Origin of the sequence: Nocardiopsis sp. CNT312 (assembly GCF_000515115.1) — a bacterium.
Classification (GTDB): Bacteria; Actinomycetota; Actinomycetes; order Streptosporangiales; family Streptosporangiaceae; genus Nocardiopsis.
This window is the reverse complement of the sequence record NZ_AZXF01000011.1, coordinates 57,672-115,221: the sequence shown is the minus strand read 5'-3', so window position 1 is coordinate 115,221 and position 57,550 is coordinate 57,672. Positions and strand designations below refer to the sequence as shown.

At 71.9% G+C, this 57,550-nt stretch carries 48 protein-coding genes, 2 pseudogenes and 1 CRISPR repeat array (2 of these 51 only partly in view); of the genes and pseudogenes, 30 read left to right on the top strand and 20 right to left on the bottom strand.

Features of this window, described 5'->3' with window-relative positions; all coding sequences use genetic code 11:
• Window positions 1–464 carry the 5' portion of a PAC2 family protein gene (locus B042_RS0103290; protein WP_028647043.1) on the bottom strand. Its footprint begins 376 nt before the window's first position, so 464 of the gene's 840 nt are visible here — the first part of the coding sequence; it begins with the start codon at window positions 462–464; its stop codon lies off the left edge, out of view.
• 411 nt (window positions 465–875) lie between these two features.
• On the opposite strand from B042_RS0103290, the gene metH reads away from it, so the two are divergent.
• From metH to B042_RS0103255, 7 genes are all read left to right on the top strand, one after another.
• Window positions 876–4,346 (top strand): methionine synthase, encoded by a 3,471-nt coding sequence (metH, locus tag B042_RS0103285; protein WP_081748579.1) that lies wholly within the window; start codon window positions 876–878, stop codon window positions 4,344–4,346.
• A 185-nt stretch (window positions 4,347–4,531) separates the two neighbouring features.
• Window positions 4,532–5,242 carry an HAD family phosphatase gene (locus B042_RS0103280; protein ID WP_036553782.1) on the top strand — a complete coding sequence of 237 codons (711 nt, stop codon included), beginning with the start codon at window positions 4,532–4,534 and terminating at the stop codon, window positions 5,240–5,242.
• Window positions 5,243–5,316: 74 nt separating this feature from the next.
• A complete protein-coding gene (locus B042_RS0103275; RefSeq protein WP_028647040.1) occupies window positions 5,317–5,799 on the top strand; it encodes a hypothetical protein in 483 nt (160 codons plus the stop codon).
• A gap of 568 nt (window positions 5,800–6,367) precedes the next feature.
• On the top strand, window positions 6,368–7,429 hold the full coding sequence (locus tag B042_RS0103270) for an ABC transporter permease (protein WP_028647039.1): 1,062 nt from the start codon (window positions 6,368–6,370) through the stop codon (window positions 7,427–7,429).
• A 99-nt stretch (window positions 7,430–7,528) separates the two neighbouring features.
• Window positions 7,529–9,283: an ABC transporter substrate-binding protein gene (locus tag B042_RS0103265; protein ID WP_028647038.1), complete on the top strand. Its 1,755-nt coding sequence runs from the start codon at window positions 7,529–7,531 to the stop codon at window positions 9,281–9,283.
• An 86-nt stretch (window positions 9,284–9,369) separates the two neighbouring features.
• Window positions 9,370–10,383 (top strand): ABC transporter permease, encoded by a 1,014-nt coding sequence (locus B042_RS0103260; protein ID WP_028647037.1) that lies wholly within the window; start codon window positions 9,370–9,372, stop codon window positions 10,381–10,383.
• A 44-nt stretch (window positions 10,384–10,427) separates the two neighbouring features.
• A complete protein-coding gene (locus tag B042_RS0103255) occupies window positions 10,428–12,212 on the top strand; it encodes an ABC transporter ATP-binding protein (RefSeq protein WP_028647036.1) in 1,785 nt (594 codons plus the stop codon).
• A gap of 56 nt (window positions 12,213–12,268) precedes the next feature.
• On the opposite strand, the gene B042_RS0103250 is transcribed toward B042_RS0103255, so the two are convergent.
• Together B042_RS0103250 and B042_RS0103245 are read right to left on the bottom strand one after the other, a co-directional pair.
• Window positions 12,269–13,699: an aminotransferase class V-fold PLP-dependent enzyme gene (locus B042_RS0103250; protein ID WP_028647035.1), complete on the bottom strand. Its 1,431-nt coding sequence runs from the start codon at window positions 13,697–13,699 to the stop codon at window positions 12,269–12,271.
• Window positions 13,689–15,056 carry an MFS transporter gene (locus tag B042_RS0103245; RefSeq protein ID WP_028647034.1) on the bottom strand — a complete coding sequence of 456 codons (1,368 nt, stop codon included), beginning with the start codon at window positions 15,054–15,056 and terminating at the stop codon, window positions 13,689–13,691. The genes B042_RS0103250 and B042_RS0103245 overlap by 11 nt, the downstream gene beginning before the upstream one ends.
• Window positions 15,057–15,362: 306 nt before the next feature.
• Between B042_RS0103245 and B042_RS0103240 the strand changes: the two genes are divergently transcribed.
• Window positions 15,363–15,605 carry a hypothetical protein gene (locus B042_RS0103240; RefSeq protein WP_028647033.1) on the top strand — a complete coding sequence of 81 codons (243 nt, stop codon included), beginning with the start codon at window positions 15,363–15,365 and terminating at the stop codon, window positions 15,603–15,605.
• Complete coding sequence (locus tag B042_RS0103235) at window positions 15,602–17,983, top strand: lysylphosphatidylglycerol synthase transmembrane domain-containing protein (RefSeq protein ID WP_028647032.1); 2,382 nt, start codon at window positions 15,602–15,604, stop codon at window positions 17,981–17,983. The genes B042_RS0103240 and B042_RS0103235 overlap by 4 nt, the downstream gene beginning before the upstream one ends.
• Here B042_RS0103235 and B042_RS0103230 read toward each other — a convergent pair whose 3' ends face one another.
• From B042_RS0103230 to B042_RS0103220, 3 genes are all read right to left on the bottom strand, one after another.
• Window positions 17,984–18,829 (bottom strand): NAD-dependent protein deacetylase, encoded by an 846-nt coding sequence (locus B042_RS0103230; RefSeq protein WP_028647031.1) that lies wholly within the window; start codon window positions 18,827–18,829, stop codon window positions 17,984–17,986.
• 36 nt (window positions 18,830–18,865) lie between these two features.
• On the bottom strand, window positions 18,866–19,372 hold the full coding sequence (locus tag B042_RS0103225) for a hypothetical protein (RefSeq protein WP_028647030.1): 507 nt from the start codon (window positions 19,370–19,372) through the stop codon (window positions 18,866–18,868).
• A gap of 272 nt (window positions 19,373–19,644) precedes the next feature.
• Window positions 19,645–21,441, bottom strand: a complete 1,797-nt coding sequence (locus B042_RS0103220) for an acyl-CoA dehydrogenase (protein WP_028647029.1) — start codon at window positions 21,439–21,441, stop codon at window positions 19,645–19,647.
• Between the two features lie 134 nt (window positions 21,442–21,575).
• On the opposite strand from B042_RS0103220, the gene aroQ reads away from it, so the two are divergent.
• On the top strand, window positions 21,576–22,040 hold the full coding sequence (gene aroQ, locus B042_RS0103215; RefSeq protein WP_028647028.1) for a type II 3-dehydroquinate dehydratase: 465 nt from the start codon (window positions 21,576–21,578) through the stop codon (window positions 22,038–22,040).
• 109 nt (window positions 22,041–22,149) lie between these two features.
• Here the strand turns inward: aroQ and B042_RS0103210 are convergent, their stop codons facing one another.
• A complete protein-coding gene (locus tag B042_RS0103210; protein WP_028647027.1) occupies window positions 22,150–22,785 on the bottom strand; it encodes a histidine phosphatase family protein in 636 nt (211 codons plus the stop codon).
• A 328-nt stretch (window positions 22,786–23,113) separates the two neighbouring features.
• On the opposite strand from B042_RS0103210, the gene B042_RS26325 reads away from it, so the two are divergent.
• On the top strand, window positions 23,114–23,455 hold the full coding sequence (locus B042_RS26325; RefSeq protein WP_231493748.1) for an alpha/beta hydrolase: 342 nt from the start codon (window positions 23,114–23,116) through the stop codon (window positions 23,453–23,455).
• Window positions 23,456–23,548: 93 nt separating this feature from the next.
• Entirely contained in the window at window positions 23,549–24,889 is a 1,341-nt protein-coding gene (locus B042_RS0103200; protein WP_028647025.1) for a TIGR01777 family oxidoreductase, read from the top strand.
• A 34-nt stretch (window positions 24,890–24,923) separates the two neighbouring features.
• Here the strand turns inward: B042_RS0103200 and B042_RS0103195 are convergent, their stop codons facing one another.
• On the bottom strand, window positions 24,924–25,793 hold the full coding sequence (locus tag B042_RS0103195; RefSeq protein WP_036553779.1) for a LysR family transcriptional regulator: 870 nt from the start codon (window positions 25,791–25,793) through the stop codon (window positions 24,924–24,926).
• An 11-nt stretch (window positions 25,794–25,804) separates the two neighbouring features.
• Between B042_RS0103195 and B042_RS26990 the strand changes: the two are divergent.
• Window positions 25,805–26,686: pseudogene (locus B042_RS26990) on the top strand (EamA family transporter); the annotation flags it as partial.
• A 49-nt stretch (window positions 26,687–26,735) separates the two neighbouring features.
• Here the strand turns inward: B042_RS26990 and B042_RS0103185 are convergent.
• The 3 genes and pseudogenes from B042_RS0103185 to B042_RS26980 all read right to left on the bottom strand — a co-directional run.
• Window positions 26,736–29,033 carry an FdhF/YdeP family oxidoreductase gene (locus B042_RS0103185; RefSeq protein ID WP_028647022.1) on the bottom strand — a complete coding sequence of 766 codons (2,298 nt, stop codon included), beginning with the start codon at window positions 29,031–29,033 and terminating at the stop codon, window positions 26,736–26,738.
• 38 nt (window positions 29,034–29,071) lie between these two features.
• Window positions 29,072–29,470, bottom strand: a complete 399-nt coding sequence (locus B042_RS26985) for a hypothetical protein (RefSeq protein ID WP_369797665.1) — start codon at window positions 29,468–29,470, stop codon at window positions 29,072–29,074.
• A gap of 79 nt (window positions 29,471–29,549) precedes the next feature.
• A pseudogene (locus tag B042_RS26980) lies at window positions 29,550–29,696 on the bottom strand (siderophore-interacting protein); the annotation flags it as partial.
• Window positions 29,697–30,433: 737 nt separating this feature from the next.
• On the opposite strand from B042_RS26980, the gene B042_RS0103180 reads away from it, so the two are divergent.
• From B042_RS0103180 to B042_RS0103145, 8 genes are all read left to right on the top strand, one after another.
• Window positions 30,434–31,840: a family 2B encapsulin nanocompartment shell protein gene (locus B042_RS0103180; RefSeq protein ID WP_028647021.1), complete on the top strand. Its 1,407-nt coding sequence runs from the start codon at window positions 30,434–30,436 to the stop codon at window positions 31,838–31,840.
• Between the two features lie 35 nt (window positions 31,841–31,875).
• Window positions 31,876–33,210, top strand: coding sequence for a family 2 encapsulin nanocompartment cargo protein terpene cyclase (locus B042_RS0103175; protein WP_028647020.1), 1,335 nt, complete (start codon window positions 31,876–31,878; stop codon window positions 33,208–33,210).
• Between the two features lie 55 nt (window positions 33,211–33,265).
• Window positions 33,266–34,126, top strand: coding sequence for a geranyl diphosphate 2-C-methyltransferase (locus B042_RS0103170; RefSeq protein WP_028647019.1), 861 nt, complete (start codon window positions 33,266–33,268; stop codon window positions 34,124–34,126).
• An 83-nt stretch (window positions 34,127–34,209) separates the two neighbouring features.
• Window positions 34,210–34,803 (top strand): isopentenyl-diphosphate Delta-isomerase, encoded by a 594-nt coding sequence (gene idi, locus B042_RS0103165; protein ID WP_028647018.1) that lies wholly within the window; start codon window positions 34,210–34,212, stop codon window positions 34,801–34,803.
• Window positions 34,804–34,821: 18 nt separating this feature from the next.
• The gene (locus B042_RS0103160) at window positions 34,822–35,379 is read left to right on the top strand and encodes a class IV adenylate cyclase (protein ID WP_028647017.1); all 558 of its coding nucleotides are present in this window, start codon (window positions 34,822–34,824) and stop codon (window positions 35,377–35,379) included.
• A gap of 316 nt (window positions 35,380–35,695) precedes the next feature.
• Window positions 35,696–36,292 (top strand): TetR/AcrR family transcriptional regulator, encoded by a 597-nt coding sequence (locus tag B042_RS0103155; protein ID WP_028647016.1) that lies wholly within the window; start codon window positions 35,696–35,698, stop codon window positions 36,290–36,292.
• A 247-nt stretch (window positions 36,293–36,539) separates the two neighbouring features.
• The gene (locus tag B042_RS24665; protein ID WP_197024157.1) at window positions 36,540–36,920 is read left to right on the top strand and encodes a LysR substrate-binding domain-containing protein; all 381 of its coding nucleotides are present in this window, start codon (window positions 36,540–36,542) and stop codon (window positions 36,918–36,920) included.
• 102 nt (window positions 36,921–37,022) lie between these two features.
• On the top strand, window positions 37,023–38,363 hold the full coding sequence (locus B042_RS0103145) for a glycoside hydrolase family 6 protein (RefSeq protein ID WP_028647014.1): 1,341 nt from the start codon (window positions 37,023–37,025) through the stop codon (window positions 38,361–38,363).
• Window positions 38,364–38,477: 114 nt separating this feature from the next.
• Here B042_RS0103145 and B042_RS0103140 read toward each other — a convergent pair whose 3' ends face one another.
• Window positions 38,478–39,758: an isochorismate synthase MenF gene (locus B042_RS0103140; protein WP_028647013.1), complete on the bottom strand. Its 1,281-nt coding sequence runs from the start codon at window positions 39,756–39,758 to the stop codon at window positions 38,478–38,480.
• A 143-nt stretch (window positions 39,759–39,901) separates the two neighbouring features.
• Here B042_RS0103140 and B042_RS0103135 point away from each other — a divergent pair, with 143 nt between their 5' ends.
• Both B042_RS0103135 and B042_RS0103130 read left to right on the top strand, forming a co-directional pair.
• On the top strand, window positions 39,902–41,482 hold the full coding sequence (locus B042_RS0103135) for a glycoside hydrolase family 10 protein (RefSeq protein ID WP_051415431.1): 1,581 nt from the start codon (window positions 39,902–39,904) through the stop codon (window positions 41,480–41,482).
• Between the two features lie 271 nt (window positions 41,483–41,753).
• Entirely contained in the window at window positions 41,754–43,286 is a 1,533-nt protein-coding gene (locus B042_RS0103130) for a hypothetical protein (RefSeq protein WP_028647011.1), read from the top strand.
• Between the two features lie 61 nt (window positions 43,287–43,347).
• On the opposite strand, the gene B042_RS0103125 is transcribed toward B042_RS0103130, so the two are convergent.
• Window positions 43,348–43,554, bottom strand: coding sequence for a DUF5988 family protein (locus B042_RS0103125; protein WP_028647010.1), 207 nt, complete (start codon window positions 43,552–43,554; stop codon window positions 43,348–43,350).
• 298 nt (window positions 43,555–43,852) lie between these two features.
• Here B042_RS0103125 and rhaI point away from each other — a divergent pair, with 298 nt between their 5' ends.
• From rhaI to B042_RS25530, 6 genes are all read left to right on the top strand, one after another.
• On the top strand, window positions 43,853–45,031 hold the full coding sequence (gene rhaI, locus B042_RS0103120) for an L-rhamnose isomerase (RefSeq protein WP_028647009.1): 1,179 nt from the start codon (window positions 43,853–43,855) through the stop codon (window positions 45,029–45,031).
• Complete coding sequence (locus B042_RS0103115; protein WP_051415448.1) at window positions 45,028–47,115, top strand: bifunctional rhamnulose-1-phosphate aldolase/short-chain dehydrogenase; 2,088 nt, start codon at window positions 45,028–45,030, stop codon at window positions 47,113–47,115. Before rhaI ends, B042_RS0103115 begins: the two co-directional genes overlap by 4 nt.
• Entirely contained in the window at window positions 47,112–48,605 is a 1,494-nt protein-coding gene (locus tag B042_RS0103110; protein ID WP_028647007.1) for a rhamnulokinase family protein, read from the top strand. The genes B042_RS0103115 and B042_RS0103110 overlap by 4 nt, the downstream gene beginning before the upstream one ends.
• A 468-nt stretch (window positions 48,606–49,073) precedes the next feature.
• A CRISPR array of direct repeats spans window positions 49,074–49,528; the repeat unit is 28 nt; unit sequence CTGCTCCCCGCGCACGCGGGGATGGACC.
• A gap of 140 nt (window positions 49,529–49,668) precedes the next feature.
• Window positions 49,669–50,475 carry a sporulation protein gene (locus B042_RS0103105; protein ID WP_028647006.1) on the top strand — a complete coding sequence of 269 codons (807 nt, stop codon included), beginning with the start codon at window positions 49,669–49,671 and terminating at the stop codon, window positions 50,473–50,475.
• Window positions 50,476–50,638: 163 nt separating this feature from the next.
• Window positions 50,639–50,794: a hypothetical protein gene (locus B042_RS25535; protein ID WP_155988848.1), complete on the top strand. Its 156-nt coding sequence runs from the start codon at window positions 50,639–50,641 to the stop codon at window positions 50,792–50,794.
• Window positions 50,795–50,804: 10 nt separating this feature from the next.
• Window positions 50,805–50,951, top strand: coding sequence for a hypothetical protein (locus B042_RS25530; RefSeq protein ID WP_155988846.1), 147 nt, complete (start codon window positions 50,805–50,807; stop codon window positions 50,949–50,951).
• On the opposite strand, the gene B042_RS21785 is transcribed toward B042_RS25530, so the two are convergent.
• Both B042_RS21785 and bla read right to left on the bottom strand, forming a co-directional pair.
• On the bottom strand, window positions 50,929–51,339 hold the full coding sequence (locus B042_RS21785; RefSeq protein WP_051415447.1) for a DUF3817 domain-containing protein: 411 nt from the start codon (window positions 51,337–51,339) through the stop codon (window positions 50,929–50,931). The two genes, B042_RS25530 and B042_RS21785, sit on opposite strands and share 23 nt — an antisense overlap.
• A gap of 65 nt (window positions 51,340–51,404) precedes the next feature.
• Window positions 51,405–52,352, bottom strand: a complete 948-nt coding sequence (bla, locus tag B042_RS0103090; protein WP_028647005.1) for a class A beta-lactamase — start codon at window positions 52,350–52,352, stop codon at window positions 51,405–51,407.
• A 332-nt stretch (window positions 52,353–52,684) separates the two neighbouring features.
• On the opposite strand from bla, the gene B042_RS0103085 reads away from it, so the two are divergent.
• Window positions 52,685–53,647, top strand: coding sequence for a LysR family transcriptional regulator (locus B042_RS0103085; RefSeq protein WP_028647004.1), 963 nt, complete (start codon window positions 52,685–52,687; stop codon window positions 53,645–53,647).
• A 72-nt stretch (window positions 53,648–53,719) separates the two neighbouring features.
• Here B042_RS0103085 and B042_RS0103080 read toward each other — a convergent pair whose 3' ends face one another.
• From B042_RS0103080 to B042_RS0103060, 5 genes are all read right to left on the bottom strand, one after another.
• Complete coding sequence (locus B042_RS0103080) at window positions 53,720–54,619, bottom strand: hypothetical protein (protein ID WP_028647003.1); 900 nt, start codon at window positions 54,617–54,619, stop codon at window positions 53,720–53,722.
• Between the two features lie 66 nt (window positions 54,620–54,685).
• On the bottom strand, window positions 54,686–55,918 hold the full coding sequence (locus tag B042_RS21780; RefSeq protein ID WP_051415430.1) for a VWA domain-containing protein: 1,233 nt from the start codon (window positions 55,916–55,918) through the stop codon (window positions 54,686–54,688).
• Window positions 55,902–56,642 (bottom strand): SRPBCC family protein, encoded by a 741-nt coding sequence (locus tag B042_RS0103070; RefSeq protein WP_028647002.1) that lies wholly within the window; start codon window positions 56,640–56,642, stop codon window positions 55,902–55,904. Before B042_RS0103070 ends, B042_RS21780 begins: the two co-directional genes overlap by 17 nt.
• A gap of 16 nt (window positions 56,643–56,658) precedes the next feature.
• Window positions 56,659–57,528, bottom strand: coding sequence for a MoxR family ATPase (locus B042_RS0103065; RefSeq protein WP_028647001.1), 870 nt, complete (start codon window positions 57,526–57,528; stop codon window positions 56,659–56,661).
• 3 nt (window positions 57,529–57,531) lie between these two features.
• A protein-coding gene (locus B042_RS0103060) for an XdhC family protein (protein ID WP_028647000.1) crosses the window boundary here: on the bottom strand, window positions 57,532–57,550 show its end. 890 nt of this gene lie beyond the right edge of the window; the window shows 19 of its 909 coding nt (coding positions 891–909); its start codon lies beyond the right edge, outside the window; the stop codon is at window positions 57,532–57,534.

The following is a 57,550-nucleotide window of genomic DNA, read 5'->3' as shown; positions in this document are numbered from 1 at the left end:
TCCAGGCCGTACCCGGCGCCCAGCTCCACGGGCGAGGCGATCCCCGTCACCGGGATCGGCCGGGTGTGCGGTGCGTCGGCCAGCAGCGAACCCAGCATCACCGCCCGCTTCACGCCCAGCTCCCGGGCGACCGACATGAGGTCGGCGGTGTAGGAACGCCACCGCATGTTGGGCTCGGGGCCGTTCACCAGCACCACGTCGCGTCCGACCCCGGGCGGGGTGGCCACCGCCACGCGTGTGGTCGGCCACTCCACCTTGCCGGCCAGGCCGTTGACCACGGACATGCGCGGTCGCGTCACCTGGAAGTCGTAGTAGTCGTCGGGGGTGAGCGCGCACAGCTCGCGTGCGTCCCACACCTTCGCCAGGTGCTCCACCGCGAGGGTCGCCGCCTCTCCGGCGTCGTTCCACCCCTCGAACGCGGCCACCATGACAGGATCGACCAGCTCCCGGGTGAGCTTGACCATCCGCGGCCCCTTCCTGCACTCGACGCTGTCCACCCTATGGGGTGGGACCCCGCTCGGGAAACCGTGTTCCCGGCCCGAGGGGGCCACACAGCGCCACGCGCAGGGTGCTGTCGGCCACAGGACCGGCCCCGGGGTCGCAGGTGCGCGGACCCGGCCCCAGCCGTAGAACGCAAACGGACGGAAAAACGTCCGATTACCCTCTTTTTGCGTGCACCTTTCGGGCTCGGCGGCCTATCGTGAGATCGGTGTCTCACAGGATGGAACGCCTGATGGGATAACCTCGCTAGTCAGCGCCCCCCGTGGACGCAGCCGTCCCCGCACCCATCCGTCCCGGCCGCTGCCGGGGCCGACCCCGGGCCGTGCGCCGCACGGGCCGCCGCGCACCCCCATGAGTGAGTAGATGTGGAGCAGATGAGAGCTCGCCTGACCTTCCGTGAAGCACTGTCCCAGCGTGTGATCGTCGCGGACGGGGCCATGGGCACCATGCTCCAGGCGCACGATCTCGACCTCGACCAGTTCGAGGGCCACGAGGGCTGCAACGACATCCTCAACATCACGCGCCCCGACATCGTCCGCGACACCCACGCCGCCTTCCTCGAAGTGGGCTCGGACTGCGTCGAGACCAATACCTTCTCCGCCAACTATGCCGGCCTGGCCGAGTACGGCATCGAGGGGCGCACCTACGAGATCGCCGAGGCGGGCGCACGCGTGGCACGCGAGGCGGCCGACGCCTACTCCACCGATGAGCGGCCCCGCTACGTCCTGGGGTCGGTCGGCCCCGGCACCAAGCTGCCCACGCTGGGCCACGCCCCCTACCGCCTGCTGCGCGACTACTACGAGCAGTGCCACCGCGGCCTCATCGCCGGCGGTGCCGACGCGATCCTCATCGAGACCAGCCAGGACCTGCTCCAGGTCAAGGCCGCGGTGACCGCCGCTCGCAGCGCCCGCGAGGCCGCCGGGCGCGACGTGCCGATCATCGCCCAGGTGAGCATCGAGACCAACGGCACCATGCTCCTGGGTTCGGAGATCGGCGCCGCGCTGACCTCCCTGGTCCCGCTGGGCATCGACGTCATCGGCCTCAACTGCTCCACAGGCCCGGCCGAGATGAGCGAGCACCTGCGCTACCTGTCGCACCACTCGCCCATCCCCATCTCCTGCATGCCCAACGCCGGCCTGCCCGAACTGGGCCCCGACGGCGCCGTGTACACCCTCTCGCCCGAGGAACTGGCCGACGCCCACGAGACCTTCACCTCCGAGTTCGGCCTGGCCCTGGTCGGCGGCTGCTGCGGCACCACCCCCGAGCACCTGCGCCAGGTGGTCGAGCGGGTACGCGGGCGCGCCGTCAAGCAGCGCAGGCCGCTGGTGGAGCGGGCCGCCTCCTCGCTCTACCAGAGCGTGCCCTTCCGCCAGGACGCCAGCTACCTGGCCATCGGCGAGCGCACCAACGCCAACGGCTCCAAGAAGTTCCGCAAGGCTATGCTGGAGGAGCGCTGGGACGACTGTGTGGAGATGGCGCGCGACCAGATCGCCGACGGCGCCCACCTGCTCGACCTCAACATCGACTACGTGGGCCGCGACGGCGTCCGCGACATGCGTGAACTGGCCTCCCGCTTCGCCACCGCCTCCACACTGCCGGTCATGCTCGACTCCACCGAGCCCCCCGTGCTGGAGGCCGGACTGGAGTCGCTCGGCGGGCGCGCCGTCATCAACTCGGTCAACTACGAGGACGGCGACGGCCCCGAATCGCGCTTCACCCGCATCATGAGGCTGGTCGCCGAGCACGGCGCGGCCGTCGTCGGACTGTGCATCGACGAGGAGGGCCAGGCCCGCACCGCCGAGTGGAAGGTGCGTGTGGCCACCCGCCTGATCGAGGAGATCACCGGCCAGTGGGGCCTGGCCACCGGCGACATCATCATCGACTGCCTCACCTTCCCCATCACCACGGGGCAGGAGGAGACGCGTCGCGACGGCATCGAGACCCTGGACGCCATCCGCGAGCTCAAGCGCCGCTACCCGGACGTGCAGACCACCCTGGGCCTGTCCAACCTGTCCTTCGGCGTCAACCCCGCCGCCCGCATCGTGCTGAACTCGGTGTTCCTGCACGAGGCGGTCGAGGCAGGCCTGGACTCGGCGATCGTGCACGCCTCCAAGATCGTGCCGATCAACCAGATCCCCGAGGAGCAGCGCAAGGTCGCCCTGGACCTGGTCTACGACCGGCGCGCGGACGGCTACGACCCCCTGTCCGTGTTCATCGACATGTTCCAGGGCGTGGACGCCAAGTCCATGAAGGCCTCCCGCGCCGAGGAACTGGCCGCCCTGCCCCTGTGGGAGCGCCTGGAGCGGCGCATCATCGACGGCGAGATGAACGGCATCGAGACCGACCTGGACGAGGCCCTCTCGGAGAAGCCCGCCCTGGCCATCGTCAACGACACCCTGCTCGCCGGGATGAAGGTCGTCGGCGAGCTGTTCGGCTCCGGCCAGATGCAGCTCCCGTTCGTGCTCAAGTCCGCCGAGGTCATGAAGGGCGCGGTCGCCTACCTCGAACCGCACATGGAGAAGACCGACGACGACGGCAAGGGCCGCATCGTCCTGGCCACCGTCAAGGGCGACGTCCACGACATCGGCAAGAACCTCGTCGACATCATCCTGTCCAACAACGGCTACGACGTGGTCAACATCGGTATCAAGCAGCCCGTCTCGGCCATCCTGGAGGCGGCCGAACGCGAGCGCGCCGACATCATCGGCATGTCCGGCCTGTTGGTCAAGTCCACGGTCATCATGAAGGAGAACCTCCAGGAGATGAACTCCCGCGGGCTCTCCGAGCGCTTCCCGGTGCTGCTCGGCGGTGCTGCGCTCACCCGCTCCTACGTGGAGCAGGACCTGGCGGAGATGTTCGAGGGCGAGGTGCGCTACGCCAAGGACGCCTTCGAGGGACTGCGCCTGATGGACACCTTCATGGCGGTCAAACGCGGCGAGGAGGGCGCCGAACTGCCCGCGCTGCGCAAGCGCCGGGTCCGTACCGGCCCCGGCCTGAAGGTCACCGAACCCGAGGACATGCCCGCGCGCAGCGACGTGGCCACCGACCACCGGGTGCCGGTCCCGCCGTTCTGGGGCGACCGGATCAGCAAGGGCGTCCCCCTGGCCGACTACGCCGCGTTCCTCGACGAGCGAGCCACGTTCATGGGCCAGTGGGGGCTCAAGGCCGCACGCGGCGGCAACGGCCCCACCTACGAGGAGCTGGTGGAGACCGAGGGCCGCCCGCGCCTGCGCCGCTGGCTGGACCGCATCCAGACCGACGGCCTGCTGGAGGCGGCCGTGGTGCACGGCCACTTCCCCTGCTACAGCGAGGGCGACGACCTCGTGGTGTTGGACGAGGACGGTGCCGAGCGCACCCGGTTCACGTTCCCGCGCCAGCGCCGGGACCGCCACCTGTGCCTGTCCGACTTCTTCCGGCCCAAAGAGTCCGGCGAGCTGGACGTGGTGTCCTTCCAGGTGGTGACCGTGGGCTCGGCGATCAGTCGTGCCACCGCCGAACTGTTCGAGCGGAACGCCTACCGCGACTACCTGGAGCTGCACGGCCTGTCGGTGCAGCTGACCGAGGCACTGGCCGAGTACTGGCACACCCGCGTGCGCGCCGAACTGGGCTTCGCGGGCGAGGACCCGGCCGAGCTCGACGCGTTCTTCAAGCTCGGCTACCGGGGTGCGCGGTTCTCCCTGGGCTACGGTGCGTGCCCGGACCTGGAGGACCGGGCCAAGATCATGTGGCTGCTGGAGCCCGAACGGGTGGGGGTGACGCTGTCGGAGGAGTTCCAGCTCGTGCCCGAGCAGGCCACCGACGCCATCGTCCTCCACCATCCGGAGGCCACCTACTTCAACGTGTGAGCGGCCGGTCTCGTGAAGTTCGCCGGGTGTACCGTGCGCGGACAGGTGCCCTTCACGCACGTGGGGCGCCTGGTCCGCGACGATGTCAGGCCCCGGTGCGACCGGGGACGGGGAGTCCGACGAGACAGGCGAGGGGAGTGCGCGGCGTGTCCGACGCCAGGGCTCGGACGGCGCCGCCGGGATTCATGACTGACACGAACACGGTGGAAGCGCCCGGGAGGCCGGCGGCCGGGCAGCGGCGCCTCCAAGCGGTGCTGCTGGACATGGACGGGACCCTCATCGAGAGTGAGGACCTGTGGAACGAGTCCGAGAGCGAGCTCACCGCCGAGCTGGGCGGGCGGTGGACCGACCACGACCACGAGGTCAACCTCGGTAACGCCGCTGAGCCGGTGGGTCGCTACATCATGGAGCTGACCGGGACGACGCACCTGACCCCGCGCCAGATCGCCGACCGTCTCTACGCCAAGTTCCAGCGCAAGCTGGAGGAGGGCCGGGCCCGGCTGCGGCCCGGTGCCAAGGAGCTGGTGGGGCTGCTCACCGGGGCCGGGGTGCCGGTGTCGCTGGTGACCTCCACCGAGCGCAGTCTGGTGCGGATGGCGATCGGTGGGATCGGCCTGGAGAACTTCGACGACTCTGTGGCCGGGGACGAGGTCGCCGCGAACAAGCCCGCGCCCGACCCCTACCTCACGGCGGCCCGGCGGCTGGGTGTCGACCCCCGGCGGTGCGTGGCCTTCGAGGACTCGGTGATCGGCTCGGCCTCGGCGGCCGCGGCCGGGTGCGTGACGGTCGCCGTGCCCATCCACGCGCAGATCCCCCCGCGTGAGGGCGTGCTCGTGCGCGACTCCCTGGTGGGCGTGGACCTGGAGTGGCTGGAGTCGCTGGTCGCCGATCGCTGAGCCTGCCGGATCGGTGGGGCTCCCTAGGGGCTTCACCCGATGTGCGCGGCGCCTTTCGGTGCGAGACTGGTCTCATGTTGGAGCTGCCTGAGAACCTGCCCGTCTCCGACCTGGCCGTGGGCGCCGTGCTCTCGGCGGTCGGGCTGATCGTCTCCTTCGTGCTGTGGCGCCGACGCGGCGCGGCGTTGGGACTGCGGGGCCTGGCGTGGTCCCTGGTGCCACTGGCCGTCGCGCTGCTGGGGCTGATGGGCGTGGTCTGGGAGTTCGTCCGAGGCGTGGCGGGCGTGCTCACCGGGCTGCTGTTCAGCCCTCTGGTGTGGGCCGGGGCGGTGCTCGCCGGGCTGGCGGTGGTGCTCTACGTCGTCTCGGGCGTCATGCGTGCTCGGGGCACGGGCACCGGGCGCGGCGGATCCACGGAGGCCAAGGGCTCCAAGGGCGGCGGTTCGGACGCCGCGGGCCGGGTGGGGCCGGCCGAGCCGAAGGGGAAGCGGGAGTCGCCCGCCGACTCCGACTTCGGCGATATCGAGGAACTGCTGCGCAAGCGCGGTATCGACTGAGCGGGGTCTCCCGGGACGGTCCCGAGGTGCGGATCCACGGACGCGGCGCACGGCTTTCGGCCGGCGCCGCGTCGCCGTGTGCGCTGTGTCCTCGATCACAGGGCACCGCTCAGCCGTGGCCGGGTCGCGGGCGGCGGAGGGGAGCCGAAGGCCGACGGCGTACCGGATCAAGGATGTTCTGAGGCTGACACGGGTGTTATCGCATCCCTTGTTGATAAATAGGCTTACTTTTCCTGTTTGTTACGATCTAGTCAAAGAGGTTAAAGCTGGACGATAGCGCTCTTACTTACGAGTAAGTTGGTCGTCGTGTAGCAAGCCGGGCGACAAGACGTCGTGTGTATCTCACTTCACGCGGATGCGGAGGTAGGGTGCACTCGGTCGGATGCGACCGGTACGGGGGCGTACCTTCTCCCGCGTGCCAGGTTCCGCCCCCCGCAAGCCAGTGTCGAGAACCGACCGGCCCCACCGTGAGGACCCCGAGGGAACCCCCAGGCGTGTCCCGTCCTCATGCGCGGGATCAGTCCTGCCCTCGGCTGGAAGTGATGACTGGAGAGAGAGTGGTGTCCCGATGAGTGCGCCCTCGCAAGCCCCCGAGTCGGCGGGCCCCGCCGGTGTCCAGGACGCCGCCGCGGAGCCCGGTGTCCGGGCCACCCGTGGCGGAGGGGACAACCGGTCTCTCCGCCAGATCGCGTGGCAGCGGCTGAGGAGCGACAAGGTCGCGATGGTCTCGGGCGTCGTCGTGGTCCTGCTCATCCTCGCCGCGATTCTCGCCCCGCTGCTGGTCAAGTGGTTCGGCTACCCGCCCACCCAGTTCCACCAGGACCTCATCGACCCCGCCACCCGGCTCCCCTTCAAGGACCCGGACAACCCCTACGACCCGGACACCGGGTTCGCGGTCACCGACCCGTGGGGCGGCATCAGCGCCGACCACCTGCTCGGCCTGGAGCCCACCACGGGGCGGGACCTGTTCAGCCGCCTGCTCTACGGGGCGCAGATCTCCCTGCTCGTGGCCTTCCTGTCCACGCTGCTGTGCGTCGTGATCGGTACGGTCCTGGGCATCATCGCCGGGTACAAGGGCGGCTGGGTCGACACCGTCATCAGCCGGGCCATGGACATCTTCCTGGCCTTCCCGCTGATGCTCTTCGCCATCGCCCTCGTCGGCGTCATCCCCGAAGGCGTCTTCGGGCTGACCGGCAACGGACTGCGCGTCGGTGTCATCGTCTTCATCATCGGCTTCTTCAACTGGCCCTACATCGCCCGCATCGTCCGCGGACAGACGCTCTCCCTGCGCGAACGCGAGTTCGTGGAGGCGGCGCGCAGCCTGGGCGCCGGCAACCGGCACATCCTCCTCAAGGAGATCCTGCCGAACCTGGTGACGCCCATCATCGTCTACTCGACCCTGCTGATCCCCACGAACATCCTGTTCGAGGCGGCCCTCAGCTTCCTGGGTGTGGGCATCAACCCGCCCACCCCCAGTTGGGGAAAGATGCTCTCCGAAGCCGTGGACTTCTACCAGAACGGCCCCTACTTCATCGTCTTCCCCGGCCTGGCCATCTTCATCACCGTGCTGGCGTTCAACCTGTTCGGTGACGGCCTCCGCGACGCTTTCGACCCCAAGACCTCCGACTGACCCCGGTCACCGCGCGGACCGGCTCCCCGGTTTGCGTAGACATGGGATCACCCAGTGGTCACCCCAATTCCCCGATCGGTTCGGTAGAAAGGCAGTTCCTTGAGGAAACGCACCCTCGGCTTCGTCGCGCTCGGCGCGGCGGCATCCCTCTTCCTGTCCGCCTGTGGCGGCGGCGAAAGCGACTCCGACGGCGGCCAGAGCGCCGGCGCGGGTTTCAACGCCGCCGAGTCGGAGATCGTCAACCCCTCCGACGCCACCGGCGGCACCCTGCGCTACGCGATGTCGTCCGACGTCGACTCCCCCGACCCCGGTAACACCTACTACGGGTACAACTGGAACTTCTCGCGCTACTACGCGCGCACCCTGCTCGCCTACAACCCCGAGCCGGGCGAGAACGCCACCGAACTGGTCCCCGACGTGGCCGAGGCGCTGCCCGAGTCCAACGAGGACTTCACCGAGTGGACCGTCAAGATCAAGCAGGGCCTGCTCTTCGAGGACGGCTCCGAGATCACCGCCCAGGACGTCAAGTACGGCATCATCCGCGGTGACTTCAACGGCGGAGCCCTGGCCCAGGGCCCGAGCTACTTCGCGCAGAAGCTCGACGCCGACCCCGAGTTCAACGTCTACGAGTCCTCCGACCCGCTCGGCGAGTTCGACGCGATCGAGACCCCGGACGACCACACCCTGGTCTTCCACCTCAAGGAGAGCTTCTCGGAGTTCCCCAACATCCTCATCACGCCGCAGACCGCCCCGGTGCCGGTCGACGCCGACCGCGGTGAGCTCTACGAGCAGCACCCCGTCTCCTCGGGCCCCTACAAGTTCGACGGCGACTACGAGGCCGGCGTCGGGCTCAACCTTGTGCGCAACGAGAACTGGGACGCCGAAACCGACCCCATCCGCCGCGCCCTGCCCGACAGCGTCGAGGTCGAGCTCAACGTCAACCAGGAGGAGATCGACGAGCGCCTCCTCAGCGGAGAACTCGACGTCGACCTCGGCGGCACCGGCGTGGGACCGGCCATGCACAGCCGCCTGGCCAACGACGAGTCCGCACGGCCCAACATGGACAACCTGTTCTCCGGCGCGCTGCGCTACGTGAACATCCACACCCCGGTCATCGAGGACGTGGCCTGCCGCCAGGCGATCATGTACGCGGCCAACCGCGACAGCATGCACCGCGCCTGGGGCGGAACGCTGGGCGGCGACATCGCCACCAACTTCCTCCCGCCGGCCATCCCCGGCTCCGACCCGGAGCTGGACCTGTACCCCTCCGAGGACAACACCGGTGACCTCGAAGCCGCCCAGGGCAAGCTCGAAGAGTGCGGTATGTCCGAGGGCTTCGAGACCACCATCGCCGCACGAGAGGGCCGCGACAACGACATCCAGACCGCGGAGGCCCTCCAGGAGTCCCTCGCCCGTGTGGGTATCGAGGCCGACATCGAGACCTACCCGGCCGGTGACTTCTTCGCCCAGTACGCCGGCTCCCAGGACTTCGTCCGGGAGAACAACATCGGCATGAGCGTCTCCGGGTGGATCCCGGACTGGCCCACCGGCTACGGCTTCGGCCAGGCCATCACCGACGGCCGCGCCATCACCGAGACCGGCAACTACAACACCTCCGAGCTCGACGACCCCGAGATCAACGCCCTGTGGGACCAGGCGCTGGAGACCGAGGACCCGGAGGAGCGCGCCGCCATCTACGGCGACATCGAGCGCATGGTCCTCGAACAGGCCGCCATCCTGCCGGTGGTCTTCGACCGCGCGATGTTCTACCGCTCCGCCGAGCTGACCAACGTCTACTTCCAGCCGGGCTACGCCATGTACAACTACATGGCCCTGGGCGTGGACCGCGGCTAGTACCCGACCGGCCTGAACTAGTACGAGAAGGCAGGTGAAAGCGGCGGGGCGCCCCGGCTCCGAGGGTCGCCCCGCCGCCGACCGCGATGCTGAACTACATTCTCCGCCGCCTCGGCGCGGGCGTGCTGCTGCTCGCCATCGTCACGATGGTGACCTTCTGGATCTTCTACGTCCTGCCCAGGTGGGCCGGGGTCACCCCGGAGGGCATGGCCGCCATGTACGTGGGCAAGGCGCCCACCCCGGAGGCCATCGCGGCCACGGTCGACCGCCTCGGCCTGGACCAGCCGATCGCCGTCCAGTTCCTCGATTTCCTCAGAACGCTCCTGCTGGGCACCGAGTACACGTTCGGCCGGGAGACGGTGGAGTGCGCCGCGCCGTGCCTGGGATACTCGTTCACCACCAACACCCCGGTCCTCGAACAGCTCCTCAACCGCCTGCCCGTCACGGTCTCCCTCGGCTTCGGCGCGGCCGTTATCTGGCTGATCGGCGGGGTCGCGGTCGGCGTGCTCTCGGCGGTCAGGAAGGGCAGCGTATTCGACCGGATCGCCATGTCCCTGGCCCTGGTCGGCGTCTCCCTGCCCATCTACTTCACCGGTCTGCTCTCCCTGGCCTTCCTGGTGCACACCTGGGACCTCTTCCCGGTCCCGCGCTACGTGCCCCTCACCGAGGACCCGGTGGGCTGGTTCCAGGTGATGATCCTGCCCTGGGTCACCCTCGCCTTCCTGCACGCCGCGCAGTACGCCCGGCAGACCCGGGCGGGCATGCTGGAGACCCTGGGGGAGGACTACATCCGCACCGCCCGGGCCAAGGGCCTCAGCGAGCGCAAGGTCATCTTCAAGCACGCCCTGCGCCCCACCCTCACACCCATCGTCACCATCTTCGGTCTGGACATCGGCCTGGTCCTGGGCGGAGCCATCCTCACCGAGACGGTGTTCTCGCTCAACGGCGTCGGCAAGTACGCGATCGACGCCATCGTCGCCAAGGACCTCCCGGTGATCCTCGGCGTCACCCTTCTGGGCGCCTTCTTCATCGTCCTGTGCAACCTTGTCGTCGACCTGCTCTACCCGATCGTCGACCCGCGGGTGCGGATCGCCGCGTGAGACCGCCGCGCCGACCAGACCGGCTTCGAACGAAGGAATGTGACATGGCCTCCACCGAGCCCGTCGTCCGGGTGGACGACCTGCGGGTGACGTTCCCGACCCTGGACGGCGACGTTCGCGCGGTGAACGGGTTGTCCTTCGAGGTGCCCGCAGGCGGTGCCCTGGGGATCGTCGGCGAGTCCGGTTCGGGCAAGAGCGTCACCTCGCTCGCCCTGATGGGGCTGCACCGCGGCACCAAGGCGTCGATCACCGGCTCCATCGAGGTGACCGGCAAGGACGTGGTCGCCGCCACCGACCGGGAGCTGCGCCGCATGCGCGGCAACGACATCGCCATGGTCTTCCAGGACCCGATGCAGTCGCTGCACCCGCAGTACACCATCGGCGACCAGTTGGTGGAGGCCTACCGCGTCCACCACCCCAAGGCGTCCCGGGCCCAGGCCCGCAAGCGCGCCGTCGCCTCGCTGGAGCGGGTGGGCATCCCCGAGCCGGGCAAGCGGATCAACTCCTACCCGCACGAGTTCTCCGGAGGGATGCGCCAGCGCGTGGTGATCGCCATGGGGCTCATGTGCGAACCCAAGGTGCTACTGGCCGACGAGCCCACCACCGCCCTCGACGTCACCGTGCAGGCCCAGGTGCTGGACCTGCTCGACGGGCTCCGCCGCGACCTGGGCATGGGCCTCATCCTGGTCTCCCACGACCTGGCCGTGGTCGCCGGCTCGGTGGACGAGGTGGTGGTGATGCGCCACGGTGAGGCCGTGGAACGCGGCGACGTGCGCACCGTCCTGTCCGCGCCCGAGCACCCCTACACACGGGCCCTGCTCGCCGCCGTGCCCAGGGTGGAGGTCTCCCGCGCCCAGCGCCGCGCCGCGGACCGGGCCGAGCGCGCCGAACGCGAGCGCGGAGTCCAGCGCGCGGAGGGCGCCGACGCCGCGGAGCGGGGCGGCTTCGAGCCCTTCACCCCCGCCGCGCCCGCCGCGCCCGCCGACGGCGAGGCCCCGCTGCTGCGCGTCCAGGACGTCGCCATGTGCTTCAAGGTGCGCGGCGGACTGTGGGGCCGCACCATGGACTTCTGGGCGGTCAAGGGCGTCTCCTTCGACCTGCACCGGGGCGAGACCCTCGGTGTGGTGGGCGAGTCCGGTTCGGGCAAGTCCACCCTGTCGCGGATGGTGATGCGCCTGGTGGAACCCACCCGGGGCCGGATCGAGTTCCAGGGCCGCGACATCACCCACATGCCCGAACGGCGGCTGCGCCCGCTGCGCAAGGACGTGCAGATGGTGTTCCAGAGCCCCTACTCCTCACTCAACCCGCGCGTGACCGTCGGTGACGCGATCGGCACAGCGCTGCGCGTCCAGGGCGAGAGGGACACGAAGAAGGTGCGTCTGCGCGTCCAGGAACTGCTGGAGCGCGTAGGGCTGGAGGCCGCCCACTACAACCGGTTCCCGCACGCCTTTTCCGGGGGCCAGCGCCAGCGGATCGCCATCGCGCGGGCGCTCATCCTCAAGCCCAAGCTCATCGTCTGCGACGAACCGGTGTCCGCGCTGGACGTGTCCACCCAGGACCAGGTCCTCAAGCTCCTGTCCGAGCTTCAGGACGACTTCGGCCTCACCTACATCTTCGTCGCCCACGACCTGGCGGTGGTCCGCCAGATCTCGGACCGCGTCGCGGTGATGAAGCAGGGAGAGATCGTGGAACTGGGCGACAGCGACGGCGTGTACGAGAACCCGCGCAGCGACTACACACGCAGCCTGCTCAACGCCGCACCGCTGCTGGACCCCGACGAGGCGCGCCGCCACCGCGCTGAGCGCGAGGTCGCCCGCGCCGCCCTCTGACCGGAGCCCGGCGCGAGGCCGGTGGCCGCCCGTCGCGGGCGGCCACCGGCCTTCGCTCACTCCGGGGCCGGGCCCGTGTGCGGCGAGTACAGCGCCGACAGGAACCGCACCAGCAGCGCCTCGCGGGTGGCCGGCTCCAGGGCGTCCAACACCGTGTTGACCACCGCCATCGAACCGCCGCCCACCCCGGACAGGTCCACACCCACCGCCGACAGCAGTTCGGTGAAGGCCGCGTCGTCCAACTCCGCCGGGTCCAGCGCGGCCACGGCCTCCACCAGCCCCTCGGGGACCGCCACGGGCCGGCGCGCCTTCGGCACCGCCTCGGCCAGGGCCGCCAGCAGGTCGTCCACCCCCGCCAGCGACACCCCGGTCAGCGTCAGGTGCAGGTTGGCGGGCATCCCCGCGTGGGAGAGCTGCGACTGGAGGAACCAGCCGTGCCCGGCCACCGCGTCGGCCAACGCGAACACGTCCACGCCCTCCTCCCCGGCCAGCGCCACCAGCGGCGCGTCCGGACGGCCCAGCACCCGCAGCCCCTCGATCCGCGCCACCCCCGCCACCAGGCGGTCCGCGGCGGCCATCGCGTCCCGGGCCAGCGTGCGGTAGCCGTCGGCGCCCACCGCCAACAGCGTCGCCCACGCCCCGGCCAGCGGCCCGGCACCCTTGCTGCTCTGCACGGTCGAGTTGATCACCGGATACCCGGGCCAGCCCGCCGACGCGAAGTAGGCGGCCCGGCGCGACTCCTCCTCGGCGAACAGCACCACCGAGGCGCCCTTGGGCGCGTAGCCGTACTTGTGCAGGTCCACCGAGAGTGACGTCACCCCCGGCACCGACAGGTCGAAGTCGGGGGAGCCCTCCAGCCACGGCAGCACCCACCCGCCCACACAGGCGTCCACGTGGCAGGGCACGCCCCGCGCGGCGGCCGCGGCGGCGATCGCGGGAACCGGGTCGGCCACCCCGTGCGGGTAGGACGGCGCCGAGGCCACCGCCAGGACCGTGTCCGGGCCGATCGCCCGCTCCACGGCCGCCGCGTCCGCGCGCAGGGACACGGGGTCCACCGGCACCTCCACCACCCGCAGCCCCAGGTAGTGGGCGGCCTTGCGGAACGCCGGGTGCGCGGTCGCCGGCAGCACCAGCGCGCCGCGCTCCACCGGGGAGCGGTCCCGGGCGGCCTTGACCGCGAGCATGATCGACTCGGTGCCGCCGCTGGTGAAGATCCCCGGAGTCCCGGAACCGCCGCCCAGCACCCCGGCGACCGTGGAGACCACCTGTCGCTCCAGCGCGACCGTGCTGGGGAAGGCGGTCGGGTCCAGCCCGTTGACCTCCAGCATCTCCAGGTAGGCGCGGTGCCCGGCCTCCCGCGCCTCGGGCATGCCCGGGTCGTAGACGTAGGCGGCCACCCGGCCCTCGCGCACGGGCACGTCGCCCCCGCGCAGCGCCTTCAACTCGGCGAGCAGGTCCTCGGCGGACCGTCCGGACTCAGGAAGCATGGTTCTCCTCACGGGTGTGGGCCGCGGCCAGGCGGCGGTAGAGCAGCACCGCCGGAAGGCTCACGGCGAGCAGTGCGGCGGGCAGGGCGGTGAAGCCGAAGGTCAGGCCGGTGACCGCGGAGGCGGGCTGGGCCGCCTCGGTCTCCACGTTGCCCGACACGAACGCGGTCGCCGCCAGCACCGCGGAGAACAGCCCCGGCCCGAGTGCCATCGCCCCCGTCTCGGCGGCGGTCCACACGCCGGTGAACGTGCCCGACTGGGCCTGGCCGGTGCGGGCGGCGTCGGCGCGCACGGTCTCGGGCAGGAGCGACAGCGGCAGCAGTTGCAGCGCGGCGTAGCCCGTGCCGACCACCCCTAGCAGAGCGAACACCGAGACGGCGGACTCGGCGGAGGCGGCGGGGAAGAGCGCGGCGCACGCGGCGGTGACCGCGAGCAGCGCGGCCAGGTAGCACGGCACCGTGCCGAACCGGCGGGCCGCCGCCGCCCACAGCGGGACGCACAGCATGCTCGGCCCCACCACGCACGCGAACATCACCGTGGTCAGCGAGTAGTCGCCCAGCCGGTAGACGGCCACGTAGGGGGCACCCGCGAGCATCACCGCGATCGCCATCGCCTGGAGGGCGAAGCCGAGGAGCAGGGCGAAGAAGGGCCGGTTGCCGCGTGCGGCGCGCAGGGCGGCCAGCGGCCCCAGCACCCGTTCGCCGGGGCGGCTGGGCACCCACTGGGTGGACAGGGCGGTGACCAGCATGGTCGCGCACATGAGGGCGCCCATGGTCAGCCCCATCGCGGTGTGCCCGGCACGGCCGCCGCCGAAGGCGTCCACGACCACCGTGGCCAGGCCGCCCGCCGCCAGGATGCCGACGGTGAGGAAGACGATGCGCCAGGAGATCGCGCGGGCGCGCTGGTCCTGGCGGGGGGAGAGCTCGGCGGCCAGGGCGATGTAGGGCACCTGGAAGCAGGAGTAGGCGGTGGCGGCCAGGACGAACATCAGCCCGGTCCACACCAGCGCGCCCGTGGGGGAGGACAAGGGTGAGGTGAACAGGGCGGTGAACAGCAGCGGCAGTCCGAGGGCGCCCACGAGCAGCAGCCGGGTGCGGCGGCCGGTGCGCACCGCCTCGCGGTCGCTGAGCAGGCCCACGACGGGGTTGCACACCGCGTCCCACACCTTGGCGGCGACGATGGCCGCTCCGGCCGCGGCGGCGGGAACCGCCATGACCTCCGTGAGGTAGAAGAGCAGCAGCAGGCCGGGGACGGCGCCGAACACGCCGTTGCCGACCGATCCGACGGCGAAGCCGAGGACCCGTCGCCCTGGCAGGGGCTCGGAGGTGGGGGATGGTGTGATCTGGGGTGATGTCACCCGGTTACGCTATCCGCGCCCGTTTCACCAGGCAAGAGGACCGCGGGGCTCGCAAGGAGGCGTGCTACGCGGCCCTGCGGCTCGGACACGGCCGCATCGGTGCCGAGCACCCGTTCCTCGGCCTGCTCCGTGAGGGCGGGATCTTCCCGGTGAACGGTAAGCCCGGGCGTCCCTCCGGAACCGGCCGAAGAGTGCGTCCACTTGGCGCTGGGCCTCCCCGCAGCCGGTCCGCCCGGCTGCTCCACGGCTGAGCCGGTGACTCGGCTGGGGTCCGAGGCTCGCCCCAGGGCGCACCTCGGACCGAGAATGCGTCGCAGCGCGAACCTCGACGGCAGGACACATCCCGAACCGGGCTCCAGGACCGGTACCGTCGCCCCCGCCCTCACCGCACAGCGCACGGCCTGCGGCGTGGCCGTCACCGCCATCGACCCCGGCGACGCGCCCGCGGCGGTGGAACGGGCGCTGGGCCCGCACACCGCGCCGTCCGGCGCGAAACACCCGGACCCGTCGTGCGCCGAGCGACGCGGTTCCGGCAGGGTAGGGACGTGACAAGCCCAATCCGAGAGACCACCCGGCCGGGGCGCCGCGCCCCGAGCGCCCCCCGCAGACCCGTCGACCTGCTCGCGGGGGCGGCCGGACTGCTCGCCGTCGCCGCGATCCTGCTCACGGTCCGCGCCCTCTCCAACGGCGAACAGGTCACCGCCCCCGCCGAACTCGGCGCCCTGCTCCCCCGCGGTCTGCTCTTCCTCGCCGGGGTGAGCGCCAACCTCCTGCTCATCGTGCTGATGTGCTTCGTCGTGCTGCGCACCCTCGTCAAGGGCAGCGGACGCGACCTGCTGCGTGTCGCCGCCGCGGCGGTCAGCGCCTACGCCCTGGCCGCCCTCATCAACGCGGCACTGGTCGCCATCCTGGGCTCGCGCGACGTCGTCGCCATCCTCACCGGGCCCCCCACCGACGTCGTCACCAACGCCACCCTCGGCTACGCGGCCGCCTGCGTCGCCTTCACCCTGACCATGCCCGCCGGCCTGCCCCGGGTCCGCTCCCTGATGTGGACCGGCATCGCCGTCGTGGCCGTCGGCGCGCTCCTGGCCCTGGTCACCACCGCACTCGCCCTCGTGCTCACCGGCCTGTCCGGCCTGCTGTGCGCCGCGCTGGCCCGCTACGCCGTCGGCGTGGTCCCCGTCGACCCCACCGACACACGTCTGCGCGACGAGCTGAACAGGTTCGGCATGCACGCCACCGCCCTGCACCCGGCCGACCCCGACGGCGAGGGCCAGCCCCGCCACACCGCCGAACTCGACGACGGGACCCGCGTGGAACTGACCGTCCTGAGCTCGGAGAACACCGCCGGGTTCTGGCGGCGGCTGCGCGACCTGCTCCTGCTGCGCGGCCCGGTGGCGCCCCGCATGCTCTACGGCGTGCGGCGCCGCGCCGAACACGCCGCCCTCCTGGGCTTCGCCGCGCGCGACGCGGGCGTCACCGTCCCCCGCGTCCTGGCCCTGGGCGAACTCGGCCCCGAGACCGTCCTCCTGGCACGCGAGGTCCTCGACACGCGTACCCTGGACGACCTGGAGCCGGATGCGTGCACCGATGACCTGCTCGAACGCTGCTGGAGGACGCTGGGCGACCTGCACCGGCGCCGTATCGCCCACGGCCAGATCAGCGGAGCCACCGTCGGCGTCCAGGGCGACGGATCCATAACCCTCACCGGAATCGACCGCGGCGCTGTCGCCGCCCATCCGCTCAAGACCGCCCTGGACAACGCCGCGATGCTGACGCTGCTGGCACTGCGCGTGGGCCCCGAACGCGCCGTCGGTTCGGCCGTGCGCGCCCTGGGCCTGCCCGCCACCGCCGCACTGCTGCCCCTGCTCCAGCCCGCCGGCCTCCCCTCCGACCTGCGCAGGCGGCTGCGCTCGCACGCCGGCCTGCTCGGCGACGTGCGGTCCCGCATCGCCGCGGTCGCGCCCGAGGCCCCCGCCGCCCCCGCCCGCCTGGAGCGGATGCGCCCACGCACCGTCGTCAGCGTGATCGTCGTGACCGCCGTGGGCCTGGCCCTGGCCTACCAGCTCGCCGGGGTCGACCTGCGGGGCATCGGTGCGGCCCGGCCGGGATGGACAGCCGCGGCCTTCGCCATGGCCACGCTGTGCATGGTCGCCGCCGCGATGGCCCTGATCGGGTTCGTCCCCGTCCGCCTGCCCTGGTGGCGCACCGTCATGGTGCAGTACGCCGGTTCGTTCCTGCGCATCGCCGCCCCCGCGGGACTGGGCGCGCTGGCCATCAACACCCGGTTCGCCGTCAAATCGGGCGCGCCCACGCCGCTGGCGGTCTCCGCGGTGGGGCTCAGCCAACTCGTGGGCTTCGCCCTGCACGTCCCCCTGCTGTTGGTGTGCGCCTACCTGACCGGCACCTCCTACTGGACGGGCTTCACCCCCTCACCGACCGTCGTCGCCATCGCCGCCGCGGGCACGGCCGCCGTCGCCGCCGTCCTGTTCCTGCCCAGGCTGCGCCGGCCGCTCGCCGACCGCGCCGCCCCCTACCTGCGGGGTGTGCTGCCCCGGCTGCTGGACACGTTGCAGCGGCCCGCCAGTCTCGCCCTGGGGGTGGGCGGAACCCTCCTGCTCACCGTCGGGTTCGTCCTGTGCCTGCACTTCTCGGTGCTGGCCTTCACCGCACCCCGAACCGAGCCCAGCCTCGTCGCGGTCGCGGTGGTGTTCCTGGCGGGCAACGCGATCGGTTCGGCCGCGCCCACCCCGGGCGGGCTCGGCGCGGTGGAGGCCGCCCTGATCGGCGGGCTCACCACCGTGGCCGGGGTACCCGCCGAGGCCGCCTTCCCCGCCGTCCTGCTGTTCCGGGTGCTCACCTTCTGGTTCCCCGTACTGCCGGGCTGGGCGGCCTTCGCCCACCTCCAGCGCCGTGAGGCCATCTGATCAGGCGCGGTACGACTGGGCCAGGGACCGCAGCACGGGGGAGCAGCCCGCGTCCACGGTCAGCGCCGCCAGATGGTCGGCGCGTGTCGCGCCCCGGTTGACGATGACCACCGGCTTGCCCTGCTCGGCGGCGCGCTTGACGAAGCGGCGCCCCGACAGCACGGTCAGCGAGGAGCCCGCCACGAGCAGGGCCCGTGCCTCGTCGACCATCCGGTAGGCGTCGTGGACGCGCCCCTTGGGCACGTTCTCACCGAAGTAGACGATGTCGGGTTTGAGCACGCCGCCGCAGGAGGCGCAGTCGGCCACCCGGAAGCCCTCGGTCGAGGCCAGGACGGCGTCGGCGTCCGGGGCGATCTCCACGTCGGGAACGTCGCCGGTGAAACCGGGGTTGAGCGCGGTGAGGCGCTCGGCCAGGCGGGCGCGGGAGGTGCGCTCGGAGCACGACAGGCAGACCACCCGGTCGTAGCGCCCGTGCAGGTCGATGACGCGCTCGCTGCCCGCGGCCGAGTGCAGGGTGTCCACGTTCTGGGTGATGACGCCGCGGACCGCGCCGAGGCGTTCGAGGTCGGCCAGTGCGCGGTGCCCGTCGTTGGGGCGGACCCGGTCCATGTGCCGCCAGCCCACGTGGTTGCGCGCCCAGTAGTGGCGGCGGAAGGCGGGGTCGCCGGTGAACTGCTGGTAGGTCATCGGCGTGCGCGGAGGAGAGTCCGGGCCGCGGTAGTCGGGGATACCGGAGTCGGTGGACATCCCGGCCCCGGTCACGGCGGCCACGGGCCCCGGCCCCAGGGCCTCGCGGACACGCGCGGCCCAGTCCGTGGCTCCGTCGGTGTGGAGCGTGCTGGTCACGCTGCCGAGGATACGCGCCGCGTCCAGCGCGGCCGGTCAGCTCTCGGCGCGCTCGCCCAGTTCGGCGTCGACCCACTCCTCCAGGGAGGCGCGGTACCCGCTTGCTGCCTCCGACAGGAACTGCGTGTCGGGACCGCTCAGATCCTTCTTCAGTTCCAAAGCGTTGGCGATGCCCACACGGTTGTGGAAGCTTCGCTCGATGGCTTTCGCGACGGTTCGGTCGGTGCAGACCGCGCCCGTGTCGTAACGCGAACGGACGTGTACCACCCACGAGTGGAGCTTCTGCGCTTGTGGGCTGAGCAGGGCTGGGGAGATGTGTCGGTCGTAGCTTTCGCCGAGCATCTGGCCGCCGACGAAGTCACGCGCCAGCGACGTATCCCCCTCCTGGCACACCCGTGCCAGGAGGGCGCTGACCGTGTGGACTTCGGTGTGCAGCTCTTCAGGCACGATCTCGAGGGCTAGGTCGCGTGCCGCGGTGCAGCCGGTGAGGGTGAGGATCGTGCAGGCGGCGAGGGGCAGGGCGAGTCGGCGCAGGGCACGCATGGGGCCTCCATGTGACTTCTTGTATCCGTTATGCTACATGGGGTTGCGGGTTCGGTGCGCGGTGGCGGACCTGTCCACCGACCGCTCCCCGTCCGGTCCGGCTGGCCGCTGCGCTTGTGTCCGCTTCGCTCGTCGCCGCCAGTGCCGTGCTTCCTCTGGCGGCAGGAACGCGAAGAGGCCCTGCGTTGACGGCGGGTACCGCCGCCCGCCACGGGCCCCTCAGCCGGATCCTGTGCCGCCGCGGGGGAGGTCCCCGCAGCGGCCCCCGTCCGCTAGAACACGCTCGGGTCGGCGTCCAGCGTGGTGCGGTCGCGCGAGGCGACCAGGTCGAACTGCGGGCCGGTGCGCGGCAGCTCGTAGCGGAAGAAGTACGCCGCCGCCGCGCGCTTGCCGTCGTAGAACGCGCCGTCCTTGCCGTGCGCCGCCACGGCCTGCTCCAGCCACAGCCACGCGATCACCACGTGCCCGACCGCCTCCAGGTACGGGGTGGCGTTGGCCAGCGCCACGGCCGCGTCGCCCTCGGCCCAGGCCGCGGCGGCGGTCTCGGCGACACGGGTCAGCGCCGCGTCCAGCAGGTCCGCGTAACCGGCCTCGGCGCCGCCGAGCTTCCGGGCGCGCTCCACGGTCGCGCGGACGGTCTCCACCAGGATCGTCAGGCGGCGGCCGTCCTCCACCAGGACCTTGCGTCCCAGCAGGTCCTGGCCCTGGATGCCGTGGGTGCCCTCGTGGATCATGTTGAGGCGGTTGTCGCGGTAGTGCTGCTCCACGTCGTACTCGCGGGTGTACCCGTAGCCGCCGTGCACCTGGATCGCGAGGCTGTTGGACTCCAGGCACCACTGCGAGGGCCAGCTCTTGACGATGGGCGTGAGCATGTCCAGCAGCAGGTCGGCGCGCTCGCGGCCCTGCTCGTCCCCGAGGCTGACGCTGTCGTCGTACAGGCGCGAGGCGTACAGCACCAGCGCCAGCGCGCCCTCCGCGTAGCTCTTCTGGGCGAGCAGCATCCGCCGCACATCGGCGTGCTCGATGATGGGCACCTGCGGCTGCTCCGGGTCCTTGGCGCCCAGCGGGCGGCCCTGTACCCGCTCGCGGGCGTAGCCGACCGCCTTCAGGTAGGCGGTGTAGCCGAGTGAGGCGGCGCCCGAGCCCACACCGATCCGGGCGCTGTTCATCATGTGGAACATGTACTTCAGGCCCTGGTGGGGCTCGCCGACCAGGTAGCCCACGGCGCCTGGGGCACCGCCGGGCGTGTGCTTGCCCTCGCCGAAGTTGAGCAGGGTGTTGGTGGTGCCGCGGTAGCCCATCTTGTGGTTGAGCCCGGCCAGGACCACGTCGTTGCGCTCGCCCGCGGAGCCGTCGTCGTTCACCAGGTACTTGGGGACGATGAACAGCGAGATGCCCTTGACCCCCGGGGGGCCGCCGGGGATCTTCGCCAGGACCAGGTGGACGATGTTCTCCGACATCTCGTGGTCGCCGCCGGAGATCCACATCTTGTTGCCGAAGACGCGGTAGGTGCCGTCGTCGGCGGGCTCGGCGCGGGTGGTGAGGTCCGACAGCGAGCTGCCCGCCTGCGGCTCGGACAGGCACATGGTGCCGGTGAAGCGGCCCTCCAGCATCGGTGCCACGAAGGTGTCGATCTGCTCCTTGCTGCCGTGGGCGAGCAGCAGGTCGGAGTTGCCGCCGGTGAGGGAGGCGTAGGCGAACGTGCCCAGGTTGGCGGCCTGGAACCAGGCGTTGCAGGCGCTGGCGACCAGTCTGGGCGCCTGGGCGCCGCCGGCGGACTCGGGCATGGCGAGCGTGGCCAGGCCGGTCTCGGCGTAGACCTCCAGGGCCCTCTTGGCCTCGGGGTTGGTGTGGACGCGCTCGCCGTCGAAGGTGGGCTCGTTGGCGTCGTTGAGCTTGTTGTGCGGCGCGAAGTGGTCCGTGGCCACGCGCTCGGCCAGCTCCAGGGCCCCGTCGAAGGTCTCCCGCGAGTGGTCGGCGAAGCGCGGCCGCTCGGTGAGGGCCTCGGCGTCGAGCCACTCGTAGAGCAGGAACTGCAGATCGCGTGCGGACAGGATGGTGGACGCCACGGGGAGCCTCCTAGAAGACGTAGACCGACTGGTCGGTATGGTATCCGTCGCGGCAAGTGTCCGGGCGGGCGGGGCCGAGGTTCCGTTCTAGGGTGGACCGGTCAGCACACCTCAGCCGCAAGGAGCACCGCCCGATGACCGGCCCCGCCGACCCCTCCCGCACCGTCCTGCTGCTCAACGGACCCAACCTCAACCTGCTGGGCACCCGCGACCCGGAGCAGTACGGCACCACCACCCTGGAGCAGGTCGAGCGGCGCGTCGGCGACCTGGGCGGGGAGCTGGGTGTGGAGGTGGTCTGCGCCCAGAGCAACAGTGAGGGCGCACTGGTCGACCGGATCCACCGGGCCCGCCACTGGGCGGGGATCGTCATCAACCCCGGTGCCTACGCCCACTACAGCATCGCCCTGCGCGACGCCATCGACGCGATCGAGGCGCCGGTGGTGGAGATCCACATCTCCAACGTCTACGCCCGCGAGGAGTTTCGCCACACGTCCGTCACCTCGCCCGTGGTGGCGGGCTACGTCGCCGGGTGCGGCGTGTTCGGCTACGAACTGGCCCTGCGCGCCGTCCTCCAGCGCGCCGCCGAGCGCCGTGCGTAGCCCACGCGCGCCGGCCCGTGTCCGGCTCCGCTGGAGCGGAGCGCGGCACCGGTCGGCCGGTGGCTGTGGGAATCGGGAACCGACCGGTCGGTTTGTTCTGGGCGTGCGTCTACCGGTAGGTGAGCAGTGTCGGGCCGCCCCGCTCCAGGTGCGAGTGGTCGTTGAGCGACAGCGCCTGCGTGCCGCCGCGCCCGTGCGCGATCTTGCTGATCGAGGCGTTGACCACCACCCGGTTCACCGCCGCGAACGACGCGGGCGGCAGGTCCAGCAGGAACGAGTACGCCGCGGAGATCACCCCGCCCGAGGTGAACACCAGCGCCGTCTGGCCGCGCTCCAGCCCGGACGCCAGGTCCCCCAGCGCCGCCACGACCCGGTCCCGGAAGGCGGTCCAGGAGTGGCCACCCTCGGCGGGGTCGGAGGTCCACGCGTGCAGGCAGGCGTCGAGCCGCTGCTGGACCGTCCCCTCGCCGATGTCGTAGCGCTCCAGCATCGCCACGTGGTCGTACTCGTTCCACCGCTCGTCCACGCTCGCGGAGGCGTCGAAACCGGCCTCCTCCAGAGCGGTGGCGGCCGTCTGCCGCTGGCGGCGCAGGGAACCGGCGACCACGGGCCCCACCTTCAGTCCGCGCTGGGCGAGTTCGGCGCCCACCAGGCGGGACTGCTCGTAACCGGTGGGGCTCAGTTCGTCGTAGTCGTCGGCCTCGGGAGAGGCCTTCCCGTGGCGGATCAGGTAGATAGCCGGCATGCCGACACAGTACGCGGGGACGCTCCCGTCCCCGCCCGCCGGGTGCGGGACCGCCCTCGGACGGAGTCGGAGTGAGACGCGGCATCGGCCCGGCCGTTCCCCCGCCACGGGCCCTTCGAGTGGCCCCCGCGCGGCAGAGCGCCTGCCACCCGCGGAGGTCCTGAATGCGGCGCGGGGGCCGTTCCGGCTCCCTGCCGGACGGGCGTCGCCCACGCTCGTCCGTGACCGGGCCCCTGCCCAGCGCCCTCCGGCCCGGTGCGCGGTCAGAGCCGGAAGCACCGGTGGCCTCGTCCCCGGCATCTCCGCGGCCGTGGTCTGCGCCCTCGTGATGCTGCCCATCGATGGACAGAACGGGGCGGCCCGTCGTCCCCTGGCCGGGGTGGTGCTGTGGGGCGCCTGCACCACTGAGGGCGCCGGGCTCTCCGACCGGGACGACCTGCCGGTACTGTCCGTCGCTGGAAGCGAGGACGGCCTGTCCGACCCGGCGGCGACCACCGACCACCGTGCCCACCTGCCCCCGAACACCGTCATGGTGGAGGTCGGGGGCATGAACCACGCCCAGTTCGGGGCCTACGGCGACCAGCGGGGCGACGGGAGGGCCCGCATCGGCGACACCGAGGCCCGGACCGCCCTGGCCGACGCCGTGACCGCGTTCCCGGAACAGCGGTAGAAGACCGCTTCCACCCGTGGCGCGCCCTTCCCCGGCCTCCGCGCGCCCGCGCGCTACGGTGGCCGAAGGCTGTAGGGACGAGGAAGGAACGGCATGGTCTTCCGCTATGAGAGCACGGTGCCGACACCGCGCGACGAGGTGTTCGCCTGGCACGAGCGGCCCGGGGCGTTCGCACGCCTCACCGCGCCCTGGCAGCCGGTGCGGCTGACCGCCGAGGCCGACTCCCTGCGCGACGGCACGGCCGTGCTGACCCTGCCGGGCGGACTGCGCTGGAGAGCCGCCCACCTGCCCGACCGCTACGACCCGCCGCGCCGGTTCGCCGACCACCTGGTGGGCCGCCCGCTGTCGACGGTCCTGTCGTGGACCCACGCCCACGACTTCCTCCAAGAGCCCGGCGGCACCCGCGTGGTCGACAGGGTCGCCACCTCCGTCCCCGAGGCGCTGCTGCGCCCCATGTTCACCTACCGGCACGCCCAGCTCGCTGACGACCTGGCCGCACGTGCCCGCTTCCGCGAGTGGAGCGACCGCGTGCTGACCGTCGCGGTCACCGGCTCCGGCGGACTGGTCGGCCGCAACCTGTGCTCCCTGCTGACCGTCAACGGCCACCGCGTGGTGCGGCTGGTGCGCCGCGACCCCGGTGCCCCCGGCGAGCGGCGCTGGGACCCCGAGGCACCCGCCCCCGACCTGCTGCACGGCGTGGACGCGCTCGTGCACCTGGCGGGCGAGCCCCTCCTCGGACGGTTCACCGAGCGGCACAAGCGGGCGCTGCGCGAGAGCCGCCTCGGCCCCACCCGTGCGCTGGCCGAGCTGGTGGCCCGCGAGGACGGCCTGCGCGTGTTCGTCACGGCCTCCGCCGTCGGCTACTACGGCCCCGACCGCGGCGACGAGGTCCTCACCGAGGACAGCCCGCGTGGCGCGGGCTTCCTCGCCGACCTGGTCGCCGACTGGGAGGCGGCGGCCCGTCCCGCCGCCGACGCCGGGACGCGGTGCGTCCAGGTGCGCACCGGCATCGTCCAGACCCCGGCGGGCGGGGTGCTCGGGTTGCAGTACCCGCTGTTCGCGGCCGGTCTGGGCGGCCGGATCGGCGACGGTCGGCAGTGGCTGTCGTGGATCGGAGCCGACGACCTCTCCGACGTCTACGTGCGCGCCCTCCTCGACGACACCCTGTCGGGTCCGGTCAACGCCGTGGCGCCGAACCCGGTGCGCGGCGCCGAGCACGCGCGGCTGCTCGCCCGCACCCTGCGCCGCCCGGCGCTGCTCCCGGTCCCCGCAGCGGCCCCGGCGGCCCTGCTGGGCCGCCAGGGGGCCGAGGAGGTCGCACTCGCCGACCAGCGGGTGGCACCGGCCCGCCTGGCGGCGTCCGGACACCGGTTCCGGTACCCCGAGTTGGAGGGGGCGCTGGCCCACCTGTTCGGCCACCCCCGTCCCGACTGAGCGCGGTGCGCGGTACGGCTCCGCCGGAGCGTGCTCACCGCCGCCCGGCGTACAGGTCGCAGAGCAGTGCCACGGCCGCGTGCGTGGCGGGGTGGGGGTCGCCGCGCCGCCAGCACAGGCCGACCGCCACCGGTTCGGCGTCGCGCACGCGCCGGTAGACGATGCCGTCGCGGCGGTACTGGGTGACCGTCGCGTGCGGTGAGACCCCCACACAGCGCCCCGAGGCGATGGCGGCGAGCCAGTCGTCGATGTCGTGGGTGTACTCCAGGTCCGGGCGCTCCTCCTCCGGCCACAGGTGCGTGGTGGTGGTGCCCGTGCGCCGGTCCACCGCCAGGGTCCGCCCGCGGATCTCCGCCACACCGATGGAGCGGCGGCGCGCCCACGGGTCGTCGGCGGCCATGGCCACGTACCGGTGCTCGTGGCCGACCACGGCGTGGTCGTAGCGGCGCCCGTCCACGGGGGTGCGCACGACGGCCAGGTCGCACTTGCCCTCGGCCAGTCCTCCGGTGGCGCTGTTGTGCCGGACCAGGCGCAGTTCGACGTCGGGGCGCAGCTCCCGCCACAGGCGCTGGAACGCGGCGGTGTGGCGGCCCATCGCCGACCAGGCGTGCCCGATCCACAGCCGGGTGTGCCCGGAGACCGCCTCGCGCAACAGGTGGTCGGCCTCGGCGAGCACGTGGCGGGCCCGGGCCAGCACGCGCACCCCGGCCGTGGTGGGCGTGCACACACGGCTGGTGCGGTGCAGCAGGCGCACGCCCAGCACCCCCTCCAGCGCCGAGAGGGTCCGGGAGACCGACGCCTGCGAGACACCGAGTTCGAGGGCGGCGTCGGTGAGGGTCCCGGTGTCCACGATCGCGACGAGGCAGCGCAGGTGCCTCAGCTCCAGAGCGGCCTTCTCATCCATACGTCCATCGTATGGACGGTGCGTCGGATGCATTTTGCGTATGGTCGCCGCTGCCGCATCGTCGAGGCATGACGACACGAACCCCGGGCGCACGTACGCCCCGCTCCGCCTCCGGCCGCCTGGCCGGGGCGGCGCTCATGGTGGGCAGCGGACTGTCCAACCAGGTGGGCGCGTCCGTGGCCGCCCTCTCCTTCCCGGTCCTGGGCCCCGCGGGGACGGTCGCGGTGCGCCAGTGGGTGGCCGCGCTCGTCCTGCTGTGCGTCGGACGTCCCCGGCTGCGGGAGCTGACGGCTGCCCAGTGGCGCCTCATCCTGGGTCTGGCCGCGGTGTTCGCCGCCATGAACCTGTCCCTCTACGCGGCGATCGACCGCATCGGGCTCGGCCTGGCGGTCACCCTCGAATTCCTCGGGCCACTGGCCGTGGTCCTGGCCACCTCGCGCCGCCGCGCGGACCTGTGCCTGGCACTGGCGGCGGTCGGAGCGGTCGCCGTGCTGCTGCGCCCCGGTCCCAGCACCGACCACCTGGGCATCGGCCTGGCGCTGGCGGCCGCCGTGTGCTGGGGCTGCTACATCCTGCTCAACCGCGCCGTCGGCTCCCGGGTGCCCGGCCTGGAGGGTTCGGCGGCGGCCGCGGCCGTGTCCGGGGCGCTGTACCTGCCCGTCGGAGCGCTGGCCCTCGCCCAGCACCCGCCCACGGCCGCCGCGCTCGCCTGCGCGTCGGCCGCCGGAGTGCTCTCCTCGGCGGTCCCGTTCCTGGCCGACCTGATCGCCCTGCGGCGTGTGCCCGCCCACGTGTTCGGAATCTTCATGAGCGTCAACCCCGTCCTGGCGGCCCTGGTGGGCACGGCGGTGCTCGGCCAGCACCTGGACCCGCTCTCCTGGGCGGCGGTCGGCGCCATCGTCGCCGTCAACGCCGTGGCCGTGGCCCGCCAGGACGGTCCGCTCAGGTCCCGGTCTCCGGTTCCAGGCGCACCACCACCGACTTCGACGTCGGGGTGTTACTCACGTCGGCCGTGGAGTCCAGCGGCACCAGCACGTTGGTCTCCGGGTAGTAGGCGGCGGCGCAGCCCCGGGCCGTGGGGTACTCCACCACCAGGAAGTGCGGTGCGCGCCGGTCGACACCGTCGGACCACTCGCCCACCAGGTCCACGTACTGACCGCCCCGCACCCCCAGCTCGGCGCAGTCCCGGGGGTTGACCAGCACCACGCGGCGACCGTCGGTGATACCCCGGTAGCGGTCGTCGAGCCCGTAGACCGTGGTGTTGTACTGGTCGTGCGAGCGCAGGGTCTGGAGCAGCAGCCGCCCTTCGGGGATTTCCGGGGCGTACCGGCCGTTCACGGTGAAGTTGGCCCTCCCCGTCGCCGTGGGGAAGCGCCGGCCGTCGCGCGGGGCGTGCGGCAGGGTGAAGCCGCCCGGTCGGCGCACTCGGGCGTTGAAGTCCTCGAACCCGGGGACGACCGCCGCCACGTGGTCGCGCACCCGGTCGTAGTCGGCCAGGCGCGACCACGCCACCGGGCTCTCTCCGAACAGCCGTTCCCCCACGCCGCGGACGATGTCCACCTCTGAGCGCATCCCCTCCGACAGGGGCGGCAGCACTCCGTGGGAGGCGTGCACCTCGCCCATGGAGTCCTCCACCGTCACCCATCGGCTGCGGTCCCCGTGCAGGTCGCGGTCGCTGCGGGCCAGGGCGGGCAGGATGAGCGCCCGCGTGCCGGTGACCACGTGCGAGCGGTTGAGCTTGGTGGACACGTGCACGGTGAGCCCCACCCGGCGCATCGCTTCCTCGGTGGTGTTCGTGTCGGGGCTGGCCGCCACGAAGTTGCCGCCCATCGCGAAGAACACCCGCACGCGCCCCTCGGCCATCGCGCGGATGGAGTCCACCGTGTCCAGGCCGTGCGCGCGCGGCGGCTCGAACCCGAACTCGGCGCCCAGCGCGTCCAGGAACGCGGCCGAGGGGCGCTCGAAGATCCCCATCGTCCGGTCGCCCTGCACGTTGGAGTGCCCTCGAACCGGGCACACGCCCGCGCCGGGCCGGCCCACGTCGCCGCGCAGCAGCAGGAGGTTCACCACCTCGCGGATGGTGGGCACCGAGTGCTTGTGCTGGGTCAGGCCCATCGCCCAGCACACCACGGTCCGCTCCGAGTCCACCGCACTCCGCGCGATGCGCTCGATCAGCTCCCGCTCCAGCCCGGTCGCCCGCTCCACCCGCGGCCAGAACTCCGCCCCGGGCTCGGAGAGCAGGTCCTCGGCGTAGGCGTCGAACCCGTGGGTGTGCTCCTCGATGAACGCCCGGTCCAGCACCGGCTCGCCGCGCCGGTCGGCCTCCAGCAGCAGCCGGTTCACGGCGGAGAACAGCGCCAGGTCGCCGCCCAGGCGGATCTGCGCGAACAGGTCGGTGAGCTCGGTTCCGCGTCCGGCCAGCCCCCGCGCCGTCTGCGGGTTGCGGAACTCGCGCAGCCCCGCCTCCGGCAGCGGGTTGACCGTGACGATCCGCGCGCCCGAGCGCTTGGCGCGCTCCAGGGCGCTGAGCATCCGGGGGTGGTTGGTGCCCGGGTTCTGCCCGGCCACGATGATCAGATCGGCCTTGTACAGGTCAGACAGGGACACGCTGCCCTTGCCCACGCCCAGGGTCTCCGTCAGCGCCGCCCCGGAGGACTCGTGGCACATGTTCGAGCAGTCGGGCAGGTTGTTGGTGCCCAGGAGGCGGGCGAGGAGCTGGTAGCAGAACGCGGCCTCGTTGCTGGTGCGGCCGGAGGTGTAGAACACCGCCTTGTCCGGGGAGTCCAGAGCGCGCAGCTCCCCGGCGACCAGGTCCAGCGCGCTCTCCCAGGTGATCGGCTCGTAGTGGTCGGCACCCTCGGCGAGGTAGAGGGGTTCGGCGAGTCGGCCCTGCCGCCCCAGCCAGTAGCCGGAGCGCTCCGCCAGTTCGGAGACGGGGTGCTCGGCGAAGAACTCCGCGGCCAGGGCCCGGCCGGTGGCCTCCTCGGCGACGGCCTTGGCGCCGTTCTCGCAGAACTCCGCCGTGTGCCGCCGTCCCGGCTCGGGCCAGGCGCACCCGGGGCAGTCGAAACCGCGCTTCTGGTTGACCGCGAGCATGGCGGGCACCCCGCGCCTGACCCCGGCGTTCTCACCGACCTGGCGGAGGCTGTTGAGTACCGAGGGCAGGCCCACGGAGCTGCGCCCCGGCGGGTCCACCCGGGGCGCGTCCTGGGCAGGGTCGTTCTCGACTCGACGTGTCATGTCTCCGATGGTCGCACCGGTGGGCCTGCCGGTGCGGTTCACCGAGGTGTGCGCGCCGTCGCGGGGATCCCGGAGAACCCGGCGGGGCAGGCGATCCGGTTTGCCCGGGGCCTTCCACAGGGCGGACCATGCTTCTGATTCGTCCCACATACAGAATTAGGGTGTACATGCCGGATGTGCGGCACATCGCCCCCTGGCCCGGATGCCGGCCGGGACGGCGCTCGGCGTCCCGGCGGCACGGACGGTCTCCAGGGCCAGACGTCCGGGGCCGGTGCGGGTGTCCTTCCGGGGCAGCCCGTGCGCTGCCATGCCTTGGGGGCCGACGGTCTCCGCGCGTCGGCCCTGGCGGGAACCTCCGGGCAGACCTCGGCGCGCAGGTCCTCGGGGGCCTGACCCAGGATCGAGGCCGCGGCGGGCAGCCCGCTCCCGTCCGCGATGATGAGCCGTCAAGCCGCCCCTGCCGCGGGCAGGTAGCAGACCCCTCGGTCGGGGGTCCGATCCGGAGTCCGGCTGTGCCGCGGTGGCCCAGGCGGAGGCCGCGCCGGCGTCGCCGTGGCCGAGGGGCCCGGTGTCCGTCTCCGGCCTGTCGGCGTCGAAGCGCCGCACCGTGTCGTTGCGCACGGGCGGGCGCTTGGCCGTGGACACGGCCAGGAGCTGCACGTACCAGCCTCTGCTTCCGGCGGAAGGGGCATGTGGAGCTCATCCTGGACCCCTCGGGGCAGGGGGAGGCGCACGCACTGGTCGTGGCGCGCACCGCACGGGCGCGGATCAGCGCGCGCTGCTCGGGCCGGCGGGTCTGCACGGGGGGACTCTGCCAGGGGACAGGGCTGCGGTCGGTTGCACGGTGAGGTTGGGCTAACCAAATTTTGCTCTCGGTTGGGCGGTCCGCCTGGCGGTCGATCCTGTGTGGCCGGATGAGATGTCGTTTATGTGAGTTTTTCTCCTGGAGTTCTGTGGGTCCGGAATGGTGGGGGAGTGGTGATCTTAAATCGGTGGGATGCTCTCTTGGGTGCGGGGAAGAATGTCATGAAATAAAGGGCGAATCGGACTTTTGGGTGAGGTGTGAGTGTGTCTCTTCCTTCCATGGATTCGAGAGTCTATGCAGGTGGAGGCCGATTCCTGTGGCCGGTGGCGTGTGTGAGGAAGGTGGAGTGTCATTCGCATTTCCCGGTATTAGGGCTCTTCGGTCGGGGGCTCCCGCTTCGTGGACGTAAGGGAAATCCGAGAATCGGTTGTGCGGTCAAGGCGGCCCTTTTAGTGTGTTCCTCGGTTTACGGAGCGTGCCCGAAGGTCGACGTGCTGTTCGGCCCGGGTGCCCCACTGCACACGACCCAGCGGAGACCCGCCCGCGGCACGGCCTGCGGACGGGTTCGCGAAAACCACGAGGAGAGACACCGCGGATGTCGATCGACTCAGTCCCCGAGGTGCGGACCGAAGAGCAGCGCAGCCTCGCCACCAGGGCGGCGCGCAACCTGGCCACCACCACCAAGTCCGCCCCGCAGATGCAGGGGATCAGTTCCCGCTGGGTCCAGAAGACGCTTCCGTGGGTGCAGACCGACGGCGGCGCCTACCGGGTCAACCGGCGCCTGACCTACACCATCGGCGACGGGCGGATCGAGTTCAACCAGACCGGCTCGCACGTCCGGGTCATCCCCCAGGAACTCGCCGAGCTGTCCCTGCTGCGGGGCTACGACGACGAGGAGGTCCTGGAGGCCCTCGCCGACCGCTTCGTCCAGCGCGAGTTCGAACCCGGGGACGTGCTCGCCCAGCAGGGCGCGCCGGCCACACACCTCTACCTCCTCGCGCACGGCCGGGTGCACCAGACCTCCCAGGGCCACTACGGGGAGACCAACCGGCTCGGCATCCTGGCCGACGGCGACAAGTTCGGTGAGCGCCACCTCCTCGACTCCGGCGAGCCCACGTGGGAGTACACGGTCAAGGCGGCCACCGCCGGAACGCTCCTCGAACTGCCCCGGGAGCGGTTCATCTCCCTGGTGGACGAGTCACCCAGCCTCCAGACCCAGATCACCCGGGTCCAGAGCCTGCCCCAGCAGCGGCAGAACTCCCACGGCGAGGCCGAGATCGCGCTGGCCTCCGGCCACGAGGGCGAGCCCGACCTGCCCACCACCTTCGCCGACTACGAGCTCCGGCCCCGCGAGTACGAACTCAGCGTCGCCCAGACCGTCCTCAAGGTGCACAGCCGCGTCGCCGACCTCTACAACAAGCCGATGAACCAGACGGAGCACCAGCTCCGCCTGACCATCCAGGCCCTGCGCGAGCGCCAGGAGTACGAGCTCGTCAACAACGCCGACTTCGGCCTGCTCAACAACTGCGACTTCAAACAGCGCATCCAGACCCACAACGGCCCGCCCAGCCCCGACGACATCGACGACCTGCTGACGATGCGGCGCAACACCCAGTTCCTCTACGCCCACCCGCGGGCCATCGCCGCCTTCGGTAAGGAGTGCAACAGCCGGGGTCTCAACATCCCGACCATCGACTTCAACGGCAACCAGGTGCCCTCCTGGCGCGGGGTGCCGATCCTGCCCTGCGGCAAGATCCCGATCTCCGACCACCAGACCTCGTCGATCATCGCCGTGCGTACCGGTGAGGACAACGAGGGCGTCATCGGCCTGCACCAGACCGGCCTGCCCGACGAGGTCGAGCCCGGCCTGAACGCGCGCTTCATGGGCATCGACGACAAGGGCATCATCTCCTACCTGGTCAGCACCTACTACTCCGCCGCGGTGCTCGTCCCGGACGCCCTCGGTGTCCTGGAGAACGTCGAGGTCCACCCGCGTGGCTGACCGCCCGCCGCAGACAGGGAAGGAGGACTGAGACGGTGTCACTGCTGTCCCGGATGTCGGCCTCCGCCGCCACCCACACGGCGGCGGACCTGGTGGACGTGCTGTTGCGCGACCCGCAGCGGCCCGGCCGATCCGACCTGCTCGCACCCCGGCCCGCCCCCGCGGGTACCGGGGAGGCGGCCGCGGCCACCCGGCTGCCGACCGGCCCGCGAGGGCTCGGCAGCGCGGCGGCCACGGCCCTGCTCCCCGAGCGTCCACCCACAGCGGACACGGCAGGGGGCGCCCCCGCGGCCGTGGTGCTCCCCCCCGTTCCACCGGCCCCCTCCGGCCCACGGCTGCCGTCCTCCGACGGCGGCCCGAAGGCCCGGGCCCGGGTTGCCGAGCACCCCGGCAAACGGGGGGACGGCCGGACCGACCTGGTGCTGTACTGCCCGCCCGCCGTCCGGGACGACCCGGCCCTGGGCCGGGAGGTCGACGCACGGCTGGTGGAGTGGGCCGAGGAGGTGGGGATCTACCCCGGGCAACTGGACAAGATCCGCAGGGCCGAGTTCGGACGGCTCATGATGCTCGCCCACCCCGCCACCGACAACCCCGACCGCCTGCTGGCGGCGGCCAAGTGCGCGCTGTCGGAGTGGGCGGTGGACGACCACTACGTCGACGGCGAGGTGGAGGAGGCCCGCCCCGAACTGCTCGGCCAGCGCCTGGCCATCGCCCACTCCGTCATCGACCAGGCCCACCTTCCGCTCGACTACGCCCCGCAACTGGAGGAGGAAGTGCGGGCCGACCCGGTCGCGGTCGCCCTGCGCTCGGCGCTGCGCAACCTGTCCGCCCTGGCCACCTCCGCGCAGGTGCGGCGCCTGCGCCACGAACTGGCGATCATGTTCGTCGCCTACAACCAGGAGGCGGTCTGGGCGACGGCCGGCCAGCGGCCGCCGGTCTGGGAGTTCCTCATGCACCGGCACGAGAACAGCTTCGTGCCCTGCATGGTGCTGGTGGACACCATCGCCGGCTACGAGATCTCCCAGGAGGAGTTCGCCGACCCGCGTGTACGCCGCGTGTTCACCATGGCCGGCACGGCCAGCGTGATCGTCAACGACCTGTACTCCATGGGCAAGGAGGACCCCGGCGACTTCAGCCTGCCCAGACTCATCGCCTCGGAGGAGGACCTCTCCCTCAGCGACGCCGTCGCACGGACCGTCGAGATCCACGACGAGGTGATGCACACCATCGAGGCGGAGGCCTTCGCCCTCGCCACGGCCGGCTCGCCCGAGCTGCGCCGCTTCCTGGCCGACCTGTGGGCCTGGATCGGTGGCAGCCGCGAGTGGCACGCCCAGAGCGGCCGGTACCACCAAACGAACAACGACACCTGAGGGCCCCGCTTCCCCTCGCAACCCGGTAAGCCGAACACGAAGGAGCCACCCCTACATGACGTCCACCATGCCCCAGGCCGACCACGTCCTGCGCACCGACTACCAGCGCTCCGTGGCCGAGTACTGGAACGCCGAGAAGGACCCCGTCAACATCCGCCTCGGTGAGGTCGACGGCTACTACCACCACCACTACGGCCTCGGCGACTACGACCCCTCCGTCCTGGAGGGGCCGGAGGAGACCCGCGACCAGCGCATCATCGAGGAACTGCACCGCCTGGAGACGGCCCAGGCGGACGTACTCCTGGACCACCTCGGCAACATCCGGCCCGAGGACCGCATCATGGACACCGGGTCCGGCCGGGGCGGCACCAGCTTCATGGCCCACCAGCGCTTCGGCTGCCATGTGGACGGGGTGAGCATCTCCCAGCAGCAGGTGGACTTCGCCAACGGCCAGGCCGAGGAGCGCGGCGTCTCCGACAAGGTCGCCTTCCACTTCCGCAATATGCTGGACACCGGGTTCGACACCGGTTCGCTGCGGGCCAGTTGGAACAACGAGTCGACCATGTACGTGGACCTGTTCGAACTCTTCAGCGAGCACGCCCGCCTGCTCCGGCACGGGGGGCGCTACGTCACCATCACCGGCTGCTACAACGACGTGACCGGCGGTCGGTCCAAGGCGGTCAGCCGCATCGACGAGCACTACACCTGCAACATCCACCCGCGCAGCGCCTACTTCAGGGCGATGGCAGCCAACGGTCTCGTCCCGATCAACGTCGTCGACCTCACGGACCAGACGATCCCGTACTGGGAGCTGCGCGCCCAGTCCTCGGTGGCGACCGGTATCGAGGACCCGTTCCTGACCGCCTACAAGGAGGGCAGCTTCCACTACCTGCTCATCGCCGCCGACCGGATCTGATCCGGCCGGTCCCGGGTGCCCGCCGCCGCTGCGGCGGGCACCCCGCCCCTGACCGCAGCGTGCCCAGGCCCCTACCGCGAAGGATGCCCATGTCCACCAGTTCCGTCGCCGCCCGCGCCGCCTCCGCGGACCGAGCCGACGCACCGATCATGCTCGAATTGGTCGACGAGGACGGTGCCACCATCGGCACCGCCGAGAAACTGTCCGCCCACCGGGCGCCGGGGCAACTGCACCGGGCCTTCTCGGTCTTCCTCTTCGACGCCGAGGGCAGGATGCTCCTCCAGCGCCGTGCCCTGGGCAAGTACCACTCGCCCGGGGTGTGGTCCAACACCTGCTGCGGCCACCCCTACCCCGGGGAGGAGCCCTTCGCCGCCGCGGCCCGGCGCGTGGCCGAGGAGCTGGGCACGGCACCCGACCTCATGCGTGCCGCTGGAACGGTGCGCTACCACCACCGCGACCCCGACTCCGAACTGGTCGAGCAGGAGTACAACCACCTCTTCGTGGGGATGGGGCGCGGCGATCTGAAGCCCGATCCCGAAGAGATCGCCGAAACCGTGTTCGCCGACCCCGCCAGGCTGGAGCAGATGATGGCCCAGCACACGTTCTCGGTGTGGTTTCCGACGGTTCTGGACGCCGTGCGGCCCGCGGTGCGCGAACTCGTCGGCGGGTCCTGGTAGGGCACTCCGGGCCGACCGATGCGCGAGATCGAGACCAAGTACCGTGTGGCGGACCTCGACGCCCTCCTGGAGGCCCTCGACCGGGCGGGTGTCGAACTGGGGGAGCCGGTGCTCCAGGACGACCAGGCCTACGCGCCCGCCGACTGGGATCCGGGGATGCCCAGGGCGGGGCGCACCTTCTGCCGTCTGCGTACCCAGGACGGCATGCACGTGTTCACGACCAAGACCCCCTCGGCACTGCCGATGGAGTGTGTGGAGCACGAGTCGGCCGTCGCCGACCGGGCACAGATGCACGCCGCCGTTCTGGCGATGGGCTATGTCCCGAGCCTGCGCATCGTCAAGTACCGCAGGGTGGGTGTGGTCGACCGGATGCTGGTCTGCGTCGACCTCGTCCGCAGGGTCGGCGTGTTCCTGGAACTGGAGATCGTCGCCGACGACGACCGTGACGCCCGAGCCGTCCAGGGGGAGTTGGCCGCCTGGGCACGGAGCCTGGGAGTGGACTTGGAACCCATCAGCGACACCTACGACACGCTCGTGCGTGCAGCCGGGGATCCTGAGGGCGACCGCGTCGAGTGACACCGGTCCCGGGGCCGCCCACCCGTTCAGCGGCCCGCCACGCCGGTGGGCGGCCCTTCGCGTCATCGGCCCCGGCCGAGCCCTCGCCCTTTCCCGGCTTCCCGCGCGACCGGCCGCACGCCTCATGGGGCGCGCCGACGCCGGTGATGCTCTTCAGCCGGGTGCCCGGGCACCGGGCGAAGCCCTCTTCCCCGGCGTTCCGGAAAAGGCTCGGCCCGGGACCCGGCGCTTCGGACGGTTCCCCTGCGGACTGCTCCGAGCCGACCGAAGAATCGGATACCGCCCCAGGTAGGAGAGTCGGCCCTAAGATGGTGATATGGAACGACCATTGGGGCGGACCGAGTCGCCCCGTGAGCGCAAGCGTCGGCGCACGCGCGAGAGCATCGTCGCCGCCGCGCTCGCCCTGTTCGCCGAGCGCGGCTTCGACCGGGTCACCGTCAGCGACATCGCCGACCGTGCCGAGGTCGGCCGGGCCACCTTCTTCCGGTACTTCGGCGACAAGCAGGAGGTGGTCTTCGGCGCTCAGCGCGTGCCCGGCCCCCAGGAGGTCGGCCGCCTCGTCCCGCCGCCGGAACGGCCCCTCGGGGACTCCCTGTCGGCCGCGCTGGCGTACCTGCGCCGGGTTGTGGACGCACTGGCGACCGCCCGGACCGAGGACCGTGAAGCCTATCTGCGCCACGAGCGCCTGCTGGCGGAGAACCCCGACCTGGCCGCCCGGGAGCTCACCAAGCAACGCGACTACGCCGAGGCCATGGCCAGGGCCCTCGGCGACCTGGGCGCCGAGCGCTCCGTGGCGGTCCTGGCCGCCGAACTCGCCACCGCCTGCTACCGCTCCGGCCGCACGCAGGCGGGCGGAGCCCCCGAACGCCTCCCGGCGTTGGTCGACGCCGCCTTCGCCCGTCTGCTGGAGTGAGCCCGTGAAGGCGCCCGGCCCGTCGGGGACCCGAGGACGCCGTCTGGGGCATAGCGCACCTGACCTCGCCTGACAGGCCCTGATGCACCCCCCTGAAAGGTCTTCCGCCCGTCGTCGCGGTCCGTCTCCGGAGAGTCGGGGGCGGGCCGCGGCCCCTGCGGCGCAGCGCTGCGGGAGGCCAAGCGCGGCCAGCGGGCCGTGCTGCGCGCAGCACGGCCGCGCCGCGTTCGGTGAGGTTCTTGAGCGGGTGCGGACCGCTGTCCGGACGCAGGGGCCGTCCCCGCGGGTGCGGCTGTGCACACCGCACTTCGAACCGGTGCGCTCGCTGGTCGCCCAGGGGCTCGGATGCTCGCTGTTCATCCAGCTTCCCCGCATCCGCCGCAGCTACGAGGGGCCGCCCGTCGCGGCCGGGGCGCTGGAGCCCAGGCCGCACCTGGAGCGGGTCTCGTTGGTGCGGACCGCGGGGCACCGCCTCTCCGGCCGGGCCCGGCGGTTCGTGGACCGGGCCCAAGAGGACATCGACGCCTACGCGCCCCAGCCGCCGAGTCCGGGGAGCGGGTGCGAACGCCCCGGTGAAGTTCTCAGCCCCCCTAGTCACGGAGGGGCGCTCGGTGTAGCCTCCCGGTGACTGGGAGCGCTCCCACCCCCCCAGGGGCGCCTTCCAGGGACCCGGCGGGACGACCGGCGGGCCGGAGGAACTGACGGGGAGAGTCTGCGAAGGAATAGAGTCATGTCTCGAACACGAACGGCCGTCGGAGGCGCCTTGGCCGCCGCCGCGGCCCTGGCCACCACGGTGGCACTGCTCGGTACGGTTCCGGCTTCGGCCGACGAGAGCGAGTTCTACGTCAACCCCGACACCTCGGCCGCCGTCTGGGTCCAGGAGAACCCCGGCGACCCCCGGGCCGACGTCATCGGCGACCGCATCGCCTCGGTCGCCCAGGCCACCTGGTTCACCCAGTACAACCCCGACGAGGTCCGCGGCGAGGTCGACGCCCTGGTCAGCGCAGCCGACGCCCAGGATCAAGTCCCCATCATGGTCGTCTATAACATCCCCGGCCGCGACTGCGGCAACCACAGCAGCGGCGGAGCGCCCAGCCACGGGGCCTACCGCGACTGGGTGGACGAGGTGGCCGCCGGGCTGGAGGGCCGCCCCGCCACCATCGTCTTGGAGCCCGACGCGCTTCCGCTGGTGAGCGGGTGCAGCGACCCCACCGAACTCCTGGAGTCGATGGCCTACGCGGGCCAAGCGCTCATGGCGGGCTCCTCCCAGGCCCGGGTCTACTTCGACATCGGAAACTCCGCCTGGCTCTCCCCCCAGCAGGCCGCCGGGCTGCTCAACGGCGCCGACATCGCCGACAGCGCCCACGGCATCGCCACCAACACCTCCAACTACAACCACACCCACGATGAGGTCGCCTACGCCGAGGCGATCATCGCCGCGACCGGGGTATCCGGGCTGGGCGCCGTGATCGACACCAGCCGCAACGGCAACGGCCCCGCTCCCGGCAACGAGTGGTGCGACCCGCCGGGGCGGATGATCGGAACCCCCAGCACCACGGACACCGGGAACCCGCTGATCGACGCCTTCCTGTGGACCAAGCTTCCTGGCGAGGCCGACGGCTGCATCGCTCCCGCCGGGCAGTTCGTGCCCCAGGCCGCCTACGACCTGGCGGTCGACGCCCCCGACCCCACCGAGGAGCCGACCGACGAGCCCACGGAGGAGCCCACCGAGGAACCGACGGAGGAGCCTACGGACGACCCGACCGATCCCGGCGCGGACTGCACCGCCGAGTACGAGATCGTCTCCCAGTGGTCGGGCGGCTTCCAGGCGGCGGTGACCGTCACCGCCCACACCCCCGTCTCGGGCTGGACCGTGGTGTGGGACTACACCGACGGCCAGAGCGTCAGCCACGGGTGGAACGCCCAGATCAGCGGCAGCGGGTCGCGGGTGACCGCCTCCGACACGGGCTGGAACGGCGCGCTCGGTGCCGGCGACAGCGCTGAGTTCGGCTTCACCGGCAGCCACAGCGGCACCAACGGGGTGCCGGACCCGGTGTGCTCCGCAGGGTGAGGCCGCCTCGGGCGTGACGGCTGAACCGCGCGGCGGTCGGTACCGTCACGCCTCCTCCGAGCTCGGGTGCGTCCTGTGTGCCTCCAGCGGGGCGCACCCGTTCACCGGCCCCGCTCAGCGTGGGTCGGTGAGGGCCTCGCGCATCGCCTGGAACTTCGCCTCGGTCTCGGCCAGCTCCGCCCGCGGGTCCGAACCGGCCACGATCCCGCAGCCGGCGAACAGCCGGGCCCGCTCCCCCTCCACACGCGCCGAGCGCAGCGCGATACCCCACTCGGCGTTGCCCGCCCCGTCGAGCCAGCCCACAGGCCCCGCGTAGCCGCCGCGGTCCATCCCCTCCACCTCGGCGATCAGCCGCATGGCTTCCACGGTGGGCGTCCCCCCGACCGCGGCCGTGGGGTGCAGGGCGGCCACCGCCTCCAGCGCCGACACGCCGGGCGCCAGCCGGGCGCTGACCGGGGTGGCCAGGTGCTGGACGTTGGCCAGGGCGAGCAGTTCCGGTGTGTCGGGCACGTCCAGTTCCCGGCTGAGCGGCCCCAGCGCGGTGCGCAGGGAGTCCACGGCCAGTCGGTGCTCCTCGACGTCCTTGGGGGAGGACACCATCTCCTCGGCCAGGCGCCGGTCCTCTCCGGCGTCCCGGCCACGCGGCCGCGTACCGGCCAGGACCAGGGAGGCCAGCCGGTCGCCCTCGCGGCGCAGCAGCAGTTCCGGTGTGGCGCCCACCATGCCGTCCACGGAGAAGGTGAAGCAGCCGGGGTAGCGCAACCGCAGCCGCTCCAGGAGGGTGCGCACGTCGATGGGGGCCTCGGCGACGGCGACGGAGTCGCGGGCCAGGACCGCCTTGTCGAGCAGGCCGGAGCGGATGCGCTCGACGGTGCCGCTGACGGCGTCCGTCCACGCACTGTCGCCGAGCGACCCCGGCTCCCAGGAGAGGGGACCCACCGGCCACGCGGCGGGAAAGGGGACGGGGAGCGTGTCGGGGCTCCCGTCCGGTTCCCCGCTCACGGTGGTCATCCAGGACCGGCCGCCGCGCCTGCCGACCAGGACTTGCGGGACCACCAGCGCGGAGCCCTCGGAGGCGGGGGCGAAGGTGAAGGTGCCGAAGGCGACCAGGCCGGTCCCCGGGAGGGCGACCCCGTCCTCGACGGCGGCGTGCTCCCGCAGCCCGGCGAACCAGTGCGCGCCCCGCGTGAACCGGCCGGTGTCGGTGGGCCCGGCCGGTTCGGGTGCGCCGCCCACGTCCAGCCGCGCGGCCGTACCCCATCCCACGAGACCCTCGCCGCTGTTCAGCCAGGCCAGCGGGGCCTCGGGCGGCAGGAGGCGCACCAGGCTCTCCGTGTCGTCGGGCACGGAGACGGTACGGACGAACAGTTGCGGCGGGGGCGGGACGGCGCTCACGGGAATCGAGTGTAGGACCTCCGCGCGTGACCCGGTCGGGGTCCCCTGCCTGCTCAGGGGCGGCCCCGACTTGACCTCCGCTCCGCGGTCGGGTTCAGTCCCTGCTGACGGGTGATGCGGGTGAGCACGGAAGGGGCGGCCCCATGGGCAGGGACACACGGAGCGGGGCATCGTCGGCGGCTGCGGTCGTGGCCGCGGCGCTGCTGCTGGCGGGGTGTTCCGCTGCCGAGAACGGCGGCGGGGGCGCGGAAGGCGAGCAGGACCCCGTGGGCCTTGCCGCGTGTGCGGACGCCCCCGACAAGCGCGCGATGCGCGGTGCCTGGCTCACCACGGTCCGCAACATCGACTGGCCCTCCGAAACAGGGCTGTCTGCCGACGAACAGCGCGAGGAACTGGACGGCCACCTCGACGCCGCCGCCGGCTTGGGCCTGAACGCCGTCTTCCTCCAGGTGCGGCCCACCGCCGACGCGGTCTACACCTCCGACCTGGAGCCGTGGGCGCGCTACCTCACCGGGGAGCAGGGCGGTGACCCCGGTTACGACCCGTTGGAGTACGCGGTGAGGGGGGCCCACGAGCGCGGTCTGGAACTGCACGCGTGGTTCAACCCCTACCGGATCGGGTTCCAGGACACCGACGTATCGGACCTCGCCGACGGCCACCCGGCCGTGGAGAACCCCGACTGGGTGGTCGAGTACGGCGACGAGGCCTACTTCGACCCCGGCGACCCCGAGGTGCGCGCGTGGGTCACCGGCGTCATCCTCGACGTGGTCGAGCGCTATGACGTGGACGGCGTGCACTTCGACGACTACTTCTACCCCTATCCGAAGGAGGGGGAGGACTTCGACGACGACGCCACCTGGCAGGCCCACGGCGACGGTTTCGACGATCGCGACGACTGGCGCAGGGAGAACGTGAACCGGCTCGTCGCCGACGTGCACGCCGGAATCGAGGAGACCGAGCCGTGGGTGAGCTTCGGTATCTCCCCGTTCGGCATCTGGCGCAACGACGACAGCGACCCGGAGGGGTCGGCGACGGCCGGGCTGGAGTCCTACGGCGCCCAGCACGCCGACACCCTGGCCTGGATCCGAGAGGGCACGGTCGACTACGTCACCCCGCAGCTCTACTGGTACCGCGGCCTCGGCATCGCCGACTACGAGGTCCTGGCCGACTGGTGGTCGGCGCAGGTGGCGGGCACCGGTGTGGACCTGTACATCGGCCAGGCCGCCTACAAGGCGGGTGACGAGCACTGGCGGGGCGAGGACGCGCTGAGCGCGCAGCTCGACTACTCCGCCGACCTGCCCGGTGTCGTCGGCGACGTCTACTTCTCTCTGGGAAGCCTGCGCGGGAACGCCGCCGACGCCTACGGGTACCTTGCGCGCACGCATTACACCCGCCCGGTCCTGCCCGTGGCGACCGCCCCCACCGGCCAGGAGCCCCTGACCGGCCCGGTCGGCGGAGTGGCCGCCGCCTCCGCCGGGGACGGGGTCGAGGTGTCCTGGGAAGCGGCCGAGGGCGCCCGCTTCTACGCGGTATACCGCCTTGCCGACGCCGTGGGGGAGGACGCCTGTGCGGCCGTGGCACCGGAGAACCTGGTCGGCGTTACCGGGGGCACGGCCCTGACCGACCCGGCTCCGGCCGGTGCGGGCGCGGGGTACGCGGTCACCGCCCTGGACGACTACCGGCTCGAAGGGCCGGTCGGCGGGGTCGTCGCCGTCGATGGTTAGGGGATGTGTGCGAAAAGACCGGAACTCTCCTGAGGCCGACGGGGACGTTCATACCCCTTTTCCCGTTCTCCCTGATCACGGCAGGGGAGTACGCGTGCGTGTCTTCGCGTGAGTCCCCCTCGCCGGTGCGGAGAGCGTTCCGGACCGTCCGGACGCAGGGAATGGTGCCCGCAGCGACGGGCCTCTTCCCGAGGCCGTTATTGATGGCCGTGAGGGGGGACCGTACACTCCTCTTCTGTGCGCGGCCCCCTCCGCGCGCACGAAGGGTGGGATGTTGACCGGCACGCAGAGCACGGCCAGCGGCGCCATGCACCAGATCCACTTCAGCGGCGAGGGCGGCCTGCTGGGTCCCGGGCCCGGGCCCAGCGCCACGTCCCTGCCCGGGACGCGGGCGGACCACGACCGGCTGGCCACCTGGAACAACCGGCTCGCCCCCGTCGCCGCACCGCGGTTCGCCGGCGGCCAGGCCCGGGACGGCTACTGGTACCGGCGCTTCGACGACGGCCAGGGGGTGCTGCTGTACCGCCTCCCCGGGAGCGAGGGCCGGGAGGGTAGCGCACGGGCCCTGTTCGGTACGAACGTCACCCCCACGATGGCGCTGATCTGCGCCGCAAGCGACTGGCTGGGAGGGGCCGCGGACGCGTCCCCGGGCTGGGGCTCCCTCCAGGCCGTGGGTCTGCCGAGCCGTGAGCAGGCGGTGCACATCAACGGCACCCTGGACAGCGACGCCCTGGCCCACCCCGCGCTGGTCAACCTCGTCACCGCGGTGCTGTCCGACCCGTTCTCCCCCGTCGACGTCCTCACCTCCTACGGCACCAGGGAACTGGAGCGGCAGGAGCGGATCGTGCTCATGTGGGGCCTGTATCGGGCGCTGTACCGTGTCCTCGGTCGCGGTTCCCGGCCGCGCTTCCCCGGGATCGACTGGTCGTTCGCCACCCACGAGCCCTGGCCCACGCGCGAGGAGAGCGGCCTCATCCCGCCGCGGATCGCCTTTCGCCCCCCGTACCGGGGTATGCGGGCCAACGGGGCGGGCCCGGTCGACCTCTCTGCGCCGCCCCGCTCCCACAGCGCCTACCGCGACGTCGCCGGGTGGCTGACCAACCGGCTCAACTCCGGGGACGAGATCCTCTCCGAGGAGGAGTGGCGTCTCCTCACCGCCGACCCCGACGGCGCCTACGCCAGGGTGCTGGAGAGCCTGCACAACCGGGCCGCGCAGGAGGGCATGGCCACCGGATCGGCCCCGGCCGCGCGGGCGGCCGGTGAGGAGGCCACGGAGCGGGTTCCACCGCGGTCCGTGGACGGCGAGGAGACGGATCGGATTCCGCCGCCGGTGGACGAGGAGGCCACGGAGTCGCTCGCGGGCGGTGAGGCCACCGACCGGATCCCGCCGCCCCCGGCGGCCCGGGAGGAGCTCGCGAACCGGGCTCCACAGCCACCGGTAGACGAGGAGGCCACGGACCGGATCCCGCCTCGGCCGGTGGACGGTGAGAGGACGGATCAGATCCCGCCGCCCCCGGCGGCCCGGGAGGAGTCCACCGAGGAGCTCCCCACGGGGGGCGCGGTGGACCAGCGGCTGAGGCTCCTGCTCCAGGCGGTCGAGGAGGCCCGGGACGTCCTGTCGCTGGAGCGTGCGGTCAACGGCATGGTGCACCAGCTCAACCCCGGGTTCATGGGGGAGTTGGAGGTGCGCGGCTCCCAGGAGGCGCCCCAGCGGTCCCCGATCACCGCCAATACCCCGTTCCTGGTGGCGGCGTCCGCCGCCGCCGTCCTCTTCCTGGTCTGCCTCCTGCTGCTCGTGTTCTGAGTCCGGCGGCGGGCACCCGTGTCCGCCGCCGACTCCGTGCGGCCCCGGAACGCCGCCGTTCCTAGGAGACCATCTCCGTGCGTGAGGTCCACTCGTAGACGGGCAGGTCGCCCTCCCGCGTCGTCTCGTGCCGCGCCGTGGGGCTGAAGTGTTCGTAACCTCCGCGGAACGGCACCTTCACGTCGTCTCCCGCGCGCGGGGCCGGCACGATCCGCTGTGTGAGATCTTCCGGTCCGCCCGACAGGACCGCCTTCTGTTTTTCGCCCATGGAATCAGCGTTCCACCCGCGTGCAGACCTGTCACGGATATCGGCGTGGCCTTTACCCAGGTGGGAGCGGCTTCGGGGGCATCTTGGGGCCGGTCGTCGACACCGATCTGGTCTACTATGATAATAAAACGTTTCAATCACTGATGGATCGGGGTTCTGTGCTCTCCGTGGCAGGGGCTCTTGACAGGCCTGGAACGCCGAAGGTAGCTTCAGCGCAACCTCAGTGAAACGATTCAAAGCCGTCGGTCCTCCCTGCCCCGGCGGTCCCACCACCGTCCCATCCGAACGGAGAATCACCGTGGCAGCTCCCTCCGACCGCCGGGCGGCCGCTCTGGAGACCCTGCGGCGCCAGCACATCGAGCTCCCCTCCTGGGCGTTCGGCAACTCCGGCACCCGATTCAAGGTCTTCGGACAGCCCGGTGTCCCCCGTGACCCCTGGGAGAAGATCGCCGACTCCGCCGAGGTGCACCGCCTCACCGGCGTCGCGCCCACCGTCGCCCTCCACATCCCCTGGGACAGGGTGGACGACTACTCCGCGCTCGCCGCCCACGCGCGGGACCTGGGCGTCGCCGTCGGCACCATCAACTCCAACGTCTTCCAGGACGACGACTACAAGCTCGGCAGCGTCACCAACCCCGACCCCAAGGTCCGCCGCAAGGCCGTCGACCACCTCCTGGAGTGCGTCGACGTCATGGACGCCACCGGGTCGCGCGACCTCAAGCTGTGGTTCTCCGACGGCACCAACTACCCAGGCCAGGACGACCTGCGCGCCCGCCAGGACCGCCTCGCCGAGGCCCTCTCCGAGGTCTACGGCCGCCTCGGCGACGACCAGCGCATCCTGTTGGAGTACAAGCTCTTCGAACCCGCCTTCTACGCCACCGACGTCCCCGACTGGGGCACGGCCTACGCCCACTGCCTCGAACTCGGGGAGAAGGCCGTGGTCTGCGTCGACACCGGCCACCACGCCGCCCACACCAACATCGAGTTCATCGTCGCGTTCCTGCTGCGCGCCGGGAAGCTCGGCGCCTTCGACTTCAACTCGCGCTTCTACGCCGACGACGACCTCATGGTCGGCGCAGCCGACCCCTTCCAGCTGTTCCGCATCATGTACGAGGTCGTGCGCGGCGGCGGCCTGGCCGCCGACACCGAGGTGGCGTTCATGCTCGACCAGTGCCACAACATCGAGCCCAAGATCGGCGGGCAGATCCGCTCCGTCATGAACGTGCAGGAGGCCACCGCCAAGGCCCTGCTCGTCGATGGCGACGCGCTCGCCCGGGCCCAGACCGAGGGCGACGTCCTCGGCGCCAACGCCGTCCTCATGGACGCCTACAACACCGACGTGCGCCCGATGCTGGCTGAGCTGCGCGCCTCCCTCGGCCTGGACGCCGACCCCATGGCCGCCCACGCCCGCTCCGGCTACGCCGAGCGCGTCATCGACGAGCGCAGGGGCGGACAGCAGGCCGGGTGGGGCGCATGAGCGAGCGCACTCCGCACAACTCCGACCACACCGAACAGGGGAGCACCGTGGCCGACGACGTCGTCGCAGACCTCATCGAGCGCAGCAACGCGCTGGGCGCCGACCCGCGCAACACCAACTTCGCCGGCGGCAACACCTCCGCCGCCGGGACCAGGACCGACCCCGTTACCGGAAAGCCCGTCGACCTGCTGTGGGTGAAGGGCTCCGGCGGCGATCTGGGCACCCTCACCGAGGACGGCCTGGCCGTGCTCCGCCTGGACCGGCTCCACGCCCTCGTGGACGTCTACCCGGGCGAGGAGCGCGAGGACGAGATGGTCGCCGCCTTCGACCACTGCCTCTTCGGCAAGGGCGGGGCGGCACCCTCCATCGACACCGCCATGCACGGCCTCGTGCGCGCTCCGCACGTGGACCACCTGCACCCCGACTCAGGTATCGCCCTGGCCACCGCAGCCGACGGCGAGAAGCTCACCGCGGAGTGCTTCGGCGACCGTGTCGTGTGGGTGCCCTGGCGCCGTCCCGGCTTCCAGCTCGGCCTGGACATCGCCAAGATCGCCGAGGAGAACCCGCAGGCCATCGGTGCCGTCCTGGGCGGCCACGGCATCACTGCCTGGGGCCAGAGCAGCGAGCAGTGCCAGGCCAACTCCCTGGAGATCATCCGCACCGCCGAGCGGTTCCTCCGGGACAAGGGCCGCCCCGAGCCCTTCGGTGCCAAGCTGGCCGGCTACGGCGCGCTGCCCGAGGCCCAGCGCCGCGAGCGCGCCGCCGCCCTGGCCCCGGTCATCCGCGGCCTGGCCTCCACCGACCACCCGCAGGTGGGCCGCTTCACCGACAGCGAGGTCGTCCTCGACTTCCTGGAGGGTGCCGAGCACCCGCGCCTAGCCGCGCTGGGCACCTCCTGCCCGGACCACTTCCTGCGCACCAAGGTCCGCCCGATGGTCCTGGACCTGCCCGCCGACGCCCCGCTGGAGCGGGCCGTCGAGCGCCTGGGCCAGCTCCACGAGGAGTACCGCGCCGACTACCGCGCCTACTACGAGCGCCACGCCACCGAGGACAGCCCCGCCATGCGCGGCGCCGACCCCGCGATCGTGCTCGTGCCGGGTGTGGGCATGTTCTCCTTCGGCAAGGACGCCAAGACCGCGCGCGTGGCCGGAGAGTTCTACGTCAACGCCATCAACGTGATGCGCGGCGCCGAGGCCGTCTCCGCCTACACGCCCATCGAGGAGTCGGAGAAGTTCCGTATCGAGTACTGGTCCCTTGAGGAGGCCAAGCTCCAGCGGATGCCCAAGCCCAAGCCCCTGGCCACCCGCGTCGCCCTGGTGACCGGTGCCGCCAGCGGTATCGGCAAGGCCATCGCCGCCCGTCTGGCCGCCGAGGGCGCCTGCGTGGTCGTGGCCGACCTGGACGCGGACAAGGCCCGGGAGGCCGCTGCCGGGATCGGCTCGTCCGACGTCGCCGTGGGTGTGGCCGCCGACGTCAGCGACGGCTCCGCCGTGGCCGCCGCCTTTGCCGAGGCCGCCCTGGCCTTCGGCGGGGTGGACCTGGTGGTCAACAACGCCGGACTGTCCATCTCCAAGCCGCTGCTGGAGACCACCGAGCGCGACTGGGACCTCCAGCACGACGTCATGGCCAAGGGCTCCTTCCTCGTCTCCCGCGAGGCCGCCCGGGTCATGAAGGAGCAGGGTATGGGCGGCGACATCGTCTACATCTCCTCCAAGAACGCGGTGTTCGCCGGCCCCAAGAACATCGCCTACTCCTCGGTCAAGGCCGACCAGGCCCACCAGGTCCGCCTGCTGGCCGCCGAACTCGGCGAGGACGGCATCCGCGTCAACGGCATCAACCCCGACGGCGTGGTCCGCGGCTCGGGCATCTTCGCCGGCGGCTGGGGTGCCAAGCGCGCCGCCGTGTACGGGGTCAAGGAGGAGGACCTGGGCTCCTTCTACGCCAAGCGCACCCTCCTGGGCAAGGAGGTCCTGCCCGAGCACGTCGCCAACGCGGTGTTCGCGCTGACCGCAGGGGAGCTGTCACACACCACCGGCCTGCACATCCCCGTCGACAGCGGCGTGGCCGCCGCGTTCCTGCGATGAGCGCGGGGCACACCGTCCACGCCGCGGTCGACCTCGGCGCCTCCAGTGGCCGGGTCATCACCGGCCGCCTGGAGGGCGGGCGGGTGCGCACCGAGGAGGCGGCGCGCTTCCCCAACGGCCCGGTCTCCGTCCCCTCCCGGGGGCGGGACACCCTGCACTGGGACATCCTGTCCCTGTACCGGGGGGTCTTGGCGGGGCTGCGCCGCGCCGCCGGGGCGCACGGCCGTCTCGACTCGGTGGGCATCGACTCCTGGGCGGTGGACTACGGCCTGCTGGACGCCGACGGAGCGCTCCTGGGCAACCCGGTCAACTACCGGGACGCCCGTACCGAGAGTGCGCCGGAGCACGTGTTCGAGTGGCTGCCCGCCGCCCGGATGTACGCGGTCAACGGGCTCCAGGTGCAGCCGTTCAACACGGTGTTCCAGTTGGCCGCCGCCTCTGGTGACGCCCAACTGGCCGCCGCGCGCGACCTGCTGCTCATCCCGGACCTGCTGGGGTACTGGCTGACCGGGGAGAAGGCGGCCGAGCTGACCAACGCCTCCACCACGGGCCTGGTCGACGTGCGCGCCCGCACCTGGGCGGACGCCTGCCTGGACGTGCTGGAGGGCCCGTTCGGGGTGCCCGTGCGCGGCCTGCTGCCGCCCCTGGTGGAGCCCGGGACGGTCGTGGGTCCGCTGCTCGGCCGGGAGTCGGTGGGAGCGGCCGCGGGGGCGCCGCTCGTCGCCGTCGGCTCCCACGACACGGCCGCGGCCGTGGCGGCGGTGCCCGCGACCACCCCGAACTTCGCCTACATCTCCAGTGGGACGTGGTCGCTGGTGGGGGTGGAGCTGGACGGGCCGGTGCGTACCGAGGAGAGCCGGGCCGCCAACTTCACCAACGAGCTGGGCGTGGACGGCACGGTCCGCTACCTGCGCAACGTCATGGGGTTGTGGGTGCTCTCGGAGTCCCAGCGCACCTGGCGCGAGCGCGGGCACGGGGTGGACCTGCCCGACCTGCTGGAGCGCGCCGCCCGGCTGCCCGCGCTGTCGTGCGTGCTGGACGTGAACGACCCGCGCTTTCTGCCGCCGGGCGACATGCCCGCGCGTCTGGCCGAGCTGGCGGCCGAGACCGGGCAGCGCCCGCCCTCCACCGACGCCGAGGTCGCCCGGTGCGTGGTGGACTCGCTGGCCCTGTCCTACCGCCGGGCCGTCCACCAGGCCGCCGAGCTCAGCGGCAAGACGGTCGACGTGGTGCACATGGTCGGCGGGGGCTCGCTGAACACCCTGCTGTGCCAGTTGACGGCGGACGCCACCGGGCTGCCCGTCGTCGCGGGGCCGACCGAGGGCGCCGCGATCGGCAACATCCTGGTGCAGGCCCGCGCCGTGGGGGCGGTCAGCGGGGACCTGGCCGAGCTGCGCCGGATCGTCGCCGCCTCCACCGAGACCCGCCGGTACGAACCGTCCGGCGATACGCGGCACTGGGACGAGGCTCACAAGCGCCTCTGGCCCTGACCGCGCCCGCACCGTGCGGCCCCGCCGAGACCGGCGGGGCCGCACGGTGTTCTGTTGATGGTGTCTTTCGTGGCTTTCATCCTTATTCAGGGGAGAGTCCTTTTCTTGCGTGATGCCTCCTCCCGGATCTGGCCGATACCATGCTCCCTTCGGGGCTCATGCTCACTTCGTGAATGTTCCTTCTTGAAAACTTCTGTGTACCACGAGCCCGGCGCGGAGTTCTTCGAGCTGCGACTGACCCGGGGCGAGCACAAGGGGAGGGCGTTCGCCTGGGGAATGGAGTTGCCCGACGGTTGCGTGCCGAGCTCGTGTGGCTGTAGGCGGTGGCCAGGCTGGTGCCCACCACGGGCACCAGCCGAAAGTAGAGTGGGTTATTTGTGGTTTGTGGGGGGTTTGGTCTCTGTGTCTGTTTTTCGACAACTTGCAGATTCGGGCTGTCTGGCGATATAAAGTCCCAGGTCAATAAGGCTGCTCCCCGCGCACGCGGGGATGGACCCACCGCTGCCCATCAACGAGACCGCCTCCGAGGCTGCTCCCCGCGCACGCGGGGATGGACCTCCGGGCCGATGGACGTGGCCCAGTTCGTCATCCTGCTCCCCGCGCACGCGGGGATGGACCTTGGTATACGTCCGGCGTCGGGTGACCCGACTCCTGCTCCCCGCGCACGCGGGGATGGACCCACCACGTTGCCCAGGTGGACGTCGCGGTGGTGCTGCTCCCCGCGCACGCGGGGATGGACCTATATATAGTGCTGACCTCGGGTCGAGTGACTGCTGCTCCCCGCGCACGCGGGGATGGACCTCCATCCGAGCTATGGACGGATTTTCTTGACCACTGCTCCCCGCGCACGCGGGGATGGACCCTTGCGCCACCGGGCGCGCATGCGCTTGCCCGCCTGCTCCCCGCGCACGCGGGGATACGGCGGACGGGGACGCCGGTGGTTCCCTGTCGGTCTCCGACACGGCATCCTGGGGAGGAGCGCCCGTTTCCCCCGAAAACCCCCATACCGGTCCCCTGTCCCGTGCGGCGCTCAGGGGCAGCACGGGCCTGAGGAAAGAGCTTCGTGAACTTCAAGCGCATGCTCGCGACCGTCGGCATCGGCGGAGCCACCGTGGAGTCCACGCTGGACAGCGATCGCGTCGAGCCGGGCGGTACCGTCTCCGGCACCATCAAGGTCACCGCGGGCAAGGTCGCCCAGACCGTCGAAGGTGTCACCGTCGGCCTGCGCGCCACCGTGGAGAAGGACATCACCTACAAGAACCTCGAAGGTGAGAAGTCCAAGCGCGAGCTCAACGTCGACGTGGTGGTCGCCAAGAACGCCGTCAGCGAGGCGGTGGTGACGCTGGAGCCGGGGCAGGAGCTGGAGCTGCCCTTCGAACTGGCCATCCCCATGGAGGCGCCGGTCACCTCGTTCAACAGCATCCGGTTCCTGGACTACGTCGGCCTCAACACCAGCGTGGCCATGGACAACGCCATCGACCGGAAGGACGTCGACCCGCTGAGCATCACGCCGCTGCCCGCCCAGGCCGCGGTCCTGGAGGCGCTCATCGCCCTGGGATTCGAGATGCGCGGCAGCGACCTGGAGAAGGGTGAGGTCAGTGGTGCCCGCCAGAAGCTGCCCTTCTACCAGGAATTCGTGTTCGGGGCCTCGGAGCAGTACGCGGGGCTGGACTCGCTGGAGCTGAGCTTCTTCACCGATGACGCGGGTGTGGACGTGGTACTGGAGTTCGACAAGGAGCCGGGCGCACTCCTTGGCGGGGGCGGGGAGGAGCCGCTGCGCCTGAGTGTCGAACACGGCAGCGTCGACCCCGAGGCGATCACCGGACGGTTCCGGGAGTGGCTCGACGCCAAGGCCGCCCAGGGCGCTTGACCGTAGGGCGGTGCCTCCCGGGTGGGGCCGGGAGGCACCGCCGCGCTCGCCGGGAACGCGGCGGCAGGTTCGCCGCGCGCACCGGCAGTTTCGTTCCCACGCCTTGTTCCGACGATTCTTCGGTGGATACGATTGCTTTTTATTCGTTCGGATTATTTTCCGGGTGGAACGACTCTTTTCATTTTTTGAATTCGATGGCGCAATGATTTCCGTGAAGTGTGCCGTCGGGCGTGCTGTGGCTGGAGAATCCTTTGAACTTCCTGTTCAGGGGGTGTTTCTGCTGTCGGCTGCGGCACTGGGTTCGATTCCGCAGATGTGAGGAGAATGCAGTGAAGAAGATCGTCGCGCGCGCCGCCGTCGCCGTTTTCGTCTCCGCCGGAATGGCCGCTGCGGCCATCGGTCCGGCTTCGGCCGACGGGCCCCGAATCATCGACGGCCCCGGTTGCGGCACCATCATCGTGTGCGCGCAGAACTGAGTATCGGCGCGTTCCGGGCACGGATCTCCCGTGCCCGGATCCGTGAGGAGACCGGCCGGGGTTCCCGCTCCGGCTGGCCCGGGGCCAGCAGGCCGGTGCGGTGCAGCCACCGGTCCGCGGCCAGTGTGCACAGCGGGGGCACGGAGGTGGACAGTGCCACCAGTGTGGGCCGCGCGCCCCAGCGCAGAGGGAGCGCCGCGGCCAGCGTCAGCGGGACGTAGGCCATGAACGCCGCGCCGTGCAGCGGGCCGCAGACGTGCACGCCCGTCTCCTCGCCGTTGACCGGGTACTTGAAGGCCACGCCGATGAGCAGGCCGGCCCAGGTGAAGGCTTCGAGGACGGCCACGGCGCGGAAGGCCGTCGCGGTCCAACGGGGGCCGGTGCGCACGCTGTTCCCCGGGCTCGGGGCGGACACGGCACGGTTCGTGCGCTCGTGGCGGGGCCGCGTCCGGACTAGGCCAGGGCCCCGACCGCCTGCGCCGCGGCCTGCGCGACCAGGGCGTCGTCGTAGGCCGCGCCCGCCTCGTCGCGGCCCGACATCACCGCGAGGACGACGGGTTCGCCCCCGGGCGGCCACACCAGGCCGAGGTCATGGCGGGTGCCGTAGCCGCAGGCACCGGACTTGTCGCCGACCTCCCAGTTCTCGGGGACCCCGGCCCGGATGAGGCCGTCTCCAGTGGTGTTGGCGCGCATCATGTCCACGAGGACGGTGCGTCCGGCCTCGGACAGGACGTCGCCGAGGGCGAACGCGTGCAGGCTGGTGGCCATCGCGCGCGGGGTGCTGGTGTCGCGGGTGTCGCCGGGCAGGGCCTGGGCCATCTCCGGGGCGAAGCGGTCCACACGGGTGGTCTCGTCGCCGATCTCCCGCAGGGCCCCGTTCAGGGCGTCGGGGCCGCCCAGCTCCTCCAGGAGCAGGTTGGAGGCGGTGTTGTCGCTGTAGCGCAGGGCGGCGTCGCCGAGTTCGCGCAGCGTCATTCCGGTGGACACGTGCCCCTGTGCGACGGGGGAGTGGAAGACCAGGTCGGAGCGGTCGAACGTCACGACCCGGTCGAGTTCCGCGACCGGGGTCCGCTTCAGCACGGCACCGAAGGCCAGGACCTTGAAGGTGGAGCAGTGGGCGAACCGGTCGTCGGGGCGGTACTCGACCGTCCGGCCGGTGGCGGTGTCGAGGGCGTAGACGCCGAGCCGGGCGTCGAAGTCCTCCTCCAGCCGGGCGAACTCCGCGTCCCTGCGGAGGGGTTCGGGCGGATCCGTCGGTTGGGCCGACTCGGCGCTCGTCACCGGAGGCGATGGGTCGAGGGGGTCGGCGGGCCCGTACAGAGGGGTACAGCCGCTGAGCGCGGCCAGAGCGGTCGCGGCCAAGGCCGCCCGTGCCGTTCGCGGGGTCGTGGGCCGCAGCACCGCGCCACCTCCTCAGCCGCCGGACGGTCACCCTGTGCAGTCTCGCGGCCGGTCCGCGCGGTGTCGACGGTGCCGGTCCCGCGTGTCCCCTGCCTTCGAACAGAGCTCGGGGTACCTTATGTAGATTTCAAGGGTTTTAATACCTAATGTCCCTTTAGGGAACAATGTCACTTGCGGGGCGGTTGGGTCCTTTCTAGTATGGCGCGCATCACTGTTTGAGAGGCCACAGACCCCCCGGCTCCGGACGCGACGGCCCACCCCCGCATCGGCCCCCGCCCGGAGTGCCCGCACGGCCCGCACCGTGCGCTGAGCTGAGGACGCCCCACGCCCCGATGACCCCCACACAACTCCGCGCCTACTCCGCGGTCGCCCGCCTCGGATCGGTCAAACGCGCGGCCCGCGAACTCGACGTCTCCGAAGCTGCCGTCTCGCTGCACATCGGCAAACTCCGCAAGACCTTCGACGACCGCCTCTTCGTCCCCACCGCGGCGGGACTGTCCTTCACCCCCGGCGGGCTCCGCCTGGCGGTGCGCGCCATCGAACTGCTCGGGTTGCAGGACCGCACCCTGCGCGAGGTCAGCCAGGCCCGGCACCGCTCCCGCCTGCTGCGCGTGGCCACCTCCAGCGTGTTCGCCGAGTACGCCGCGCCCGGCCTCCTCGACCTCTTCGTCTCCCGCGCCGACGACCTCGACGTCGAACTGAGCGTGCACAACACCGGGCGGTTCGACGAGCTGCTGCGCGAACGCGCCGTGGACGTGGCCATCGGACCGGAGCGAGAGTTCGACGCGGGACTGAGCGGCCAGACCATCCTCAACTACGAGGTCCTCACCGTCGTCGGCCGCAGCCACCCCCTCGCCGGGAACAGGACCGACCTGGCACGGCTGCGCGAGCAGACCTGGCTGCTCGGTCCCTCCGCGATGGACCGCATCGGCCTGGTGCCCTCCGTGCTGCGCCGCCTGGAGATCCCCGAGGGGCGCCAGCGCCTCTTCCAGAGCCACGCGGCCGCGCTGGAGGAGGTCAAGAAGGGCAGGGGGGTGGGGCTGGCCCCCGGGTTCTCCGTGGCCGCCGACCTGGCCTCGGGGGCGCTGGTCACCCCCAAGGGGCCGCCCGTGCGTACCAAGGGGTCGTGGTCGGCGGTCCGCGACGGCTGCCACGACCCCTCGGGCGTGGTCGCCGAGTTCCTGCGCTTCGCCACCACACCGCGTGCCACCCAGGCCATGCTCCACGGTTCGGGGGTGCACCGGGGCCGGTTCCGCCCGGCCGTCCACGTCACCCTGTGGAACCAGGCGAACTGACCGCTCCCCCGCCGGGCGCACGGGTGCCCCGCGCGGAGCGGGGGAGACCCCCGGTGCCGTGCCCGGAAGCGGTCAGTCGAAGAGCTCGTCGGCCCGGCCGACGGTGGCGGCGCGTTCGAGCCAGGTGTCGAGCCGCTCGGTGTCGGTGCAGGCGGTGATGCGGCGCCGAGCGGCGGGGGTGACCGGGACCTTGCGGGCCTTCAGGAAGCGGACGATGCTCTCGGCCTTGCCGCGTGCCTCACCGCGTGCCTCACCGCGCGCCTCGCCCTCCCTGAGGCCTTCCTCGCGTCCCTGGCCGACGTACTTGCGGGCGAAGTCGCTCTGCCACTCGTAGGTGCCGGTCGCCATGAGTTCCTCCCACATCTGCCGAGCCGCGCCACTGAGCTTGGACTCGATGAAGTCATAGTAGATCAGCCGGAGGTCTTCCGGCACGGTGTCCAGCGCCGCTTCCGCGGCCTTGAGGGTGCCCGGATCCGCGCCGTGCGCAGCCGCGGACAGCACCGCCAGCTCCGGCAGGTCGCGGGCGCGTTCGATGTCCCGTACCGCCGGTGTGTTGCTCAGGCCCATGACCGCCGGGGTGTACGGGGGCAGGCTCGTCTCGACGGTGAAGGGGGTGCGGGCCCACCCCTCCACGCGCCGGTCGGGGCACAGCACCAGCAACCGGACCGGGCATTTGACCACCTCGCGGACCATGGCGACGTAGACCGGCCAACTGTAGGGCTTGTGGTCGTCGATGTCGTTCTGGACCTCGGCGATGATGGCCATCACCTTGTCGCCGCGGTCGTCGTAGAGGACGACGACGTCGTCGGACTTGAACGGTTTGGGCTTGAGGCGGGTGTGGTCGGTGCAGCCGAGCTCGGCGCGGGCGTGGTCGGGAAGGGGCTCACCGATGACGTCGCGCAGCAGGGCCGGGGCCAGTTCCGGGTGGTGGTGGAACAGGTGCACCTTGAGTTCGTGGTCGAATCCGGGCATACGGCGACGCTACAGTGGGTAGTGGTATCTGCGCCGAAGGTTTCGGAAATCCGTGGGCAGGCGGTCTCAGCCCGTCCGTCGGGGGCGGGACGCCGTCTCTGCGGCCACCGCCGCCACCACCCCGCGCAGCGCCGCGAAGGTGTGCGCCGGGACCAACGCGTCGCAGAACGGCAGTGCCGCCGCCATCCCGCCGGTCGAGGGCTCGAACCCCGGTGCCGCCGCCCTCGGGTTGGCCCACACCACCCGGTGCGCGCGCCGCCGCAACCGCGCCATGACCGCAGCCATCTCCTCCGGCGGGTCGCCGTCCCAGCCGTCGGAGGCCACCACCACCACGGCGCCGCGCACCGCCGACCCGTGGTGGGAGGCCAGGAGTTCGCGCAGGCTGGCGGCGATCCGGGTGCCCCCGAACCGGTCCTGCACCGCGCCCGTGGCCCGTGCCACCGCCCCCTCCGCCGTGCCGTGCGCCAGCAGCGGGGTGAGCCGGGTGAGCCGGGTGCCGAACGCGAAGGCCTCGGTACCCGCGATCAGCGCGAACGCCCGCATCAGGTGCACGTAGGCGGCGGCCTGCGAGCGCATCGACCCGCTGACGTCGCACAGCGCCACCACCCGGCGCGGCCTGGGCACCGGCGCGCTGCGTACCAGTTCCAGGGGCTCCCACCCGGTGCGCCGGGCGCGGGCCAGGGTGGCGCGCAGGGCGACGCGCCGACCGCCCGGACCGGGGGAGTGGCGTCGGCCGCGCCGCCGGGGCAGCTGCGGCCGCAGCTCCTCCAGCCACCGGCCCAACTGCCGCACCTCGCCCTCGGAGAGACGGTCGAAGGGCGCCTCCGCCAAGGCCTCCAGGGCGCTGGGCAGCAGTTCGGGCAGGGCCCTGGGGTCGTCCTCCCCGCCAGGGGAGGGATCGGTGTCCGGCAGGGTCGCCCACGGCAGCCCGCCGCCGACCGCCCCCCGGTCCTCAGGGCCCCCGTCCGGTGCCCTCTCGCCCCTGGTCCTGACCGGAGCCGGGGGAGGGGAGAGCTGCTCGCCGACCGGGTCCGCGTCGCCGAACGCGGCGTCGAACACCGCGTCGAAGGCCTCCAGGTCGCCCCGGTGCCGGACCAGGCACACCCGCGCCGTCCAGTACAGCTCCCCGAGTGAACGGGGAAGGGACAGGGACAGGGCACGGGCCAGGGAGCGCGCGGCGTCCAGGTCGGTGCGCACGCCGTTCTCGCGCAGCCGCACGGTGAGCGCGACCACCAGGGCAGCCCGGTCGACCCCCTGGAGGAGCGCGGCCCGGGGCCGGGGCTCAGGCGAAGAGGACATAGCCGATGCCGATGCCCACCCCCACCAGGAGCAGCGCGAACACCGGCCACAGCCGCTGGAGCACGGCGTCCCGTGAGGCGGCGCCCAGGTCGACCGGGGCGGGCTCGGCGCTCTCGACGGTCCGCTTGGCGGGCGCGGGGGCCGTCACGGTTCCGGCCGCGGGAGCGGCGGCCACCGGTTCGGGGGTGCCCGCCTCGGAAGCGGAGGGGGCGCTCTCGGCCGGTGCGGTGGGCGTCTCGGCCTCGGCGGACCCTCCGCCCCCGGGAGCCTCTCCGCTCTCGGGCGCGGTCAGCTTCTCCTCCAGCGCGGCCGTGAACTGCCCCAGCAGCTTCTCGGACACGTCCTTGATCATCCCGCCGCCCATCTGGGCCAGCTTCCCGGTGATCTTCAGGTCGGTCTCGACGGCGACCCTCGTGCCGTCCTCGGCCTCGCTCAGCTGGAAGGTGACGGTCGCCGAGGCGTTGCCCACGCCGCGGCTGGCCTTGCCGGAGGCCTCGAGGGTCGCCCGGTGGGCGTGGGCGTCCCGCTCCACGAACCGCGCGGTGCCCTCGTAGGCGGCCACCACGGGGCCGACCTTCACACGCACCTTCCCCGAGTAGACGTCGCCCTCCACCCCGGTCAACTGCGTTCCGGGCATACAGGGGGCGATGGCCTCCACGTCGGTGAACAGGGCCCACACCCGCTCGGTGGGGGCGTCGACGGTGAACTCGTGCTCGATCTTCATGTCGTTTCCTTCGAGGTCAGGGGGATGGGTGTCCGTCGTCCCTCAGCGCGGCCGTGACCGCCTCCCGGTCGTCAGGGGTCTTGGCGAGGGCGGACAGTGAGTGCACGACGTCGTCGCGGACCAGGTCGGTGACGCCCAGGGCGCCCAGGGCCGACACCCAGTCGATGGCCTCCGCCATGCCGGGCGCCTTGTCCAGTTCCAGGCCCCGGACCCGGGACACGAACTCGGCGGCCGACGCCACCAGAGCCTCACCCGCCTGGGGGACGCGGCGGCGCAGGATCCGCGCGGCGCGCTCCGGCGGCGGGAAGGGGATCCAGTGGTAGAGGCAGCGGCGGCGCAGTGCGTCGTGCAGGTCCCGGCTGCGGTTGGAGGTCAGGACCACCAGCGGCGGGTGCTCGGCGGTGAACGTCCCGATCTCGGGCACCGTCACCGACGCCTCGCCCAGGAACTCCAGCAACAGCGCCTCGAACTCGTCGTCGGCTCGGTCCACCTCGTCGATGAGCAGCACCGGCGGTGCGTCGCCCCTGTGGCGCACCGCCCGCAGGACCGGCCGCTCCAGCAGGAAGTCCTCGGTGAACAGGTCCGCGTCGGCGAGCCGCTCACCGCGGGCCTCGGCCAGGCGGACGGCCAGGAGCTGGCGCTGGTGGTTCCACTCGTAGAGGGCCTCGGCGGCGGTCAGGCCCTCGTAGCACTGCAGGCGCAGGAACGGCGCGCCGAGCACCTCGGCCAGGGCCTTGGCCACCGCCGTCTTGCCCACGCCGGGCTCCCCCTCCAACAGCAGGGGGCGGCCCAGCGCCATGGCCAGGTGGAGCGCGGCGGCCGTGCCCTCGTCCACCAGATAGTCCAGGGCGTCCAACCGGTGTCGGACCTCGTCGGCGTCCAGCACCGGCTACACCCCGGCCGCGTAG

What these genes read in the sequence shown, in the direction of transcription:
- B042_RS0103250 (WP_028647035.1), bottom strand. Translation starts at nt 13,699, where the DNA reads ATGCTTCCTGAGTCCGGACGGTCCGCCGAGGACCTGCTCGCCGAGTTG.
- B042_RS0103280 (WP_036553782.1), top strand. Translation starts at nt 4,532, where the DNA reads ATGACTGACACGAACACGGTGGAAGCGCCCGGGAGGCCGGCGGCCGGG.
- B042_RS0103130 (WP_028647011.1), top strand. Translation starts at nt 41,754, where the DNA reads ATGTTGACCGGCACGCAGAGCACGGCCAGCGGCGCCATGCACCAGATC.
- B042_RS0103085 (WP_028647004.1), top strand. Translation starts at nt 52,685, where the DNA reads ATGACCCCCACACAACTCCGCGCCTACTCCGCGGTCGCCCGCCTCGGA.
- B042_RS0103275 (WP_028647040.1), top strand. Translation starts at nt 5,317, where the DNA reads ATGTTGGAGCTGCCTGAGAACCTGCCCGTCTCCGACCTGGCCGTGGGC.
- B042_RS0103110 (WP_028647007.1), top strand. Translation starts at nt 47,112, where the DNA reads ATGAGCGCGGGGCACACCGTCCACGCCGCGGTCGACCTCGGCGCCTCC.
- B042_RS0103135 (WP_051415431.1), top strand. Translation starts at nt 39,902, where the DNA reads ATGGGCAGGGACACACGGAGCGGGGCATCGTCGGCGGCTGCGGTCGTG.
- B042_RS0103155 (WP_028647016.1), top strand. Translation starts at nt 35,696, where the DNA reads ATGGAACGACCATTGGGGCGGACCGAGTCGCCCCGTGAGCGCAAGCGT.
- B042_RS0103195 (WP_036553779.1), bottom strand. Translation starts at nt 25,793, where the DNA reads ATGGATGAGAAGGCCGCTCTGGAGCTGAGGCACCTGCGCTGCCTCGTC.
- B042_RS0103270 (WP_028647039.1), top strand. Translation starts at nt 6,368, where the DNA reads ATGAGTGCGCCCTCGCAAGCCCCCGAGTCGGCGGGCCCCGCCGGTGTC.
- B042_RS0103080 (WP_028647003.1), bottom strand. Translation starts at nt 54,619, where the DNA reads ATGCCCGGATTCGACCACGAACTCAAGGTGCACCTGTTCCACCACCAC.
- B042_RS0103145 (WP_028647014.1), top strand. Translation starts at nt 37,023, where the DNA reads ATGTCTCGAACACGAACGGCCGTCGGAGGCGCCTTGGCCGCCGCCGCG.
- B042_RS21780 (WP_051415430.1), bottom strand. Translation starts at nt 55,918, where the DNA reads ATGTCCTCTTCGCCTGAGCCCCGGCCCCGGGCCGCGCTCCTCCAGGGG.
- B042_RS0103180 (WP_028647021.1), top strand. Translation starts at nt 30,434, where the DNA reads ATGTCGATCGACTCAGTCCCCGAGGTGCGGACCGAAGAGCAGCGCAGC.
- B042_RS0103255 (WP_028647036.1), top strand. Translation starts at nt 10,428, where the DNA reads ATGGCCTCCACCGAGCCCGTCGTCCGGGTGGACGACCTGCGGGTGACG.
- B042_RS0103210 (WP_028647027.1), bottom strand. Translation starts at nt 22,785, where the DNA reads ATGCCGGCTATCTACCTGATCCGCCACGGGAAGGCCTCTCCCGAGGCC.
- aroQ (WP_028647028.1), top strand. Translation starts at nt 21,576, where the DNA reads ATGACCGGCCCCGCCGACCCCTCCCGCACCGTCCTGCTGCTCAACGGA.
- B042_RS0103260 (WP_028647037.1), top strand. Translation starts at nt 9,370, where the DNA reads ATGCTGAACTACATTCTCCGCCGCCTCGGCGCGGGCGTGCTGCTGCTC.
- B042_RS26325 (WP_231493748.1), top strand. Translation starts at nt 23,114, where the DNA reads ATGCTGCCCATCGATGGACAGAACGGGGCGGCCCGTCGTCCCCTGGCC.
- B042_RS0103185 (WP_028647022.1), bottom strand. Translation starts at nt 29,033, where the DNA reads ATGACACGTCGAGTCGAGAACGACCCTGCCCAGGACGCGCCCCGGGTG.
- idi (WP_028647018.1), top strand. Translation starts at nt 34,210, where the DNA reads ATGCCCATGTCCACCAGTTCCGTCGCCGCCCGCGCCGCCTCCGCGGAC.
- B042_RS0103160 (WP_028647017.1), top strand. Translation starts at nt 34,822, where the DNA reads ATGCGCGAGATCGAGACCAAGTACCGTGTGGCGGACCTCGACGCCCTC.
- B042_RS0103225 (WP_028647030.1), bottom strand. Translation starts at nt 19,372, where the DNA reads ATGCGTGCCCTGCGCCGACTCGCCCTGCCCCTCGCCGCCTGCACGATC.
- B042_RS0103125 (WP_028647010.1), bottom strand. Translation starts at nt 43,554, where the DNA reads ATGGGCGAAAAACAGAAGGCGGTCCTGTCGGGCGGACCGGAAGATCTC.
- B042_RS0103115 (WP_051415448.1), top strand. Translation starts at nt 45,028, where the DNA reads ATGAGCGAGCGCACTCCGCACAACTCCGACCACACCGAACAGGGGAGC.
- B042_RS0103070 (WP_028647002.1), bottom strand. Translation starts at nt 56,642, where the DNA reads ATGAAGATCGAGCACGAGTTCACCGTCGACGCCCCCACCGAGCGGGTG.
- B042_RS0103170 (WP_028647019.1), top strand. Translation starts at nt 33,266, where the DNA reads ATGACGTCCACCATGCCCCAGGCCGACCACGTCCTGCGCACCGACTAC.
- B042_RS0103240 (WP_028647033.1), top strand. Translation starts at nt 15,363, where the DNA reads ATGCGTCGCAGCGCGAACCTCGACGGCAGGACACATCCCGAACCGGGC.
- metH (WP_081748579.1), top strand. Translation starts at nt 876, where the DNA reads ATGAGAGCTCGCCTGACCTTCCGTGAAGCACTGTCCCAGCGTGTGATC.
- B042_RS0103200 (WP_028647025.1), top strand. Translation starts at nt 23,549, where the DNA reads ATGGTCTTCCGCTATGAGAGCACGGTGCCGACACCGCGCGACGAGGTG.